We start from the raw sequence: 57,671 nt of genomic DNA on the forward strand, positions 1-57,671 counted from the left end.
AATTGGCAGAGGCTATGTTTTACGTTCGATTCCGGTTATAGTCACCGAGAAAGGACTCGTTGGCGGTACGGTCGGATACATCGTCCTTCCACCGAACGGAGCCAAATGGGCGCTCTAGCATACGCCGGATACGCGCGGGTTCTGGACCCACGTGAAAGGACGCAGCTTGTCGATCTAGCGCGCGTTCTGAATGCGTCGAGCGATTGCGTTGACGCAGATAATCAAGCCACGTGGGGCAATGGTAGCGTTCTGTCCACAGTTCAGGATCAGCGATATCGCGAGCGATCGACCAGCCATACGCGCCATTCCGCTTTCGGAACAGCTGCACATCTTGCATGACGTTATGAAAGGCCCGCGCATTCTCTTGTGCCACGCGGTATTCGATTTCAATCACAACGGGTCCGCTGCGATGGGTGAGCGTTAGCCGAACCTCAGGATGCGCAAGCGCTTCAGCATCCTCGCTTCGCGGGTTTATGCGAGGCATACGGAGCCAAAGCCCCAATAGTGGAGAAATTAACATCAGCACTGCTGATATCAAAAGCGCTGTGTCGACACCTGCGGCATCGGTCAAATGACCCCAGCCCCAGCTACCGACAGCAATGCCTCCTGAGCTTGCTGCTTGGTAGGCTGCAAGCGAGCGTCCTGCGACCCAGCGCGGGGCCGACAGCTGCACGCCAATGTTGAAGAGGGCCCAGGAGATCATCCACACGGCACCGGCAAGGACAAGAGCGGCCGATGTGAGAACCAGCTCGTGGCTCAACGCCACGGCGAGAAGCGCCCCACTCATGGACAGTGCGCAGGCGCGAATTGCGGCTTCACCGCTCAAGCGCTTTCGTACTTCAGGTACATATAGCGCTCCAATTACCGCGCCAAGTCCGAACGCGCTGAGAGCTATCCCATAGATCCGTGCACCACCTCCAAGGAGATCACGGGCGACCAGCGGCATTAGCGCGATGATGGCGCCTCCGATCACGCCGGTGATCATGGAACGAATCAGCACGATTTTGATCGGGGGCGAGTTAGCGATGTAGCGGAGCCCCGAAACGATGGCGCGGTTTAGTTTTTCTGGCGGAAGATATGACGGTTCGGAAATTCGCTTCCACAAGAACAGCGCAAGAAGTAAGGGTAGATATAGCAATGCATTTAGGGCAAACGAAGCGACTGCGCCGGCTGCCGCTACCACTATCCCGCCGATCGCCGGTCCCACGCTGCGCGCGATGTTATAGCTAATGCTGTTCAGCGCGACCGCAGCTGGGAGTGCTTCCGCCGGCACTTGCTCGCTAACTGAGGATTGCCAGGCAGGATCCATCAGAGCCACGCCGCTGCCGATTACAAAACACAGGATTAGCAACGAGTCTGGCGTGACCATCCCTAGCCAGGTAAGTGCCGTCAGCGCGGTCGCACCAGCTAGCGACATGCTGAGCGCGAAAAGCATCACGATCCGCCGGTCATACATATCCGCAATTGCGCCTGCGGGCATCGAAATCAGCATGACCGGTAGCAAAAATGCTGTCTGCACAAGCGCAACTTTGTCCGCCGACGTTGTCATCTGCGTCATCGCCCACGCTGCGCCGACGCTCCGGATCAGCGCGCCCAGGTTCGTAAGGAGGCTCGCAAGCCAGATACGCCGAAAGGTGAGGTGGCGGAAGGGCGCTGTGATACCTTCAGTGCTAATTGGTCGAGGCTTGAGAGGAGTCATCTAGCTTGCTGCCCTACCCCGGATGGTGCGACGAATGAGGACAAAGAGGGGCTGATGGCAAACGGGAAGTCCGCCGTCATTCGACTTGCGCTGCTTAGATGCAAGAGAGACCTCAAAATAGTCAGGTTCGCGCCAAGGGTTCCGCCTCGCACGATCCCGACCTGACGAGTAAACTTTGCTCTTGCCCTGCAAGTGCGCGCTTTCTCGACACGGCTCATTCCGTAGTCACTCCCTGCAAGATGCCACCAGCAAAGGCCAGATGCCACTCAACTGACCCAGAGGCCTTATCCTTTCGCCGCTTGTATTGATTCAAAAAGTTGATTTCCTCGTGACAGGTGCCGCCGAGCGAGCCGCGGCGGCCTTGCCCAACTGAAAGCCGATCTTCTCAGATCTGTCCAATGGCCAGAAGCGACGTGAACGCATATAGGTGAGGCCATACTCTGAAGCGCTCTGAATATTTAAATCGCGCGTAGCCGCTTAGAGCACAAAATCGAAGGAAACTTGCAGCGTTTTACTCGCACTGCGCGACGAAAAAGGGCGCTAGCGATGCGTACTGGCCAAGCCGACATCTCTCGTTGGTGAGCGTTTGCAAGTTCATCGGACTGAGTCATCCAGCTCGCTCGCGCCACGAAGCGCCCACAATGAGCGGTTGGTGTTGGTAGCCTGGAGGTGACGCCACTCAGTTCAAAGTTATGCGCGCCAATGCGCGAAGACCTGCGCTCGTTTCATAATGGGTACCGCGACGCCTTGCACGGCTTGGTGATGGAGCAGGTAGGCGGGGTCCATTGGTGAGACACTCAATCCTCAGACGGTGCCTCAATTGGAATAGCAAATCCGGCTTTTACCCGGTCCATGACCACCATGGTCTTGAAGCCCTTGATATCGGGGTTCTCACGGAAAAATCGCCGCGTGAACTGCTCATAATCGTCCATGGTGCGTGCGGTTATGTATAGGACAAAGTCAGCATCGCCTGTGACGTAAAACCCATTGACGACTTCAGCGGATGATTTGATCGCCTTTTTGAACCTGTCGATTATGTCCGAGCGTTCCCGCTCCAATGTCACCAGCACGAGCATCTGAATAGGTCTTCCGACCGCCTTGGCCGAAACGATCGAAACGTCCGCCTCGATAATGCCGTCCGACCGAAGCCTCTTTAGCCTGCGTTGACAGGCGGTAGCGGAAAGCCCGGCCAGTTCGCCAATCGTCTCGGATGTGAGACGGTTATTTTTTTGCACGATCTCCAGGATGTGAGCGTCGATTCGGTCGTACCTCATAACAGGCTCCAGGCTAAAGAGGAAATTCTGCAAGAGATCGTGTGTTTCCGCAGAAAAAAATCTCAGATCCGTCAAATGTCGTCGAAAAACACTCTTTGTGACATCAGTATCGTCGATCTAACGGCAATTACAAGAAATATGCTGCAGGGCTTGCAAAATGCCCTTCGAAAGGGCCTTCGTCCCGTAATGCAAACTTCTCTAAGAAGAGCGTCAGCTGAGCGCACAGCAGTTGGTGTCGCTCCGCAGCAGTTGGGGCTTCGACGAGGACTTGAGCTTGGGGATGCATCGATGCATCTCGGCGTCTCGGGAGGAGGTGTCGTTGGATCGGGTTGGTTTTACGCTCGGGTGAGCTGCGCGGAACGGCTTTGGTACCCTGAATTCGCTCCGCACAAAGCTGCGTCCCGTCCTTAAATGCCACGGCACTTCGCGGTGTGTACTGCGTGCGCCCTGCTAAGAAACGACGTCTTTCATGCGGCCCCATCTGGTCGGCGTCAATTCGGGAGCGGTCGCAACAACTGCGTCATAGGAAGGCTTTCGGAAGCAACGTGCCAAGTGGTCACAGGGCTTACCTAGACAATAAATTGCGGGAACCGAGTTGCCCGGCACTGAGGGGCGCATCACCTTTCGAAGGCGACTGCAAATTCGCTTCGGCTCTGTCACAACCGACGTGCTCCCGCCCCGATATCGGCGGGAGTATGGACTAGGATCCACTGAACAGGATCAGGGCAGCGATGCGCTCAGCCGAGTGTTGCTGCGGTCTGTCATAATGACATCAGCGATCATTTCAGCTGTAACAGCGGATAATGTCCAGCCGAGATGGCCATGGCCAGTATTGTAGAAAACATTCGGGCGTTTGCCTCGGCCAACCCTCGGCATCATGCTAGGTGTCATAGGACGCAAGCCCGCCCATGGCACCACCTGCGCGGTGGACACATCCGGAAACGATCGCTCTACCCATCCTATCAGGGGCTTAATTCGATCCCAGCGGATATCGCGGTTTTCGCCATTAAACTCGGCGGTCCCCGCGACCCGGAAGCGATCTTCTCCTAACCGGCTGGTCACGATCTTGGTGGCCTCGTCCAGCAGGCTGACACGAGGCGCGGCCTTTTGGCTCGTCTCGTCTCCCAGCTCTACCGTGATCGAGTACCCCTTCACGGGATAAATGTTGATGTTGTCCCCCAGCATTGAAGCAATGCGGCGGCTGCCGACCCCTGCGCAAACCACTACGCGTTCGGCATTGAGTTCTTCCTTCGACGAACCTGGTTTCCAGTGTACGACCACACCGTCTCGGTCGGACCGCATGCCGCAGATCTCCGCATCAAAGACGAAGCGTACGCCCCCTCGCTCGCAAGCCGCAGCGAGGCCGCGCGTAAACTTGTGAATGTCGCCGGTTGAGTCAGACGGGGTAAAGAAGCCGCCATAATACTGATCGCGCAGAGCTGGCTCTATTGCAAGCATTTCAGAGGGCGTCACGGGACGGCGATCCAATCCGCCCTTGAGCAGCAACTGATTCACGCGAGAGGCCGCATCGAACTCGAGCTTGCTCGAATAAACGTGCAAAATTCCTCGCCGCTCCAAGTCGAAATCGATGCTCTCCCGATCGGCTAGCTCAAAAAGATGCTCGCGAGCGGCTATCGCTAGCTTCGTCGTTTCGATCGTATTTTGGCGATAGTTTCGAATCTGGCTTACGAACTCTGCCAGCCAAGTATATTTGTGAAAACTGGGCCTTGGGTTCAGCAACAATGGTGCGTCTTTGCGCAGCATCCACCTCAAGCCTCTTACGATCGTTGCGACGTTATTCCAGACCTCGGCATTGCTTGCCGATAATTGGCCCCCGTTCGCAAACGAAGTGTCCATCGCCGGATAGCGCTGGCGATCCAAGACTGTAACCGAATAGCCGCGGCGGGCCAGGGCATAGGCAGTTGTAACTCCGGTGATACCGGATCCAATAATGACGACCGTGCTCATCGTGTGCTCCAGGACAGGGTTGAACGAACGGTGAAATGGCTTTCGCCCTCCCTCCGTCCCCAAATCTGTCCGTGCACCTGAGAGCTTTATCCGCAATCCACGTGGATCGCGGTCCCCTTCGGTGGGTGCTGACTGGCACCTCTCTCCAGATCGTCCTCGGTGTGCGGTCCTGGGCCTGAGAGTTTCCTTGGGGGGTTGCTCCGTCGGCGGTGATAGGCCTTTGCAGGCTTATCGCGCTCTCCCGCACACCATCATCAGACATGATAACACTCTCAGACGTACTCACGACCTGTCAAGCCGCGATGAGTCGTCGGACCAAAAAATCGGCGGCGTAAGCGACGGCTTGATGTTTTGCCCTAGCTCCCCCACCCAGATTAGCAGGTGGTTTCTTGCCGAGTACTATGCTGATCTCGCTTTTGATCATTGCATTGCTCGATGCCCAGTGGTTTCCGGCGAGCTATCCCCGGCTAGCGCAGAAATTCTGCGAGATCATCTAAAGAACGCACAATGTTGGCGCGGCGACGCTCTAATAAGTATGCGGTGGGTGTATGAACCTAGAAAGCTGTCGCTGGCATGCATCTCTTTCGAAGTCGAGCCAAAATGGAGGCTTGCACGCCTGACGCGGTTGCCCTGCTCGATGAGCGGCTCTTCAAACCGCTTGCGTCGACGTCTCTGGCCCATGACGGCAAGATTCGCCCGTGTTCGTCGCGCGGGCAGGTTAAGTTCGCTGCTGGTCCGGCGATCCGCTGCCGCCACTATCAATCCGCGCGAGTCCAGGTCGCTGCTTCACCAGGCAGGCCAGCGGACAAGGGGACTCAGAGCGCGAGCAGCGCCGTTGTGGCTCTGTCCCAGTTGATCGCCTCCCGCGCGCCCGCTCTCGCCGTGCAAGCTCGGATTTTGGTTCAAAGAGCATGGTGGTTTCCGAGAAGTCCGAAAAGACGACCGCGCCAAGTTGAAGATAGACCTCTCACGCTCTCGATCTGCTTTGAACTCGGCGGAGGACCTCGATGAGGCACGCCGTCTTTGTCTTCTGCGTCAATCAAGAAAAGGACCCGGTCGCTGGGCACGTTCTCGACGCTCTCAAAACCGCATGCGCTCCTGTTACAACGAGTTTCGAACTCGATGGGCACTCGGTGCTCGAAGTTGCTGGCTTGCATGACGCCAGGATTTCGATCGTGGCCACGAACGAGGTCGTAAGTAACGACTATGCGCGCTACGCGCCAATGTTTAATGATCGCTTCGGTGATGCCAACGTTATTGGCATCGTGAACTGGCACGAGGGCGCTAATGCGCCAAACGCGATCTTCTCGGTTCAAACGACGGGCGATCTGGGCACCGGGACCTTCAGCGCGGTCGATCCCCGGATTACCCGGGGGCTTCTTCTAGCGATCGAAGCCGAGCGGCTCACTTCCGGTCTTGACTCTTATCGCACTTACCTGGAAGCGACTCATTGGTCCGGCGTCAAGGCTGGTGATGCTGGTACCCGTCTCGCTGACCTGCGACCTTCGGCTGTCGATGTCGAGATCGGAAGCTCACCCGAAGATTGGGGAAATCCTATTGCAGCTCGAGTGCTGGCGCGATCGCTACTGGGAATTTTCGATCGTATTGAGGAACCGGTGCACTCCGTGCTCTGCATCGGAGGTGTTCACTTCGAGCCAAGCTTCACGAACGCGGTATTGCAGTCGCGCGATCGCCTCCCGATCGCGGCTAGTCACGTGCTACCAAACCATTGGCTCGTGTCGGATGGCTATGACCAGGAAAGTCGTTTGATCGACCTGCGAGCTTGCGTGCACTCGATTGTCGGCGGGATCCAAAGCATCGTGTACCACGATAAGCTGAAAGCGCCTTACAAAGGTGTTGCTCGCCTGCTCGCGGAAGAGCTCGGTGTTCCCATGCTTTCGCATAAAAAATTACGCGCGGCTTTCCCGAAGGATATTGTCGAATGAGCGCGCGAAGGTGGCCATCTGCTGTCGGATCGGCATCTAAATTGTCGGTCGTCCTGCGATTGACGTGTTTCTCTGGAGAAGAGCGATGAACGGTATGGGGATTGGTTCGATAAGGACCATTCAGTATGATCCGTTTCCCCGGATCGAATACGAGGACCGCGTCGAGCGCGCGCGGCGTCTGATGAAAGAGCATGCCATTGACGCGCTTTTGGCGACGTCCGAACACAATTTGCGATATTTCACTGGCGAGCCTAGCACGACCCCGTACCAGACGACCCGGCCACGATTTCTTCTCATTCGTTCGTCGGGTGACCCCGTTGCCGTCGTTCCGGAGGGAATGGACCAGTTTTATAGAGACACGACGTGGGTAAAAAACTGCCGAAGCTGGCCGAGTCCAAATCCGAAAAATGAGGGTGTGTCCGCACTTGCCGAAGCGTTGCGCGAGTTACTGCCAGAGGACGCCAGAATCGGCGTAGAGCTTGGTGCGGAGAGTAGGCTTGGCTTCCCCGCAGGTGATTTCTTGCGTGTTGCGGATGCGATCAAGCCTCGAAGGTTCGTCGACGCATCGGATCCGATTTTCACGCCACTGCGAATGATCAAGTCTCCGCTAGAGATTGGCAGAATTCGAACTGTATGTAGGCTTGTTTCGGAAGCATTCGAAAATTTAGCATCTAAACTGCGTCTGGGTATGACGGAACGCGAGGCCTGTCGCCAGTTCGAATTCGAATGTTTCAGTCGCGGTGTCGAGAAGACAAGCAAAATAGTGGGTGTTTCTGGGCGCGGGGGATATACGCGTCCTTACGGTGTTCCGACCGACAAAATTCTGTCGGACGGAGACGTGCTGTTTATTGATGCCGGCTGCCTGTTCGACTTTTATTGGAGCGATTTCGATCGACACTTTGCTTTCGGTGCACCTGATCCGCACACCCAGGATGCTTATCAGGTCGTTTGGGATGCCACTGAAGCGGGAATTGCCGCCGCTAGACCTGGCATTCCGATCTGTGATGTCTGGGGCGCAATGTCGGCCGTACTAAATGGCTCAAACAATCGCGGTAAAGCTACCAACATCGGCCGAATGGGACACTCCATGGGCTTATGGATGCCAGAGCTACCGTCTGTCCAACCGGATGACAAGACAATACTAAAGCCAGGCATGATCATTAACATTGAACCGAGCACCTCATATCCCTCATATTTCGACGGATCACCTAAGCTGATGCTGCATGAAGAGGTGGTCGTCGTGACCGAAACTGGCTCGCAGTTGCTCACTTCTCGTGCTTCGCGAAAAATGCCAGTGGTGGCCATATAACAAATAAGAAGACGGAACGTAGCAGAAAGGAAGGGCATGCCGAGCTCTCGCCGTAAGCCTGAAGCGGCCATGATGTCTCATTGGCGTTTTAAGCGTGCGTCTCAATGGCCGCACGAAAGTGTGCGATATCAGCGAGCCGGCCTAAGAGACTGTGGCAAATTGGAGTTCACGAGTAGAGTGCAGAAGCCGACACGGTCTGCGCCAAATAGTTGCGGCGCTCCTGCCATGACGTCTCTACATTTTGCTTATGGCTTACTCCATTGCGAAAAGGTCAGAATGCGAGCGACAGCAGCAAAAAGTGCGTGGGGCCGCTTCACGCGTGCGCACCGAGAGCCCGCCGCACGCTCAGGCGGTGCTGTATCCTTTAATGGATTCGGATTTTAAGGTCTGGCATGCATAGTGTTGATCAGTTTCGTGATTTGCAGGATGAGGTAACCGCTTGGCGCCGATATCTCCACGAAAATCCCGAGCTCGACTTTCAGGTACACAATACGGCGCGGTTTGTCGCCGAGAAGCTCGCCTCGTTCGGTATCAATCACATCGAAACGGGAATAGCTGAAACCGGCATCGTTGCATTGATTCAAGGGAAGGGTGGAGATGGTCCCACCATCGGGCTGAGGGCCGACATGGATGCGCTGCCCATCCTCGAGGCCTCAAACAAGCCGTGGTCCTCGAAAGTGCCCGGTAAAATGCACGCTTGCGGGCATGATGGTCATACGGCCATGTTGCTGGGCGCTGCGAAATATCTCGCCAAGACACGCAATTTCAAAGGCTGCGTCGCCTTGATTTTTCAGCCGGCAGAAGAAGTGGAGCTTCCCTCCGGCGGCCTGAAAATGGTCCGGGAAGGAATCATGGACCGTTTCAGCATCTCGAAAGTCTTTGGGATGCACAACGCGCCGGGCACCGAGATCGGCAAGTTCAGCATTTGCGATGGACCGATCATGGCCTCACAAGACGATTTCGACATTGTCGTGAAGGGGCGGGGCGGCCATGCGGCCAAGCCGCATGAGACCATCGATCCAGTCGTAATTGCTGCACAGATCATCGTCGGCGCGCAAACTCTGGTGTCGCGCACCACGAATCCGATCAACTCGCTTGTCATTTCAGTGACTAAGTTGAACGCCGCCAACGCCTACAACGTCATTGCCGATGAAGTCGAAATGGCCGGCACTGTTAGAACTCATGTTCCGGAGCTGCGAGACTTTGCCGAACGCCAGATCATGGCGGCAGCCCAGGGTATCGCGCGCGGATTCGGAGCGGATATCGAGTTTAAATACCGTCGATCAGTCCCGGTGACCTTCAACCACACCGAAGAGACTAATCTGGCGATCAGGGCGGCACGCAGCCTGGTCGGAGCCGCTTCTGTGCACGAGAATATCAAACCAGGTATGGGGGCCGAGGACTTTGCCTACATGCTGGAGGCCCGGCCGGGCGCAATGATATTCATCGGAAACGGGCCGACTGCCGGTGTGCACAACCCGGCATATGATTTCAACGATGAAGCGTTACCTTATGGCATAGGCTATTGGGTGAATTTGGTCGAGACATTGCTGTCTATCTGAATCACCCGGTCTGTCTCGATTGATCTCGTCAACCAAAGGCTCGGCGAGCGGCAAAACTACAGCAGATAAAATGCGGCTAGCTTAGATTAGTGAACCAACTGCGCTTTAATTACAGAGTGCAATCACGTGGCTCGCTCGATTTTACCCGTAGCTGACTTTACGGCCCTGCTTCGATGTATTTGGGCCATGCCGGAGAGGCGGTTTGCGTCCCCCGACGTGAATTGATTTCTTGGGGTTGCCTGATGTTGGAGAGCTTAGAGCTCGTGTGTGATAGTTGGCTTATTAAGGTCCGACCTTGCCGATCGGAATACTGCAATTACTCTTTCGATGTCGCCCGCACTGTGGGCGGCACTTACCTGCATGCGGATCCGCGCAGCGCCTTCCGGGACAACAGGATACGAGAACGGAACGACGAGAATGCCATGCGTACGCAAGAACTCAGCAATCTGGACCGCCACTGCCGCGTCCCCGGTCATCACGGGCACAATTGGGTGCTCGTTGCCCAAAACTTGAAATCCCAGACCGATCAACCCTTGTCGTAGCTGACCAGTGCGAGCAGAGAGATTTTGCCTGAGATCGTCTGCGCTTTCTGCCAAGTCGATTGCGGCCAATGAACCCTCGCAGATTGCAGGCATCAGTGAGTTTGAAAAGAGGTATGGGCGCGCACGCTGTCGCAACCAAGAAATGATCTCGCTACGGCCCGAGACGTACCCTCCAGATGCTCCGCCAAGCGCTTTGCCGAGCGTGCCGGTAAGAATGTCAATCTGATCTTCGAGCCCGTACAGCGCTGGCGTTCCACGCCCTTCTGGGCCGATAAACCCCACAGCATGAGAGTCGTCGACCATGACCAGGGCGCCGTAGCGTTTTGCTAGCTCGCAGATGCCTGGAAGATTCGCGGCAGCGCCATCCATGGAAAATACGCCATCGGTCACAACGAGCACTGTTCGGCAGTGACTTGCCTCGCGTAGAGCGTGCTCTAGTTCATTCATATCATTGTTGGCATAGCGAAGTCGCTTCGCTTTGCAGAGCCGAATTCCATCTATGATGCTTGCATGATTCAGGCTATCGCTGATTACCGCATCGTCAGTGTCGAGTATGGCCTCAAACAGACCGGTGTTCGCATCGAAGCACGAACCGAATAGGATCGTGTCTTCAGTGCGAAGATAGCTGGAAATCCTGCATTCAAGCGCTCGATGAACCGAGTGCGTTCCACAAATGAACCGCACGGACGACATTCCAAAGCCATGCCGTTCGAGACCCGCATGCGCGGCGCACACCAGTGCTGGGTGACTGGCTAGACCAAGATAGTTGTTCGCGCACATGTTCAGGAGCTGGCGCTCGCCAAGTGCGCGCAGGTGTATATGCGTCGACTGAGGCGAGGCGATCTCTCGCTCGACTTTCAGGAGGTTTCGCGATGATAGCTCATCGAGATTGTCGCGTAGTCGCTGACCAAAGAGCGAGCGCATGGTTCATTTCCGATCAAGGATAAATGATAGCAGTCGACCATGCGGGATCCGCGTGCTTTTGCCAATAGAGATCCATAAGCCGGCGGGTGATAGATCCGACCTGCCCCTTGGAAATCTTAGTGTCGTCGATGCGGGTCACGGGCATGATACCGCCGGCTGTGGAGGTAATGAACACCTCATCAGCCTCTTTGATAGCGTCACGGCTGATTTCGCAAGCGGTGGCGCGGAGCCCAATTTCCGTGCAAAGATCGAGGACCGTTCGACGCGTGATACCGGGCAGTACGCCAAAAGCGGGTGTCCTCAACGATCCATCGTTTACCAGGAACACATTGAAGCCTGGTCCTTCCGCAATATGCCCGTTCGCATCTAAGATCAGCGCCGTTTCGGCGCCCTTGTCGTAGGCGTCGAAAAGACCCTGCACGAGATCAAGCCAATGGTAGTTCTTGATCGTGGGATCGACTGAACTTGGCGGGATGCGGACGGTCTCGCTGATCGCGACGTGCAAGCCTCTTTCCAATTGCTGCTTGTTGGCAACGGAGCCATAAGGCACAGCAAACGCGATGAAACGGTTCTCTGCTTGGCGAGGATCACGGCTGAATGTCGGAGATGAACCCCGCGTGCAGATCATCTCAACGTAAGCCGATTTATGGCCGGACAAGGCTACACAATGCACGAGGATAGATGCAATTTTTTCGCGACCGAAAGGCAGCTTCATGCGAAGACGTTCAACCCCTGCCAGAAATCGGTCAAGGTGCAGATCCAATCGGAAAAACCGTCCGTTCCAGACGTGTACTGTGTCGTAGGTTGCGTCCGAATGCAGCAGACCCCAATCGAGCACCGAGATCTTGGCCTCGGACATCGGCAAGTATTGCCCATCCATAAAAGCGACTCCATGGGGGTAGCGCCGATGGTCGATGTGATGCTGATCGATTGCTGAAATCACGGGTGAGAGCTCTGTCATCGGACTCATTGGCAATAGCAGGGGGTGGGACGACGAACGAATTCTTGCTTCGGGGAAACGAAGATCTCGGCCATGGTGCTCCATCAGGCTGAGGATCGGAACGATGGACCTAGTCACGTTGAATGCTAGCAGCCTTGCGAGCCGTATTCCCTCGATGTGGTGCCTCGTCTGGCCTAAATTATGCGTCTGGACGGAATACGTGGAGCTTTCGTACAATAAGAACGTGGCTAGGGCGCCGAGCTCTTCCGGTTTCGGCTCTTGGGTCCTGAGCATAGAAGTAAAGTCGCGGCTCCAAATCTTTTGATACCAGGCAATTTCGCACGTCAGTGTCGGGTGCATTTGAGCTGACCGCAGGCACTCTGACGTCGGATCTTTCGATGATACAGTGACGCTGCACTGCTTCGAGCGTCGTCTTCGATATGCTCCGTATTCGATCAGGAAGTGACCTCGTGGACCGCATGAGTTAGGCCGCGCGAAACACGTCGCATAGAGCCAGCTATCCTCTCCGACTCAGAATGATTGCGAGGACATGCTTGTATTTTCCTTGCGCAGAGCTGGTCCGCGCTCCGGATTCGGCACCGCGTTGCCTTGCGCGCTCGTGCGCTCATCGGCCACCTTGAGCTGAACGACAGCCGAGTTGTGAAACCAACATGCAATAGAGCTGGAACGAAGATGAGAGGCTTTGGCGGCTTCTTCGATCGCCGTCAGATGGGAAGAAGTAATACTTCAACGGACAACTAGGAGGCGCAGGATTTCTGCTTATCAGTCGCCATATTCTTTAATTTCTGCATGACGGACGGATACTATTTATTCAATCGTATCGTCGGCGTGGCGTTGCGGTGAAATTGTTCAAATGTGTCGATTGCCTGCGCAGTCATAGGCGCTGTCCTCGCGGTCGAGCGAGGGTCGCACATGATGCAGTCCGGCCCGGTCGGCGGTTGAGGCCCGCGCGGCGAGCGTTCTGATGAAAGTCACGATGGGCGTAGTGCTGAAGGTGATCTCGATGCATCTTCTCCAATCGAGGCTCGGCTTCCTCAAGATTTCGAAGTGCTCCGCAATCACCACTGTGGCAGTCTGAATTAGAATTTAGATACGGGAAGAGCAATGGATCTTGAATTCACAGAAGTAGAACGGCGCTTTCGCGAAGAAGTGCGGCACGTCTTGCGTGAAAACATGTTGCCGGAGATACCGCGAAAATTGTCCGAAGGCCGTCAGCTCTCGAAAGAGGAGAAAGCTGCGGGAGCGCGTATCCTCAATCGCGGGGGCGTCCCGACTTGGCCTAAGGAGCATGGCGGAGCGGGGTGGACTCCGCTGCAACAGTACATTTTTGCGGAAGAGGTGAGGGCGCTTCCCGCGCGGTTCAAGTTCGGATACGGCGAGTCTCTGGTGGGCCCGGTCATCTATACCTTCGGGAACGAGGCGCAGAAGAAACACTACCTGCCGCGTATCGCTAATGCAGAGGACTGGTGGTGCCAAGGTTTCTCTGAGCCGGGCGCGGGGTCCGATCTCGCTTCACTCAGGACCAGAGCGGTACGTGATGGCGGGCACTATGTCGTCAATGGCCAGAAGATCTGGACCACCTGGGCGCAATACGCTGATTGGATCTTTTGCTTGGTCAGGACGAATCCGGATGTGAAAAGACAGCAGGGGATCTCTTTTCTTTTGATCGACATGAAGACGCCAGGCGTCAGTGTGCGTCCGATACAGTTAATCGACGGCGGTCACGAAGTAAACGAGGTCTTCTTCGATAACGTCCGTGTTCCGGCCGAGAATCTCGTCGGCGAGGAGAACAAGGGGTGGGACTATGCCAAATTTCTACTCGGCAATGAACGCTTCGCAGACGCCGGAGTAGCCATTTCCGAGGAGCGTATCCGGCACGCCAAGAGACTTGCCGCGCAGTGTTGCCTCGGCGATGAGCGACTAGTCGACCAAGCCGCGTTCCGCGAGAGGGTCGCCGCAGTCGAGGTCCAACTGAAGGCCTTCGAACTGACGCAGCTTCGCGTCGTCACTAATGCATCAAAGCAGCAGAAGAGCTCGCACGACCCTGCAAGCTCCATCCTTAAGCTCAGAGGCTCGGAAATTGAGCAGATGACAGCCGAACTGCTAATGGATGTAGCCGGCCCTTACGCGCTTCCCTATTTCTCGGAAGAGGAATTCGAGAGCGGCAGTGAGCCATCAATCGGCATTGATTGGGTCACGAGGGCCGCGCCTACATATTTCGGAAGCCGAGCCGCCTCGATCTATTCGGGCTCCAACGAGATCCAGAAGAACATTATTGCAAAGGCGATCCTCGGCCTCTGAGGTTCAATGGCCGCTGGCGCGACCCAGGTTCAGGAGAATATTACGTTGGACTTTGATCTTTCCGAGGAGCAGCGGCTTCTCAAAGAAAGCGTCGAGCGGCTGCTGTTCGACAGCTACAGCTTCGACGACCGCCGCAGGTATCAGGCGGAGGAGCGGGGATATAGTGAAGCGATGTGGTCACGCTATGCCGAACTCGGTCTTCTCGCGTTGCCCTTTGCTCCAGAATATGGCGGCTTCGGCGGCAGTGCGATCGATACCATGATCATCTTGGAGGCCTTCGGCGAGGCGCTGATCCTCGAACCCTATTTCGCGACCATCGTCCTTGCCGGCGGTATCCTCAGGCACGGGGCGAGCGAGGCGCAGAAGACAAAGATTATCCCCGCGATCGCGGAGGGCCGGATGAAATTGGCTTTCGCCTATGCTGAGCCGCAGTCGCGCTTTGACCTTTTCGACATTAAGACGCAGGCTAAGAACAATGGCGATGGATGGATCCTGAATGGCGCGAAGGGCCTTGTTCTCCACGGCGACTCGGTCGACGAGTATATCATATCGGCACGAACAGCCGGAGAGACGCGGGACAAGGATGGGATCGGCTTGTTCCTGGTCGATGCCCATGCGTCAGGTCTTACATGCCGCGGCTATCCGACCCAAGACGGCCTGCGTGCGGCCGAGATCACGCTCGAGAACGTGCACGTCGAAGCCGCCAATGTCATTGGTGACCCGGCAGGAGCGTTCCCAGTTATTTCGCGAGTGGCTGACGAGGCGATTGCAGCAATTTGCGCAGAAGCCGTCGGCTGCTTTGCCAAAATGAACGCCATTACTCTCGAATATCTCAAGACGCGCGAGCAATTTGGCAGGAAAATTGGCGACTTTCAGGTCTTGCAGCATCGGGCAGTCGACATGCTCGTCGAACTAGAGCAATCCCGGTCGATGGCCATGTATGCCGCAATGATGATAGGCGAAGCCAAGACGACCGAGCGCGAGCGCGCAGTTTCGGCGGCAAAGGCCCAGATTAGTCGCGCGGCGAAGGCGATCGGGCACCAGTCGATCCAACTCCACGGTGGCATCGGAATGACGATGGAGTACAGCGTCGGTCACTACTTCAAACATGTCACCATGCTAGGTGCCTCGTTTGGCGATACAGACTTTCATCTAAGGCGACTTGCGGCTCTCGGAGGACTCCTCAGTGAAGCGATGAATTGAAGGGCAAAATTGAGGCGCTGGCGTGAGTAAACTTGTCAAGCCGGCACTCGTGTTCCAGTTGAGGCTTCACTGGGCAACCGTGCGGGTGTGAGCAGCTTGGGTATGAATCCGGTGATCAATTTGACCGCAGGATCCCTGTGACCTCCCCTATCTGGGGAGTTGCTGTTTGACGCAATTCCCCGCAGGAGTGGGCGATGGATCGCCGTTGGAGTCCCCAGCGCGATCTTGGTTTTTAGGACCTGATCGATGCATAAGTTAGAGCGCCTCCTACGTCCGAAATCTATCGCTGTCTTCGGAGGTCGACAGGCCGCATCTGTTGTTACGCAATCCATTAAGATAGGGTTTGCGGGCGAGATCTGGCCGGTGCACCCAACCAAAGATGAGATTGCCGGCCGAAGGGCCTACCATTCTGTGGCCGATCTGCCCGGTGCGCCTGACGCCGCTTTCGTCGGCGTGAACCGGCATCTCACTATAGGCGTGATCTCATGCCTCGCCTTGCGCGGCGCGGGGGGCGCCGTTTGCTATGCTTCCGGCTTTCTCGAAGTCGGAGCCTACGACCACGACGGCGAACGGCTGCAGAGTGAGCTGGTTAAGGCTGCCAAAGGCATGCCGATGCTTGGTCCGAACTGCTATGGTCTGATCAACTATGCCGATGGGGCACTCTTGTGGCCTGACCAGCATGGCGGCGTTAGACTGGCCGAAGGAAGCCGTGGCGTCGCTATTATCACGCAGTCTTCAAGCATCGCCATCAGCATGACGATGCAGAAGCGTGGCTTACCAATCGCTTTTCTGATGACCGCCGGCAATCAGGCGCAGATCGGTCTCTCCGAGATCGCCCTTGGTTTGATTGAGGACGATCGCGTCAGCACACTCGGGCTCCACATTGAAGCGTTCGATTCCGTAGCCGGTTTCGAAAGGCTTGCCGCGCGTGCGCGAGAGTTGAAGAAGCCGATCATCGCTATGAAAGTCGGCCGTTCCGAGCAAGCGCGTCACGCAACCTTATCGCATACCGCTTCGCTTGCTGGCTCGGACGCCGCTTCCGACGCATTCCTGAAGCGGCTTGGTGTCGCCCGCGTCGAATCGATTCCCGCCTTCGTCGAGGCGCTGAAGCTTTTGCACGTAACCGGACCGTTGCCTGGCCCACGCCTCTCCTCGGTCAGTTGCTCGGGTGGCGAAGCTTCGGTCTTGGCGGACAGTGCGGAAGGGCGTCTCGTACATTTTCCTCGCCTCACCGACGAGCACCGCGCCAGTGTTAAATCGACGCTTGGGCCGCTGGTTGCGGTGGCCAACCCGCTCGACTACCACACCTTCATCTGGAACAACGAGCCGGCGCTGACCGACACCTTCACGGCAATGGTTGCGGGTGGCCTTGATCTCAACATGATGGTGCTTGACTTCCCGCGTCCCGACCGCTGCTCGAACACCACTTATTGGCCGAGTATACGCGCATTCGAAGCGGCGCTGAAGGCCAACAAGGCGCGGGGCGCGATTGTCTCGTCGCTACCCGAGAACATGCCTGAAGAGTACATTCCCGGAATCATAGAGCGTGGCATAGCGCCTTTACAAGGGATTTCAGAAGCGATGCAAGCTGCAGAGGCGGGAGCTTTTATTGGCACGGCGTGGTCGGGGCCGCGGGCCGAGCCAATCGACACCGCGGCTGCAGGTAGGCTTGCCGGCGATCGTCTAGTAATTGAGGAGGCCGAAGCCAAGGAAATGCTGCTCAAAGCTGGGCTGCCCGTGCCAAAGGGCGAGCGCGCCGGCAATGCGGAAGAGGCAGTGACCGTATCCAGGGCGCTCGGAGTTCCTGTAGCACTGAAGGCGCTAGGCGTCGCGCACAAATCGGAAGTTGGTGCGGTGCGGCTGAATCTGTGCGACGCCGAGTCGGTTAGTGCCGCAGCGCATGATCTGCTCGCGCTCGGGTCAGGGCTCTACGTCGAACGTATGGTACGCGACGGCGTCGCCGAACTAATCGTCGGCTTCGTCCGCGACCCCATGTTTGGCACAGTAATGAGGCTCGGCACCGGCGGCGTACTGGTTGAGTTGTTGCGCGACACGGTAACCCTGATGCTGCCGACAACGCACAAGGATATAATAGCAGCGCTGCGCGGACTGAAACTCTACCCGTTGCTGGAAGGCTACCGCGGGCGGCCCAAGGCGGATGTCGCGGCAGCTATCGAGGCCATTTCAGGCCTCGCAACCTTTGTTCAGAAAAATTCCCGCGAGATCGAAGAGGTAGACATTAACCCGCTGATTGTCTGTACAGAAGGCAAAGGCGCCTGGATTGCAGACGCGCTGCTGGTGCTTCGAAGAAGTAAAACTCTGATGCTTGGGAAAACTGGAGAAAATCAGAAATGGTTGGCGTCATCACCACCCGCCGCGAAGGCGCAATCGTAGAGGTCACGCTGGATCGGCCGAAGGCCAATGCCATAGATAACAAAACCTCCCAGCTGATGGGTGATACATTCAAGGCGTTTCGAGACGATCCCGAGTTGCGCGTCGCAATTGTCAAGACGGCCGGTGATAAATTCTTCAGCGCAGGCTGGGATCTTAAATCGGCAGCAGCTGCGGACGAACTCGGCAACAACGACTACGGCGTCGGCGGATTCGGTGGATTGCAGGAACTACGCGGCCTCAACAAACCGGTGATTGCCTGCGTCAATGGCATGGCAGTAGGTGGTGGCTTCGAACTGGCACTCTCCTGTGACCTGATTTACGCCGCCGATCATTCTTCATTCGCGCTGCCGGAAATTCGCGCAGGCGTGCTGGCCGACGCGGCAAGTATCAAGTTACCAAAACGCATTCCTTACCATATCGCCATGGAATTACTGCTTACGGGTCGCTGGATGGATGCCGCAGAGGCGCATCGCTGGGGTATCGTCAATGAGGTGCTGCCCAAGGAAACGCTCGAGGAACGCGTCTGGGAGATTGCACGACTACTCGCCAGCGGGCCGCCGCTCGTATTTGCCGCGATCAAGGAGACGGTACGCGTAGCGGAGGTCCTCACGTTCCAAGACGCCATAAATAGGATTTCGCGTCGCCAACTCGCGAGTGTAGAAGCCCTCCATTGTTCGGAGGATAGGCTGGAGGGACCACGGGCTTTCGCCGAAAAGCGCAATCCGGTTTGGAAGGGGAGATAGCGCAGTTTGCCTAGAGTGATTCGATCAGTGGGCGGCGTATGCCGCTGTCAGTAAGCACGTGTTTCGTAAGATCCAACCCAATTGTATCAGCTCCTGGCTTGGGAACCTCCGTTTCGAATGATGCACGCCGCCCACCTTGCCACAGCGAAGCTGTGAGGGGTGGCCCAACCCCATCAGTGATGGCAGGCGAACTCGGTGCCATCGTCAGACACGATCATTCCTGGCTTGCGGCGTCGGTCGACGATTGCCGTGACTTCGCGGGCACGAGCCGCCCCGAGATCGACGTGTCCGGAATGCGCCCAGGCATTCCTGCTGAACTGCCCCCCGTTTCGACCGGACACCGGCGTTAGCCGGAGGAGCTAGGCCTAGTTGTGGAGCCTCAAGAGGTTGTCCTCGGTCAGCCCGAGGCGGCTGATCGGTGTTTGTGAGTCTAAACCACCATGGGCCCGATGCCAGTTGTATTGATGCAGCCAGATCGGCAACTCTTGAGCGCGGCGATCGGAGGTTGGATAGGCTTTGGCATAAGCCCATTCGCGTAGTGCGGTTTGGATGAAGCGCTCTGCCTTGCCATTTGTTCTCGGCGTGTAGGGTTTGGTGCGGATGTGCTTGATGCCCAGGTCGCCGCACGCCTCGCCGAAGGCGTGAGATCGGTAGCAACCGCCATTGTCGGTCATGACGCGCGTGACGGTGACCCCAAGGCCTCTATAATAGGCCACAGCCGCCTTGAGAAAAGACACCGCGCTGTCCACCGTCTCGTCCGGTTTGATCTCCGAGAAAGCGACGCGGGAATGGTCGTCAATGCAGACGTGGACGAACTCCCAGCCGACGCCTCGGCTCCTGTTTGGACCACTTGAATCGCCGGTGATGCGATGACCAACCCGCTCGAAACGCCCGAACTTTTTGATGTCGATGTGAATGATCTCGCCTGGAGACTCACGCTCATAACGGCGCTCCGGCTCGGCCGGTTCAAGATCGCGGATCCGGTTCAAGCCCAAACGACGAAGCACTCGGCTGACCGTGGCTGGCGACACCTTGACCTCGATTGCGATTTGGGCCGGTGTGGCGCTGCCGGCGCAAGGCCTCGATGGCGGTGCACGTGGCCGGCAGGGTTTGGCTCGGCGATGAATGAGGTCGAGACGAGCGGTCGAGCAAGCCAGCCACACCGTTCTCGCGGAAGCGCTTGACCCATTTGGCGACCGTCTTCGGCGTCGTGTTGAAAAGGTCAGCCGCGCCGGCCTGGCTCAACCCACCCTCGACTACGCTTCGCACCATCGCCTCTCGACCTTTGGGCGTCAAAGGCGCATTCTTGTGGACGTTCATCTGGTCTTTCCTTGGAACACTGAAGCTTCGCAACCTCAGCTTCCTCGGTTCAGACCAGATGGACAACCTCCTGAAAGACCACACCTAGTCCTAGGCATACGCCTATGTCTGACACAAGGTGGAAGTCATGACCGGCGTTGCCCGGCGGCGGCGATTTACGACGGAGCAGAAGCTCTTGGTCGTCAACGAGACGCTGCAACCGGGCATGTCGATCAGCTATGTTGCTCGTCGCCATGGGCTCTCCCCGAGCCTGGTCTTCCGATGGAGACGGCTGATGAGTGAAGGGGGCGAGGAAGCGGTGCGGGCCGACGAGAATGTGGTCGCCGCGTCCGAGGTCCGGCGGCTGGAGGAACGGGTTCGAGACCTCGAACGCCTGCTGGGCCGCAAGACCATGGAGATCGAGATCCTCAAGGAGGCTCTTGATCTTGCACGGGTAAAAAAACCGACCTTGCTGTCGCGATCGCAGGCACCGGAGGATACCCCGTGAAACGGATCGCAGAGACCCTCGGGGTGGCCCGTTCCAACCTGATTGAGCGAGCGGGTGGCAAGCGCCCGAAGCGCGGTCCCCAGACCCGCGCTGGGGATGCGGAGCTCACGTCTGATATCCGTCGCCTGGTGGATAGCCGCCCAAGCTATGGATACCGGCGGATCGCCGCGCTCCTCAAGCGCGAGCGGCGATCCGCCGGCCACGACCCTGTCAACGCCAAGCGCGTCTACCGACTGATGAAGAAGAGCGGCTTGTTGCTGGCCCGGCATACAGGGCGCCGCACCCGCGGGCCCATGACGGAACGATCATGACAAGCCGCTCCAACGAGCGTTGGTGTTCGGACGCGCTGGAATTCACCTGCTGGAATGGCGAGATCGTGCGGGTTGCCTTTGCCCTGGACACCCACGACCGCGAGGTCATCAGCTGGGTGGCCACAACGGCTGGGATCTCCGGCGAGATGATCCGGGACATGATGGTCCACTGTGTCGAACAGCGGTTCGCCGACATCCGCGCTCCGCGCGAGGTGCAATGGCTGACCGACAATGGATCCATCTTCGCCGCCTATCGCACCCTTGAGATTGCCGCCGCCCTGAACCTGGAGCCCTGCTTCACGCCGGTCGAAAGCCCCGAGAGCAACGGCATGGCCGAGGCGTTCGTCAAGAGCTTCGAGCGTGACTATGTTCGTGTGAACCCGATCCCTGACGCGAGCACCGCCCTGCAGCGGATCGACCAATGGATGGAGGATTACAACTCAGAACACCCGCACTCCCGGGTGGGCTACCGCTTAACGCGGGAGTACATTGCATCACTCAATCGAGCCGAGTGTCCGGTCTGACGGGGGCAACTCCACACTCCCATTAGCGGGGAGGTCTTCCGCGTCAATGGCATTAGCCTTCGTGCAATCGAGCGTGAGGCGAGGATCGCCCCTTCACTGCGCGTGGTTACAAGTTCAGCCATTCGTTCTCTTCTCCATTGTCAGCGCGTTGAGACCAAGCTATCGCTTGATTGCAGAGGACGTGAGCCCACCGTCAAGACGCCCGGCTGTTTCCGACAAAAAGCGGTTCTTAGCCGCGCTTCATCAAGCCGAGCATTTGTCGCGCTTCGGCCGGTGTGGCGATGCTGGCGCCCATCCTCTCAATAATCCCAACCGCGTTGTCGACGAGTTCGGCGTTGGATGCCAGCACGCCGCGCCGCAGATAGATATTGTCCTCCAGCCCGACGCGAATATGTCCTCCTAGTCTCACAATTGCCGCAACCGTCGGCATTTCGTCCGGACCACAGCCAAATCCAGCCCAAATCGCACCGGGAGGCAGGATTTCTTTCATGGCCTGGATCACGATCGGCTCAGCAGGAGCGCCAGTACCGGTGCTAAGGCAGAATTGGAACAGCGGCGGGCCCTTGAGGGTACCTTCTTCGATGAGCTTCTTGGCATTTTCGATGTGGCCGAGGTCGAAGCATTCGAGCTCGGGCTTGACGCCGGCATCCTGCATGAGCTTCGTCATTTCTCGCAAGTCGGACATTCGCGCCACATAGATCGATTCGCCGAACGCCAACAAACCACAATCAAGTGTGGCGATCTCCGGCTTGAGCGTAGTCGCTTGGAGGACACGATCCCTCGGGCACTTGAGCGCAGTGGCCTTGCCAAGCGTTGGCGGGTCGAGGGAATCGAGCACAATCGTACCATCCATTCCGCATGTCAGATTGATGATGACGTCGGTGGACGAGTCGCGCAGCTTCTTTACGACTTGTTCATAAAGCTCCAAGCGATTCGAAGGCGTCCCGTCCTCCTCACGAACGTGGATGTGAACGACGGCAGCCCCTGCTTTCGCCGCATCAATGGCCGCTGTAGCGATTTGCGAAGGCGTCTTGGGGATGTTCGGATGCTTTGCAACGACTGCCGCATTCCCGCCGGTGATTGCGCACGTGAGAACGACTTTTCGGGACATCAAGGACTCCTCTATTGATATGTCGGGACTATCGCGAGACGGAATTGAGCAGTAAGTATTTGGACCTCTCAAGGAGCCGGTGCTCCGGTCTGGAGATTCGCGGTGCGACCCACATTCCGCGCCGGACTTTCGCATTGGCTTTGCCGCGCGATCCGCAGCTTTTCGAGAAACTCCGGGCGAAGTGGCTCTCTTTGGGGCTTACGACCCCGACATTGAGCTGCAAGTGCTCCGCTGTCGTCGACATCATAACAGGGACGTCCGCGGCAGCAGCAACTTCAACCTGATAGCCGATGGCAAAACCGCAGCTCGAACAATCGCCACGGCGCCTTGCGCGACTAGCCTACGCGGAGCGGCAATGTAGGGTCGGACGAGCGCTGGATCGCCGCTCATCGTGCGGTCCACCGTAGATTTTGGCACCTTGATCACGACGGCAAACCCGTAAGTGTCCCGACCGACTCATCAGCAAGCCGAGAGGCGGCGCGCGCGGACCCAACCGGGCTCACGATCAAAGTCCAGGATTCCAACACAGCTTTTGTTTTCAATGCCATTGAGACGTCCAGATCGCAAACGTGTGACGGATCGACTATAGACGCCCGAAGGCGCCGGATTTCCACGAACTTGGCATGGAAACAGTCGGAAATGTGTGTCCCATAGGTAAATTGCGGAGGTTCGCGCCCCCGACATGACTCGGCCGTTCCTCGTGAGCGCATCGTGGACTCGCCACAGATCTACAGGGAAATCGCGTTCCTTCCGTTCGGCCTGTGTGTGATCCAAGCAACAAGATCCTCTGCTGCATTGCCGATCAAACTCGGCTGGCCGTGCCATTGTCCCACCGAGCTATTCGCCTCCATTGCCCTGCGCTAGACTCGGACACTGCAAATCGATCTCACGGTACGAATTTTCCCAGCTCAAACATGTGACGCTCTAGACTCGCGAGCTCTACCTTGCGGTGGGCGCGGTGTCAGGCCATCCTGCGCACTCATTTAATCCCATTCGTATTGGATGCACAACGAGCGCTAAGCGCTTTAGTCCTGGCTCTCCTCCTCAGCTGGGCAAATATTCGCGACTCCAGCTTTCGCTTATGGCTCCCCTGGCCAGCAACCCGTCTATCTCCGCTTCAGCATATTGCAGTGACCGCAGAACTTGCCGTGTCGAGGCGCCGTATTTTTCTGCGGGCGGCAGTGGATGTATCTTTCCAACGGCCAAGCGTATTGCATACGGATCAACCTGCGTTACCGCGTGGCCGCTGGGATGGTCACCAAATATTGAGAAGGAGTAACTGCCCTGTCCGCTAGTCGAAGCACGATCCGCCGGCTTGGAATTTGCAGATCGAATTGCCTCTATGTCCTCGCAAATTGCAGCGCCGATGTCGGCTGCCTTGAATCGTGACAACCATTCTTCAGCGGAAGTCTTGCCGATCGCGTCTGTGAGATAGGAGGCGCGACCATCTTTCGGTACATCAGGTAGTCGTTCTAGCCCTTCGATCGACGCAAAGCGCGGCACGTCGCCCTCTAAGGCGTTGAGCAGAAGGCTGCGGCCGGAGGCCGTCGCATAGAGGCGGGTCAATGCATCATAGCCCCTTACGTCAGGACCGGCAGGTTCGTCGAAGGGTCCACGCCGTTCATAGTCGTAACAGAATGGCAGCTGCGCGAGGCCGGAGACTGCGGAGAGCGAAGTCCGGGCTCGCCCTGCGTGGCCGGTCCTAAGTTTTTGGTACAGTGCGGCAGCAATGCCAAGACCTGCCCCAAACCCGGACATCACGTCAATCGTGCCGTCGTGCGCGTGGTCCTCAGGCTTGTCTGCGGAACCACCGAACCTCAGCATAATGCCCGTTGTCGCCTGGACGAGGTTGTCATAACCCCGGTAGTCGCTGCGGGGGCCGCGACGGACGCCGCCGAAGCAATCGAGCTGACAGAAGACTGCGGCCGGATTGAGCGCTTGCAGGCCCTCCATATCGAGCCCCATGCGCTTGACCTGTTGGTCAGTCGCATTCCAGACGATGACATGAACAGACTTTATCAGCCTGTCGAAAACCTCCCGGCCACCTGATGACCGGAGATCTACCAGAACCGAACGTTTGCCCCGCATATGAGTCATGCCAACGATGACCGTGTTCGAGCAATCGTAAAGAGGGCGCGCAGGGTCGACCTTGATAACCTCCGCTCCGAAACGGCCGAGGTAGTACGTGGAGTGCGGACCAGCGATCACGTTGGCTAAATCGAGGATCCGTACGCCGTCGAGCCATGCTGCGTGGGTCTCCGCAAGCGGGGCCATCGGCGTGCGAGATGGGGTCGCCGAGACCGCGGCGAGTGCCTGATCGAAGTCGCACCACTTCCTGGATTTCGGGGTTAGCATCACTTCCCCGCTTTCCTCCAACCACGCTATCGGCCCGGGCTGGATCATCCGCCCATATACGGGATCGTCGACCTCGATCATGAGGCCGGCGCATTCAGCGTGATCGTCGCTGATCCACTCCTGCAGCCAGCGCTGAGGCGCACCGGGTAATTGCGCTTTCCCGAAGATGCGCTCCCATTCCTTTGCGGTTCGGGTCAGGAAGATGGTTTTCATACGGCCGGCGATCTTGTCGGCCCAGATCTTCGGTAATGGAGACACGCTGACCGAGTGATCGGATCTCCATTCCCGGATCGGAAGATAGGAATCGACCTCCTCTGCCAGACCCTCGGCAACGAGCTCGTTGTATAGTCCGAGAACTTGCAAGCAGCGCTTCGCATGATGCTTGTGGCCTAGGCAAACGACATAGAACATGCGCCCGTCCTTGCATTTGTAGTTGCGGCAAAATGGATCGAGCAACTCCTGTGAAGACTCGTAAGAAAGATCCATCGGCATGCCTGCATCGCGCCGGCGGTCGATCTCGCGCTCGCGTCGTTTCTTATAGCGGAGCGGAAGGTCTTTGATGTGGATGGAATTGTAGGCGAGGCCCTCCAGGAGGGCGCAGGCAAGAGGTACCTCGATGTGGTCGCCAGTCCCGCTGCGCTCCCGCGCTTGAAGTGCTAGAACCGTGGCAGATGCCGCGAGCATCGTACCGTAGGCTGAAGCCAGAGGCAGCGGCGAGAAAGACGGATTGACACCCATCAGCACGCGGTTGACACCCATATTGGTGAACACTCCTGAGGATGCCGCGATTACCCCTTCAAAAGCGCGCCACTCGCGACGAAGTTGGTCGTTCGAAGCAAATCCCGGAACTGACACGGTGATCAGGTCGGGCCGGACGCTCCGCAGGGCCGCGAAGTCAATGCCAAGACGCTTTAGTACCCCCGGGCGGAAGTTCTCGACCACGATATCAGCCTCTCGGATGAGGGTCTGCGCCTGGGATACGCCTTGCTTACTCTTCAGGTCGATCTGGACGATCAGTTTGTTTCGATTAAGGGTCGCATTAGCCGGGCTATGCCAGAGGGGACCTGTTGGCGGGTCGATATGCACGACAGTGGCGCCAAAGTCCGCAAGGATCATCGCAACTGCTGGGCCGGCAATGTACTGGCCGAAATCGACGACCTTGACACCGAAGAGAGGAAGGGTTGAACTTCGCATTGCTATCACTTTATTACTTGTCCGCGAGCGGCTTTTGGTATGCTAGATACTTCGTAGTGATGCTCGGAACGTCCACACGCGTAGTCCGCGCAAATGGACAATCGGCCTCGAGCGCACGGCCCCACTTTACGGGTATCGGCGAGGCTGGCTGGCAGATCGTGTTTTCTCCCGGCCAGCTTCGACAAACAGGAATCGCTCTGTTGGGTCCGCTATGATCCTGCGGATCCGACCTACTTGGCATGCCCTGGTCTTGCGGTGTCCTGGGCTCAGCGGAACATGCGGACTAGACTCCACACCATATCCTTCTCCTTTGCCCCTGCAGGTCATTAACATCTCGGAAATCATCTTGAGCTTTCCCCTCACTAGAATCTGGTGCTTGCGAGCTCTGGAGAGCTGACTTTAACGCCAGCGCCTCTGCTCAGTGCCATCAATAGATACCCCGCGGACAGACGATCGCCAGCGCCTGTGGCGGAAGCCAGCGTGGCCGGCATCTCAGACCAACGCCTGCCCGTCCAGCATGCGCGCGAAATTTACGATCATCGATTGGGCGCACCGTCAATACAGGTATGCACATGCTGAGGCGCAGTTTCCGCGTTCGATTGATGACAACGGGCGCGGCCCTAAGAGGATGCGTTGTCCTTCCTTGTTGGCTCCATCATAGGCTATCCGACGAGTAGTAATTTCATAGTACAGGGCGAAAGAGGCTCAAGACACTACCAGCCCTGATGGGTAAAGCTGGATGGCTGCTGGATAATGTGACGCAGGCGGTTACTAGTTGGAGAGCTTGTGGAGTGACGGCGGTGTCGATGAGAGCTGCGGCTAGCGCTTGCTCCAGACCTTGGCCGCCATCAAGCGGCCCGCTCAATGCCAACTGCGCGTACAGGTGCGAGGCAAAACCGCCACAGAGAGAACGAGAGGTTCTCGTGGACGGCGAGTCGTGCGCATACCAGCCCGCATCCATCTTCGTCCGCCTGATAAGTATACTTAGGCGATGTTTAGTCCCCGCACTTGCTGAAGTCGAATCTCTCGGGAAATTTCACAGATCAACCTCGGTTTCTACGCACCGTGACGCATCAGTTCAAATTCGCACAAGCCGCTCCGCGTGATCTCAAGTCTCAACCACGACGGTTGTATCTTAACGGTTGGACCAAAAGCACTTGAAGCGCGAGTACCTGGGCCAGTGATTTAGCTCCAATCGTACGCTAGTGATCCTTGGGTTTGCCAGCGTCGCAGCCAGCGTCGAACCCCAGTGGGCCTTGGCCTGCAGTTGCGACTTCATTCAAAAGAATGAATGGCTCCGGCCGTTGCGGCGCCCCGTTGCTTGCAACGGTTGCAGTGAAATGGTTCCGCGGCAAGACCGAGCCGGATGGATCGCGCCGCCGCTTTTTGAGTCACTTCACCCAGGATCGAGATGTTTTGATATGAATCCCTTCATATTCTTTCAAGCGCATGAAGAATTTCAGCCGGTTATCCGCCCGGATTAAAGGAAATAGGCGTCAAACTCGATTATGATTCCCTGACTGCGCAAGCTTCATGGCTCTGTCCAGTGCTGCCAACGAAGGTCCGCCTCAGCACTAAAGCAGCTGGGCTAGCGACTCCTCGCCAGCTTGCCGCGGTTTCAAACTGGAGTAAATTGAATGTCGGAATCTAAAGTGTCGCGCGCGCGCAAGATCACCAGGGTCACTTGTATTGGCGGCGGCGTGATCGGAGCTGGTTGGGCGGCGCACTTCATGCGGGCAGGGCTTGATGTCGTGGTGTACGACCAAGCCGCGGACCGAGAGAACTATCTCAAAGAAAGTCTTGCGACGGCTATGCCTGCGCTCACGGAGTTGGGCATGTCCCCCGGCGCCTCGACTTCTCGGGTTTCCTTTACTGCTAATTTCGAAGAGGCATTGAAAGGTACCGATTTTGTGCAGGAAAGCGCTCCCGAAAACATCGACGCGAAAATACACTTGCTTTCAGAAATTGATGCGCTTGTGCCGTCTGATGTTGTCATCGCGTCAAGTTCTTCCGGCTTTCTTGCCTCACAGTTGAGAAAGCGCGCGCGGCATCCGGAGCGCATTCTTGTCGGCCACCCGTTCAATCCGCCTTTTCTGATTCCACTTGTTGAGATTGCCGGAGGCGATGCAGCTAGACAGGCAGCGGATAGCGCGACTGCATTTTACGAATCGACCGGCAGCGAAGTGGTCGAGCTAGACCGGGAGATTGAGGGTTACATCGGCAATCGTGTCCAATATGCCGTTCTCAAAGAAATTCTCTTCATGATGTCGCAAGGGGTGGCCGATCTTGAAGGGATAGATAAGGCCATTGCGGCAGGTCCAGCTATCCGCTGGGCAGCAATGGGCGTCTCTTCTTCTTTGTATCTCGGGAAGAGCGATCCGTCTCAATGGAAGAAGCTCGTGGAGAGCATCGGTCGTGACTTAGACAGCTATACTGCGCCTTCGGACTTCAAGCCAGGCGAGGCGCTGCTGCAGGCATATGCCGAAGAGGTCTCCAACGGGATCGGTGCGAAAGGGCAGGCGGGGCTCATGGCCTTGCGCAATGCTGGCGTGGTGAGCATCCGCTCCGCCTTGGAGCGTGTGCGGGCTAGCCTTGCAGGAGCGAAGCATGGCATGGATTAAGGCGTGGGACGGGATTGTCAAGAAAGACTGGTTGGACCAGCTCGAGCACGTCAATTTTCTGACCTACCAACGCATAGCCGATCTCGCCAGTGGTGAAATCTGGCGCCGGGCAAAGGACAACAGCGGCCTGGCACTGGGTGTTCAGTTCGTCCTGACAGAAACGCATGTTTGTTATATTCGCGAACTGCGGTTGGGCGCGCCCGTCGAAATCTTTACATGCCTCATCGCTTACGACAGCAAGCGGTTCCATCTGTTTCATCGCCTCGAAAGCACCGGCAATCTTGTTTGCACGGTCGAGACAATGAACTTATGCTTCGATCCCGTAACCCGCAGGGTGGCTCCACTCCCAGCCGTAGTTAGCAGCCATTTCGCGTCTTGGGGGAGTTCGCCGCATACCGTCCAGGCGCAATTGTCAATCGGGCGTAGACCATCCTACAATTGAAGCCATCATGCATGTTACAGCGGGTAGATGCTAAACTATGGAGCTGGGGCAGAAGGCAAGCTAGACCTCGATCCGCTGGTGCATCCCGACCCGCAATCGTCGTGATACGCTGGGGGTGACCTGCCACTGAGTATTCCTTCCAAAGGAGTTAGAGTCCGGCCCGAAGAAGGACGGACAGATGAAGCGAGCACGGTCCACGGAAGAGGAGATTATCAGGGTGCTGAAGGAGCATGAGGCCGGGGCGAAGACGACCGATCTGGCTCGCAAGCACGGGATCTCCGAGGCGACAATCCACAACTGGAATGGCCAAATTCGGCAGCATGACGTCTCCAAAACGAAGCGGTTGAGCGCCCCGGAGGAGGAGAACGGGGAAGCTGAAGAAGCTTTTGGCCGAGCAGGTGCTCGATGCAGTCGCACTTCGCGTGCTCCTTTCAAAAATAGCAGGGCCCGCCGGCAAGCGCGCAGCGGTCGCGCATCTGCAGTCCGTCATGAGCCTGTCGGAACGGCGGGCCTGCTCGATTGTGGTGGCCGTCAGAAAATGATTCGCTATTGCTCCGGCCGCCCGCCAGAGGCAGTTCTGCGTGGCCGATTGCGCGATCTCGCCAACGAGAGGCGTTTCGGCTATCGCCGCCTGTTCGTCCTGCTGCGGCGCGAGGGCGGGATCTACTGGGCTTTATCGCGAGGAAGGGCTCACCGTCCGCAAGCGGCGGGCTCGCCGCAAGGCCGTGGGCCGGTCGTGATCGAAGCCAAGCCAAATGCCCGCTGGACTTCGTCCACGACCAGTTCGCCAATGGCGACGCTTCCGCATCCTCAACATCGTCGAGGACGTCACCAAGTGGAGTTGCCCCCGTCAGATCGGACACTCGGCTGGTTTGAGTGATGCAATGTACTCCCGCGGTGAGCAGTAGCCCAGCCGGGAGTGCGGGTGTTCTGAGTTGTAATCCTCCATCCATTGGTCGATCCGCTGCAGGGCGGTGCTCGCGTCAGGGATCGGGTTCACACGAACATAGTCACGCTCGAAGCTCTTGACGAACGCCTCGGCCATGCCGTTGCTCTCGGGGCTTTCGAGCGGCGTGAAGCAGGCTGCGCATTCCAGGGATGGTGATCAGGTGTTCCATGCGATGGTGATCACGGATTCCAGTGATCGTGATCAGGACGGAGGCGAACACGGCTGACGGATTTATGTGTGCTGGAAATGTCCTCCTCGTCAAGGCTGGCGGGTTGGTTCGAAGATCGTTCCGGCGGTCCATGGGAGGGCCCCGTGCGCGGCGCGGAGTGCCCCCACGAGCGACGTAGCGACGCGCGCGGGAGGGGCCTGTGGGCCGGCGGGGCGATCGTGCGCGAGGTGCTCACGGTTTTTTCTTTTCGCCAGCCTGACGCCGTAGACTGTCGCCTTTGCGCTCGAGGCGGTGCGCATTGTGAATGATGCGATCCAATATCGCGTCACCGAGAGTGGGATCGGCAATGACGTCATGCCATTGCGACACGGGGACCTGACTTGTGATCAATAAGGATCCCTTGTCGTAGCGATCGTCGACGATCTCAAGCAGATCACGACGCTGGTCGGCGGTGAGCGGTTCAGGTCCCCAGTCGTCGAGGATGAGGAGATTGACACGCTCAAGCGCGGCGATCAGGCGCGCCAGACGGCCTTCGCCGCGCGCCTGAGCGAGATCGGCGAACAGGCGGGATGCCCGCTTGTAGAGGACGGAGAAGCCGTCGCGGCAGGCTTTGTTGCCGAGCGCACAGGCAAGCCAGGACTTGCCGGTGCCGGTTGGGCCGACAATGACCAGGTGGTTGGCCTCACGGATCCATTGGCTGGTGGCGAGGTTCTGGAAGAGCGAACGGTCGAGGCCGCGAGCGGTGCGATAGTCGACGTTCTCGATGGCGGCAGCTTGACGGAGTTTGGCACTGCTCAAGCGGCGCGTGAGGCGGCGGTTGTCGCGGGCGGTGACCTCGCGATCCACGAGGAGGCCGAGCCACTCGGCGTGCGGCATCTCGGCCGCCTCGGGATTGTTCTGCAGTTCGACGAGGGTATCGGCCATGGCGGCGAGACCGAGGGCGCGCAAGCGATCGACAGTGGGGTGAATGAGCACGATGATCTCCTGATCAGTTGTAGTAGCTGCGGCCACGGATGTTGGCGTGGAAGAGGATGGGCGCCCCTCGGTGGGAGGAGCGGTTCTGTCGGTGCCGTTCTTGAGGATGGCGGCGACCGATTTGTAGGAACGGGCGTTGAGCAGAAGGGCACGGGCGCAGGCGGCGTCGACGCGTTCCTGGCCGTAGCGCTTGACCACCGATGGTGTTGAGAAGCCCTATCGTCAGTTCAAGGCCACTTTTTTTGGCTTCTCCTTCCAGGCCGCCACCATCCGCTCGTACGCCTGCTCGACGCGTGCGACATAGCCAGCTTCCCGCTCACGCAGTTCCTTGATCCAGTAGTCCCGACCCGGGCCAGCCTTGCCATAGGCACGAGGCGCTCCAGCCTTGAGTGCCACCTTCCGGAGTTTCATCGCTGTGAACGCCGGTCGTGCGTAAGCATAATCTTTCCCGGTCCTCAGGACGTGCCAGATCATCACTGCGAGCTTACGTGCCGTGGCGACGGCCGCGACTCCAGCCCCATGCTTCTTTTGCATGCGATTGAAGAAGGCCCGCAGCGGCCCGGGCGCCGTCTTGGCCGACCAGGCCGCTTCAACCAGCATCTTGCGGGCGTCACGATTGCCCTGTTTCGAGATACGACCATGCCTTGGCGGATGCTCTCCCGATTGCCGAACTCGAGGGGTCAAACCGAAGTAGCTGCTGAGCTTATCCGGTGATTGGAAGCGTGCGATGTCGCCGATGGAGGCCAGTACACTCGATGCGGCGACCGAACTCACGCCGGGGATCGTCATCAGCTTGAGAGCCCGTGGATCGTCCAAAGCCTGTTGGGCCACGACTTTGTCGATTTCCGATAGTTGCTTCGTCACGCGTTCGAGTTCCGTGATAAGACGCTGGAGCATCGCACGCTTCTCCGATGGAAGAGGCAGACTGTCCAGCCAATGCTGTCCGTGCTTGCCGAAGAGATAGCCTTTGTAGGGCGGGATGAGGTTGGCATGCAGGATAGCCTTCATTCGTCCTTTAATCCGGATGATCTGCGCCAAGACGCCAGCGCGCTCGGCCATCTGGCGCCGGCGGCTGTAGGTGTCCTCGTCAGCCACCCAGACCTCCGGCAAGAAGCCAGCAGCATGCAACTTTGCCAGGGTCCCAGCATCGACCTTGTCCGTTTTGACTCGCGCATAGGCGATCGCCCGAACGAGCCTCGGATTGGCGACCGCGACGCGCTTAACGTGCGGGCGCAGAATACGTTCGACCGCCGCGCTGTTGCCCGTTACCTCGATGACCACCTCATCCTCGAGGCTGAGTGTCTTGGCAAAGGCGACAAGCCGATCGTGGACGAGATCAACGCGGAGCTGTCGGATTATTGTTCCGTCCTCCAGGATCGCCACTTCGGCGAAGGATCGGTGGATGTCCATGCCGACGATTTGCATGCTTGCTTCTCCTTTGTCTCAGGAGCCAGTGGCTTGCACGACATCTACGGATCCGCGCTCGCAGCGCAGCCGGGCAAGTCGTAGGGGCGGCCAAGTAACAAAGCGAGCTCACAGCTCATGGTCATGGCGGCCTGCCACCGTTTCGTGCTCCAGCGCCCCTATCCCGGCTTGGACAGACTAATCCGGACGACCGGTCCTCTCCACCGGGTTTGAGCGCTGAAAACATCATGCCCTTTAAGAATGCCGATGGCCGAACGGAAGCCCTGTTCCGGATGCGGCCGCGACCGCAGGATGACGTCGATCAGCGTGTCGGCGTCGGGGCCGACCTTGGCGGCTTCGGAACGAATGCGCTCATGGGTCCAGTCGCGATAGCGGCGATGCGAGCTCGGCATATGCTCGGGAACCGTGGTCGGGCGATGCGGCAAGGTGCTGCGCAGATGCGAGGCCACCCGCTTGCCGCGGAGGAAGATCTCGACGGTCTTTTGGGTGACGCGAGCCTCAACCTCCTGATGCACGAGGTTGTGAGGGACGCTGTAGTAATGCTTGGCGATCTCGACGTGATAATCGAGCTTGACCCGGCAGCGCTTCCACTCGGCATACTCGTACGGTTCATCTGGCAAGGGCGTGAGCGCCGGACGATCGAGCTCCTCGAACAGTTCGCGCCGACTTCGCCCCCAGCTCCGCAACGGTCGATTGTTGAGATCGACGAGCAGCGCGTGGATCGCCTCGTTGAGGGCGGCGAGCGAGAAGAAACGGCGGTTGCGCAGGCGCGCCAGAATCCATCGCCCGACGATTTGGACCCCGACTTCGACCTTGGCTTTGTCGCGCGGCCGATACGGCCGTGCCGGCATGATGGCGGTACGGTAATGGCGGGCGAGATCGGCATAGGTCCGGTTGACCATCGGCTCGTGAAAGCAGGCCCGGGTGATGCCGGCCTTCAGATTGTCGCTCACCGTCTGCCGGGCCACACCGCCGAAAAAGCAAAAAGCCCTATGGGAGCCGATCCAGTCCGGCAGGCTCTGGCTGAGGCTGGCCTCAGCGTAGGTGTAGTTCGAGGCGCCGAGCACAGCGACGAAGATCTGCGCGCTGCGCACCTCACCGCTGAGCCCGTCAACTACCTCCATGGTGTGGCCGGAATAGTCGACGCAGCTTCTCGCCGGCGACATGAACCTGGCGCAGGGTCGGCTTGAGGCGGCCGGCCCATTCCTTGTAGCGTTCGCAGAACCACGAATAGCTGAAGCTGTCGGAGTTTGCGTCGCAATACTCCTCCCACAACAGCATCAGCGTGACGTTCGGACGCCGCAACTCGCGATGCACGAGCGTCCAATCCGACTGCGGTCGCTCGTCGCTGGGCCGATCGGAGGGTGGCGGATACAAGCGGTTCTCGAGCTGGACGTCGTCATCCAGCTCGGGCGGCAACGGCCAGGTCAGGCCGGCGCGGCGGGTTCGATTGAGGTACTTGCTGACCGTGCCCTGGGCCAGACCGAGGCTGCGGGCAACGGCGCGCTGCGACATGCCGACGCTGTAGTGCAGGCGTAGAACTTCGCGAACGTGGCGCATGGACAGTCTCTCTGTAGGCATCTCGATCCTCTGCGGTTGGGCAAAAGACCGAGCTACCCCGGTTACAGACTGTCAGCGGTGGACGCCTCCTGGTTGTCCCCCATCATGATCGCTGGAAATAGCGATCACGATCGGCTGGAAACGGTGATCACGATCGGCTGGAACACGCAGCAGGGCTCGAGGTTCAGGGCGGCGGCAATCTCAAGGGTAGGATAGGCGGCGAAGATGGATCCATGTCGGTCAGCCATTGCACCTTGCGCGGAGCCCGGATGTCGGCGAACCGCTGTTCGACACAGTGGACCATCATGTCCTGGATGATCTCGCCGGAGATCCCAGCCGTTGTGGCCACCCAGCTCATGACCTCGCGGTCGTGGCTGTCCAGGGCAAAGGCAACCCGCACGATCTCCCCATTCCAGCGGGTGAACTCCAGGCCTCCGAACACCAACGCTCGTTGGAGCGGCTTGTCATGATCGTTCCGTCATGGGCCCGCGGGTGCGGCGCCCTGTATGCCGGGCCAGCAACAAGCCGCTCTTCTTCATCAGTCGGTAGCCGCGCTTGGCGTTGACAGGATCGTTACCGGCGGATCGCCGCTCGCGCTTGAGGAGCGCGGCGATCCGCCGGTATCCATAGCTTGGGCGGCTATCCACCAGGCGACGGATATCAGACGTGAGCTCCGCATCCCCGGCGCGCGTCTGGGGACCACGCTTCGGGCGCTTGCCACCCGCTCGCTCAATCAGGTTGGAACGGGCCACCCCGAGGGTCTTTGTGATCCGTTTCACGGGTATCCTCCCGTGCCTGCGATCGCGACAGCAAGGTCGGTTTTTTTTACCGGTGCAAGATCAAGAGCCTCCTTGAGGATCTCGATCTCATGGTCTTGCGGCCCAGCAGGCGTTCGAGGTCTCGAACCCGTTCCTCCAGCCGCCGGACCTCGGACGCGGCGACCACATTCTCGTCGGTCCGCACCGCTTCCTCGCCCCCTTCACTCATCAGCCGTCTCCATCGGAAGACCAGGCTCGGAGAGAGCCCATGGCGACGATCAACATAGCTGATCGACATGCCCGGTTGCAGCGTCTCGTTGACGACCAAAAGCTTCTGCTCCGCCGTAAACCGCCGCCGCCGGGCAACGCCGGTGATGACTTCCACCTTCGAAAACGTGTCGGACATAGGATGCCTATAGGAGCCCGTCTGAGTAATGCCTTAGCGTACGCGGAGGAGAGAGGTCGTATTTTTTGCATCGCGCCCGTTTGAGATTAGCGGGCGCCAGCCAGTTTAAGAAGATTGTGGGCAGTGCAAACCAACGCCCACTCACACCGCACTTTGTCGAGCCCTCGCAGCAAGAATTGACGAAAACCTCTCGCCTGTTTGATTTGTCCAAACACTGGCTCGACCACTTGCTTTCTCAGCCGATATCGACTCCGATAGCCACCGCGTTTAAGCTTGGCTGCCATTGCCATCATCCGCGACTGCTTCTTGAGCCGCCTCCATGTTGTTTTCGGCACATCCCGGCGCCGACCTCGTCGGCAGGCCAAATAGGCGCTGATACCTCGCTCAGCCAGAGCCTTAGCTTCGCTCGCAAACCCATTGTCCGCCGAAATCTCGATTGGCTTCCGTCCGAATGCTGCCCTCGTAGCGTCAATCAGTGGGATCAGTCCATCAACTTCGCCGCTGTTCGTTATCAGCGGTGCGAGACAATGATTTGTCTTTCCGCATCAACCTCGAGTTGACCATTGTACCCCGCAATAAATCCATCTCTCGTGGGCAATATACGACTGTCTGGATCGGTGAAGTTGCGCTGCGCTCTCTCGGGTGGTTTTCAGTCAAGCGAGCGATTGGGTCGCCCATAAGTCCGCATTCCAGAAGATGGTCCAGGCCCGTTAGGGTCGACCATCCCTGCGTCGCGCCTCGCCTCCTCTTCGAGTACCGTCTTCGCCATTCGAATGCGATCAAGACGCTCTTGTTTTGTTTTGATCCACGCAGGCATCTCATCGCCTCGACATGATCCATGTTCGGCGTCGTCTACGCCATCATGGCGCTCTGCCGTTTCGAACCAGCTGGCGATCTGGGATGCCAGCTCGCTCTCACTTTGCCGCATGCGGGCATAGCTCATCGCCTTTGTGACGGGAGGCATTCGCCTTCAACTTCGTGCCATCGACAGCGACGTGGCCGAGGCTCACCAAGCCCGCTGCGCGGCACAGTCGGAGAACTTGCAGAAACAGATCCGCAAGTGGAGAGATGACGCTTCCGAAAATCACTAATGGTACGGAAGTCCGGTCTGTTCATAGCGGTTAACGCCATGAAATCCAGACGCTCCTCACAGCACCGGGAGATCCGTCGCGACGAATAAACGCTCTGTGTATAGGCATATAGGAGCAGAGCGACCATCACACCCGGGTGGTACGGCGCGTATCCACGATCGTCGTCGTAACTCGAAAGGGGGTTAGGTCAAGTTGGTGCCGAACCAGATCGCGGACGAAATGAGCGATATGATCGGCCGGCACAAACTCGCCTAGCGAGGGTGGGAGCAGCCAGTCTTGGTCAACATCCCTAGGGCGAAATGTCTTCATTCAAAAATTGAATCGCGATCAGATCGATACGGCAACGAAATACTCAGACAGGCTCCTAGGACTAGGCCTAGCTGTGGTCTCTCAAGAGGTTGTCCATCTGGTCTGAACCGAGGAAGCTGAGGTTGCGAAGCTTCAGTGTTCCAAGGAAAGACCAGATGAACGTCCACAAGAATGCGCCTTTGACGCCCAAAGGTCGAGAGGCGATGGTGCGAAGCGTAGTCGAGGGTGGGTTGAGCCAGGCCGGCGCGGCTGACCTTTTCAACACGACGCCGAAGACGGTCGCCAAATGGGTCAAGCGCTTCCGCGAGAACGGTGTGGCTGGCTTGCTCGACCGCTCGTCTCGACCTCATTCATCGCCGAGCCAAACCCTGCCGGCCACGTGCACCGCCATCGAGGCCTTGCGCCGGCAGCGCCACACCGGCCAGCAAATCGCAATCGAGGTCAAGGTGTCGCCAGCCACGGTCAGCCGAGTGCTTCGTCGTTTGGGCTTGAACCGGATCCGCGATCTTGAACCGGCCGAGCCGGAGCGCCGTTATGAGCGTGAGTCTCCAGGCGAGATCATTCACATCGACATCAAAAAGCTCGGGCGTTTCGAGCGGGTTGGTCATCGCATCACCGGCGATTCAAGTGGTCCAAACAGGAGCCGAGGCGTCGGCTGGGAGTTCGTCCACGTCTGCATTGACGACCATTCCCGCGTCGCTTTCTCGGAGATCAAACCGGACGAGACGGTGGACAGCGCGGTGTCTTTTCTCAAGGCGGCTGTGGCTTATTATGGAGGCCTTGGGGTCACCGTCACGCGCGTCATGACCGACAATGGCGGTTGCTACCGATCTCACGCCTTCGGCGAGGCGTGCCGCGACCTGGGCATCAAGCACATCCGCACCAAACCCTACACGCCGAGAACGAATGGCAAGGCAGAGCGCTTCATCCAAACCGCACTACGGGAATGGGCTTATGCCAAAGCCTATCCAACCTCCAATCGCCGCGCCCAAGAGCTGCCGATCTGGCTGCATCGATACAACTGGCACCGGCCTCATGGTGGTATAAAGTCACAAACCCCGATCAGCCGCCTCGGTCTGACTGAGGTCAACCTCTTGAGGCTCCACACCTAGCTCCTCCGGCTAACGCCGGTGTCCGGTTCGAAACGGGGGGGCAGTTGCGAGTGGCCTTCGAGACGCTTCCGGATGATCTGCAGCTAGTGCGGCATCTGTCAAGCTGCCGAAGCCATTCGCTTTGACATCGCGTCCACGCGCGATGCTTCCAGGCGGTCGGCAGGTCATGACGGCGGTCGGTAGTGCGCACACTGCGCGGCGCCGCCATGATGGCGCGGATACCCATGATGGAGCTGCAGATTAACTCGACTGCGCTCGCAAGCTCGAGTCCTGATCGCTACACTGAACAGTAAGGGCGCAAAAGCTGGCCGGGAAGCGACCCAAGCTACGCACAAGGCTAAGCAAGTCAACACGCCCACCTTCAGTTCGGACGCACCATCTGCTCGATCGGCCAAGGCTGAGTTCATCCATCGAGACGATCCGCGCGGCACTGGTAGGCAACAATCGACACGAACATGTCCTCGCGTGACCCAATCGCTGGAACTTTACGACGTCTACTAAGCGAAGATTGCTTTCGTCGCGGACACGGAGATCCTAGTGGGGCAGCCGCACTGTTGCGGTTGGCAGCAACGACCGTCGGACGTAGCGACGCATTCTATCGCCGACTATCGTCACATGGGGGTAAGTCAAAAGCGGTGACAGCGACCGCTGGGACGATCACAGTTCTATTTTTAAACACTCTTCGGCACGGCATGAGCTACAGGGATCCAGGTGCCAACCGGCTATGAGCAACAATACCGCAGCCGCATTTTTGCGAACCTTCGACGCGGTGCCAAGTCGCTAGGTTTTGAATTCCAGACCATTCCGGGAACCTTGCCGCGGAGATTTTGTTGCCGGGTGCAAGGCAGAGGCAGGAAGTGAAGTGCTTAGCACTCGGCCAGGCCCTCAGATCGGTGCCACACTCGCCGACAAGCTTACAAAGTTCAATGCCAGCTGTGGTAGAAATCCATGGATCCCGGTCAGATCGACGCCGGCACTCCGTAGAGTGCAGTTCGGAGGTTGAGACGCGAAACTGGCTGTTTCTTAGGAAGTCGATCGCGATCTTCGCCGGAACCCGGACATGAGCTTCCGCTTCATCGAAGGATCGGAAGCTGCCACGTAAGAGGCCAGAGGAATGAAGCTCGCGCAGCCACGCAGCGTCGCTGACGTCGGTCTTGCGTCCAGGAACGTTCTTGGCGTAGCGCGCATTGACCAAAAATCACATCAAACCCGCGCTGCTCCAGAATCTCGTAGACGGGGATCCCAATTGATCCGGTAGAGTCCATCGCGACACTCGTCACGCCGCAGGCTTTGAACCAATCTGCCAGATCATGCAGGTTTTGGGTGAATGTGCCAAAAGAGCGCACAGCTGCGTCGTTAGAATCGGTGGGGTTAACCGCAGCCCTATGCAGCCTTGATCCGATGTCGATGGCCGCGGCCCCGACGTCGATCAGCTTCAGTTCCGGTCGGGCTTCGGTCGTCCTCTTGGGCATGGCAATCCTCCAATCAATGAGTGAGTAGGAGCGTCTGGGCTATGCCAATCGTCATCTTCCTAATCGGGATCGCTGTCGAAGCAGCGTCACCACTCTCAAGTCCGCATGCACCCATGGACCATCTTTTTAACGGGGGGGGTGAGCCTCCAATAATCAACCGGCCGCTACCCTCCCAGCCGGGAGGGTATACAAGGCTGTTTCTAAGCCGCACAGGCGCGCCGCTGTGCTAGACGGTTTTTTAAAATGTCGCGCTCCATGCGGACCCGTTCGTTCTCCTGGCCCAGCCGTGCGATCTCCGAAGCCTGGTCCGCCGCCATCGGCGTCGCCTGCGTGGGGGGGCGCCACGCCGCCGATGCCGGCTCCTGCCGGAGCTTATCCACCCAGCGTCGCAGCACCGATTCGCGAAGACTGATCTTCCCCCAAATGAGCGGATAGGGTTCGCAGTCTTTAGCTCGATCTCGATCGGGGCGGTATATCCGATGGCGGAGTGAAGCCGGGTTCGATTGAACAAGTATAGCGCGACAATCTGGATGGGAAGCCGTATTGCCTCATGTACTGATGCTCCCGGGTGCGATCGGTTGCCTCATTTATTTTGCTCCTGGCCTGAGTTGAGGAGGAGGCCGGGTGCGGAGATGGCCGGGGTTTCGGAGCGCCCGGCCTCCTCCGCTGGTACCTCGCACGTCATTGGGGTGTTGTGACCTCGTACCCTGGCGGCGTTTTCTCGCTAGGAGCGAACAGCAGCGCATTCGCTTGCTCGCTGCGCCAGGATTTCAGCCGACGTTGAAGGGTTCGAAGAAGCTTCTTCGGATAGGCTCCAGGATATTCCATCTGCAAGCGCGAGAGCAGTTCGCTGCCAGTCCGCCAAGGCTCAGCGTCAAACCATTTTCGCAAATCTGGCGTTGCCCGGATCAGCGGGTCGGGACGACGTCGGCCTCTTTTCGTCTTCACGAGTGGCCGATCCGTCGGTCGCATGGCTCCGTCCTTCCAGGCCGTGCGCAAGCTTGCCAGGAAGCGATCGATCGGTTGCGATGCCACAGCAGGATGGCCGATTGGTTGGGTATCAGCGAGGGCCGCGAGGCGCTCCTGCACGTCGCGGATGTCGCGCAACAACGCGACTGGATCGAGAGCGGCATAGATTTCTTGGAGATGATGGCGGACAGCGTCAGGCGTGCGGGCGTCCGCTGCCAGGCGCTGGTGTGGTGTAGCCGGCGCGCTGTATGTCTTGCGTACACGGGCACCTTCGCGCTGCTTGGCTATCAATTTGAACGAGGGTTGGAAGAAGTTCACGAACAGCCGCGCCGATCGATAGAGTTCAGCCAGCAGCTTGGCCGCTTCCAGGCCCTCGAACCGACGATAGCCGACTATCCTGCGCACGACGGCGCCGTTCTTCTGCTCGACGAACGCCTGGTCATTTTTTCGGTAGGGCCGGCAGCGCGTGAAGACGATGTTGGCCGCCTCGCAGTAGGCTTTCAGCGTCTCGTTTATGAACACCGTATCATTGTCAGTATCGAAGCCGAGCAGCGCAAAAGGCAATTGTTTGCGCAATTCCGTCAGGACCGTGCTCAACAGCGTCTGTTCGCGCACGATCAGAGGAGCGCACTCCGTCCAGCCGGTAGCAATGTCGGTGAGCACGAGGGTCTGGATGAAGCTGCCGCGCGCAGATGGACCGCTATGCGCGACAAGGTCGGCCTCGACGAATCCAGGCGCCGGATCATTCCAATCTGCCGACGTCCTTATTGGAACACTGCGACGCAACGAGTGCGTCGCGTGCCGCCGACGCTTGCGACCTAATCCTTCTCGGACCCGCACCAATGCGCGGTCGATCGTCGCAGCGCTCATTGCCAAAAGTTTGTCGCGGATCTCGGGGGCAAGGTCGAGGTGGCCATGCCGTTCCATCGCCTCAATCAACGCAGGCATTAACGCCTTCAGCCGCTTCCCGCAGATCCGGTCTGACGCCTCCCAAAGGAGCACGAGCGCGTTGTGTTCTACCTCATTATACATTCGACGTCGCGCCCTTCGGCTTGGGCGCGCGTCTTCCTGACCTCGAAGTAGTCGCATCGCATGCTTGCGATGGAATCCGGTGATGTCGACGAACTCGTCCAATATCCGCGTCTTCTTCGCGCGATCCGAACGCCGATAGCGCGCGCCTGCTGCCGCCGTCAGTTCCTTCCGCGTTGCCATGCTTAGCCACCCCATCTTCGCCCCCGCTCGCTCCCGATCCAAGGGAGCAATTTACGTGAGGCAACGGCTCAGCATCCGGTAACAATTAGGGCGAGGCAATGCGCTCTTCCATCCTGATTGCCGCGCCGCAAACAAGCCTTCGATGAAGGCGAAGAGCTGTTGCCGGTTTGATGGACACCGAGATTAGGTGTTTCATGAAGCCCGAGGAACGCGGTTTGTCATGACAGCTTGTCCAGTTGACTACGGCAATGTGGGAAGTCCAACTACCATCAACGTCGATGAGAGAGTAGCCCGGCAGGTCGACGTCCTTCCTGGTCTCAAATAGGCCGCCGCACGAAGTTCGCGGGTGGTACGCAGATTGCTAGATGAGGACTGCGGCACGGGTTCGCGGCGACCTGTTGCAAGGCGCGCGCCCGATGATATCCGCTCGGTGCTCGTCATCAATTTGCTAACTCTGCTTGCGGTTTGAGCCAACGCAAAGAAGAGCATGTCGGATTTAGAGGGTTCGGCAAAAGAGAGTAATCACAGGAGCAAGAGAATGATTCCCGAAGTTTTTAACACCTGTGCGGTAACAAGAGCTGGTCCGAATACGGAGCATAACTCTCATCTGCCGGTGCCTCGGGAGCAACTCGTGCGCTCGGCGGCGCGGGCGGCCCGCAGGGGTTGGCCCATCAACGTGTGTGATCCCGAACCCGAGCGGGGCTCGTCGGCTGACGGAGTGCCCGACGATTTGACGACCTTTTGGTTCACCGGCATCCCTGGCGCGCTGTCCAGTCCGGCCGTCTCGGCCGGACAGATGCAATTCCAAACGTTATCGCTGCGCTCCGGTGAGTGCGAACGTGTGCGTTCGGTTGAAAGACAAGGTATTTCTCATTGGGCAGGCGAGCGACTGATGCAGAACTCGCGCAAGGGACTCCACGCATGCGATTGGGTGATGAGCCGGATGAAGGGCCAGAAGCGCCCGCTGAAGAGTCATACCGAGGAGTCCAAAGTACATGGCTGAGAGTTCAAAGTTCACATCGAAGAGGCGGCCACGAGCGGTCGGACTGCTGGGAGGAGGGGTCATCGGCGGCGGGTGGGCTGCGCGGTTTATCCTCAACGGGGTAGATGTGCGGCTGTATGGCCCGTCGATTGGTGCGGTCAAGCGAGTCGAGGAGATGCTGGTTAATGCGCGGCGGGCATATGGGCGCCTGACGGAAGTCCCGCTCCCGACTGAGGGAACCTTGACGGTAGTGGAATCGGTAGTGGACGCGGTTCACGGGGTTGAGCTCGTGCAGGAGTCGGCACCGGAAAATCTAGAACTCAAACAACAATTGCTTGCGGCGGCCAGCCGGGCGGCAGCTCCTGAGACCCTGATTTGCTCCTCGACCTCGACGCTTCGACCGTCGTTGCTGCAGGCGGAGATGGATCATCCCGAGCGCCTGCTGGTCGCGCATCCATTCCACCCAGTGCACCTGCTGCCATTGGTAGAACTGTGCGCTGGACAGTGCACCGCACCCGAGATGCTGCTGCGGGCCACGGAGATGTACCGGTCCGTGGGGATGCACCCCCTTATAGTACGCAAAGAGGTTGACGGGTTCATCGCAAACCGTCTGCAGGAGGCAGTCTGGCGCGAGGCCCTATGGCTGGTGCACGACGATGTAGCGACGGTGCAAGAGGTCGATGAGGCGGTCCGCTACTCTTTCGGACTGCGTCGGCCAATCTTGGGCCCCATCGAGACGTACCGTTTGGCGATCCCTAAGATGGGGGGACGCCGCGCCATGGAAGCAATGGGACCCTCGCTGAAATCGCGTGTGTCCAAGCTCACCGAGGTGCCCGAGCTCACCGACGCGCTCCTGGACAAATTGGCCGAGCAGTTGGATGCCGAGGCTGGGAACATGACCGTCTCTGATCTCGAACACAAGCGCGACGACTGCCTCGTGGCCGTGATGCAGGCCCTGCGTGCTCAGGGCTGTGGTGCTGGCGAGACGCTCATGCGCTGGGAACACGAGCTGCGCGACTACGTTCCACAACCCATTCACGGGCCCGGTCCGTTGCGAATGCCGTCGCAGCAAATACCGTCTGACTGGCTTGATTACAACGGCCGCGTCAATGAGAGCCGGTTCCTGCAGCTCATCGGCAACGCCACGGATGAATTGCTCCGTTACATCGGGGTCGACGACGAGTACCTCTCAAACACCGGCAGCTATCACACGCTTGACACGCACTTGTCTCGCATCTTGAAACTGCACGCCGGCGACCGCATCCAAGTGGTCACACAGGTACTTGGCGCTGATGACAAGAGCCTTCATGTCTTCCACGTGATCACTCGTGAGGCCGATCAGAGACCGGCGGCCACAGGCGAGCAGATGCTGATTCACGTCGGTGTTAACAGCGGGGGCAGCAAACCCACACCCGTAAAGGGAAGCATGCGAGAGCGCGTTCTGGATTTGGCTGGGCTACACGCGCAGTTACCCCGTCCGGAGCGCGCCGGTTCAGGCATCAGCCTGGGCTGAGTGTGAACTCACCGGCGGCATGCGATTGTACCAATCCCGCTCGGGCTCAGGCAGCCTTCGCAACACTTCAGAGGACCCAATGACCCGCAAACACTTGCTCGGCAGGAAAACCTTCGTCGCACCAGCCCGAGATGTTGAGGATGTGGTGGGCGCTGGCCTGTGCGCAGGCTGTGGTCTGTGCGCGAGTATCGCTGGCGGTGCGATATCAATGGGCATCAACGTGGAAGGCAATATGCGGCCGCTTGTCCGAGGTGACCTTGCGGCCCATAAAAAGCAGGAGATTATGGCTGTCTGTCCGGGAGTATCAGTCTATGGACCTGGCACACCAAAAGGCATCACCACTCATCCCATTTGGGGACCCGTTCGCGAGATATACAGGTCCTGGTCGAGCGAGCCGATCGTCCGTCACAAAGGTGCCGCGGGCGGCACACTGACGGCTCTGGGCCGATATCTACTTACTAGCGGCGACGTACAAGCGGTTCTGCATGTACGGGCCGACAGTCGAAAGCCGTGGCTGACGACATCTACGATCTCCAGGACGCCGGATGAAGTCCTGCGCGGTGCTCAGTCTCGTTATGGCCCATCGTCGCCTCTCGTCAATGTGCACCGGCTGCTTGAGGAAGGTAAGCGGTTCGCCGTGATTGGCAAACCCTGCGACATCTCGGCCGTTCGTGCTCTCGCGCGGATCGACCCTCGGATCGAGCGGCTGATCCCCTACAAGTTGAGCAACTTCTGTGGGGGTGTCCACTCCGTCCACATCGCGAAGGCCGTAATTCGCCACCACGGCCTCGACGAGTCGGAAGTCGCCGTATTTCGATATCGTGGGGAAGGATGGCCTGGGCCGCTGCGTGTGCAGACCCGCGATGGAACCGCTTACGACTTGCCGTATCCAGACGCTTGGCACATGGGTAAATTCGGCTACGAACTCCCGTTTCGCTGCAAAATCTGCCCGGATGGAGTGGGTGAAGTCGCGGACATTTCCGTTCCCGATGGTTGGATCCTTCAGAACGGGAAGCCTGTTTACGCTGAAGCGCCGGGAATAAACGTCTCTATTGTTCGCACGCTGGTCGGCGAAGAGTTGCTCAATGGAGCGGTTAGCGCTGGCTATCTCGAGATTTCACCGGTCTCAGTAGAGGAGATCGAGCAAATGCATACCAACCATCACAGAAAAGCTGCAGCTCCCGCTGCTTTGTTCGCACTGCGGCTCATGCGCCAAAGGACGATCAAGGCCGTCGACTATCGCACCAGAGAGGGGCTAAGGCGTGCCGGCTTGCGCGCGATCATCGAGCAATTCTCAGGGACGGTGAAGCGCGTGCTTGCCGGAGAGAACCGAGAGCACTTGATCTAGATGTCTGGCCCAGAAGTGTTGCAGAAAAGCTCATGTCTTGCTGCGCCGTCCAAAAACGTAAACTGTTTAGATGCGCAAAGGCAATTCATTGCTTTGAGACTCAATCACTGCAGCTCGCGAACATACATCGAGCTACCAGTCACCGATGAGCGAGATAGTACGAGACACTTTCCAGTTTGGTCTTTTCCAACGATAACGATCCTCGAGGGCTACCCGTAAGCTTGGAGATGTCAAGTTCACAGCAGCAACGAGTACGAGGTCAATTGAATCGCGTATTTTTGCCGACCAAGGGAGGCTGCGCGCCAGTCAGACCCGTGGTCGGCGGAAAACCGCAACTCACGAAGCGGGCGTACTCGACTGATTGATTTTCTGCTATAGTTCATGCGCTTGTTCGCTGCGAGTTCTGTCTCGCCCTTGAACTCACCGTATTCGACTACGACGATGTGGTTGCCGGGTTCGTCGCTCTTACGGTTGAAAGCAACCTCGAGCCTGTGTGCATGAGGAATTGCGGCAAGGAGCGATAGGCCTTCGATTATCCGTTCGATGTGGTCTTTTTCTCGGCGGAGAATAAGCGATGTGACGAATCACAGACGACCCGAGCTGATTTCCGGAGCAGGTCAACTAACTAGCTTGGCATGAAGCTCAGAGCGGCGGCTTCAACTGCATGCCGGTGTGATCGGTACGTATCGCGCCTTTGGTTTGCCCCGTGCTCTCTTGAGTTGCCGATCTTCACCGATCCGCTCGGCGATGACGCGCGCCTCCGCGTCTAAACCTAGCCCGGGTACCCGGAGCTAATGGCCTACTTGGCGGAGTGAGAATATCAGCAGCGCGATCGGGCCGCCGCGGTCCTCTATTCCAGCCGAGGGATTGGACAATCCTGTAGCGGGAGGAGCGTCGCAATTAACGGTTCTTCGGACTTAGCGCATTATTTCGTCGCCCCACCATGTCCTATTGATGAAATTCAGCTCTACGGGCTGATAATATTTTGGAAACAAAAAGCCTTCTGTCGACCTAGGTCGCGGAGTCAGAATAGGCCGCAACCCAGAATTCGGCGAGCTGAACGAGCCTGCCTTGCAATCGCCAGGAGGAGTGATCGATGTCCGATCTACAAGAACTGAGGAAAGACGAAATGGTCACCGGCGATGTGCTGCGCCTAGGCGAGGCGGTTCGGCGCGGAGCGTCGCGGCGGGACGTGGTGAACCTCCTCGTTTCGGCCGGTATGTCAGTCGCCGCCGCTGGCACGTTCGCGATGTTCGCCCAGACGGCGCATGCGGAAGCCCCGCGGCGTGGAGGTAGGATTAAGGTCGGCACCAATGGGAGCTCGGCCACGGAGACGCTGGACCCGGCTAAGGCGTTGACTCAAACTGACTTTTCGCGCGCTTTCATGTTCTACAACGGGCTCACTACGCTGGATGAGACTCTGACCCCGCAACTCGACCTCGCCGAGGAAATAGCGCCCAGCGAACGAGCCACGGTGTGGAATATCAAGCTGCGTCGCGATGTGCGCTTCCATGATGGGTCTCCATTGACCTCCGCCGACGTGGTCTATTCCTTGCGACGCCACAAGGATCCAGCAGTCGGCTCCGCGATGCGTACCCTCGTTGCGCCTATGGAGGAGATTGTGGCTACCGGGCCGAATGAGGTACGCATCCGACTGAGCGGTCCCAACGCCGACTTGCCGACCATCTTCGGCAACTGGCAATGCGTGATCGTCAAGGACGGCGCCACTGATTTCCGAACGGCGAATGGCACCGGCCCGTACAAGTGCCAGGAATTTCAGCCGGGCGTGCGCTCGCTCGCGGTGCGAAACGCGGAGTACTTCAAGCCCGGCAAGCCCTATCTCGACGAGATCGAGCTTTTCGGCCTTCCGGACGACCAGGCGCGTGTCAACGCGCTACTCGCGGGAGACATGCAGTTCGTCGGCACAATTAGTCCGCGCCTGGTGCCGCGCGTAATCTCAGCCTCTAACCTTGCACTCTTCGAGACTAAGGGCGGAGCATACCATGATCTCGTCCTCCGCCTCGCCGAAGAGCCCGGATCAAATCCTGACTTCGTGCTGGCCTTAAAGCACATGTTCAACCGCGAGCAAATTCGCCGAACAGTCTACCGGGGGTACGCGGTGATCGCCAACGACCAGCCGATTGACCCAACCAACCGCTTCTACGATGCGAGGCTGCCCCAGCGCGCCTTCGACCTCGACAAGGCGCGCTTCCATCTGCAGCGCTCCGGCTTCGCCAACCAAGCCTTCCCAATAGTGGTATCCCCCGCGGCGCCAAACTCAGAGGAGCTGGGGCAGGTCTTGCAGCAGGTCGGCCAGCAGATTGGAATTAAGTTCCAATTGCAGCGCGTACCGGCCGATGGGTATTGGTCGATCCACTGGGCGAAGCACCCAATCTTCTTCAGTAGCATCCCGCCGAAAGCGAGCGTGGATCTTACATTCACTCAGTACTTCTATTCGCAAGGGCCATTTAACGAAAGCGCTTGGCGCAATGAGCGTTTCGACGCGCTTCTGCTCGAGGCTCGTGCGGAGACCGACAACGAAAGGCGTCGCGAGAAATATTCCGAGATGCAGCGTCTCGTGCACGAAGGTTCCGGTGTTTGCATTCCAGTGTTTGCGAGCTATCTCGACGCCCATGTCAGCAACCTGAAGGGACTGCGGCCAATTCCGACCGGCGGCATGATGGGATACAATTTCGCCGACAATATTTGGCTCGACCAATGACCTTGGTTACGGCATGTTCTGAGCGGGCGCCGAGCACTCAGAGCTTGGCACTGGGACGACGGCAAATATGAAGAATACGTTGGTTGGCCTCTTGGCAAGCAGGATCGTGATCGCGATCCTGACGCTCGGTTTCGTCTCCGTTGCCGTATTCGCTGGTACGGAGATCCTGCCGGGCGACGTAGCAGAGGCGGTGCTCGGGCAAAACGCGACACCGGAAGCCGTGGCAGGCCTACGCCACGCTCTGCACCTCGATCAGCCCGCCTATGTGCGCTATTTCCTTTGGCTTGGCGGGCTGCTCTCGGGCGACCCCGGCCGATCGCTGGCAAACAAGCTGCCGGTGGCTGGATTGATCGCAAGCCGTCTTCCGAACTCGCTGATGCTCGCCGGTGTGACGGCGATCGTGTGCGTGCCCATCGCGCTCGCCCTCGGCATTGCCTCGGCAATCTGGCGCGGCAGCGCTTTGGACCGCGTCGCAAATTTGCTCACAATGTCCATCGTAGCGGTGCCCGAATTCTTGATCGCAACACTGAGCGTCATCGTATTCGCCGTGCATCTGCGCTGGTTTCCGGCGTTGTCCTACGCGGACGGGATCGTCTCCTTCGGCCAGTTCTTTCGCCTGTTCGCGCTACCGGTGTTCACACTAAGTTGCGTGATGATTGCGCAGATGATGCGCCTGACGCGCGCGGCTGTCGTCGACACACTGCGCTCGCCCTATATCGAGATGGCGGTGCTCAAGGGGGCGCGGCCAATGCGGGTCGTGCTGATGCACGCTCTACCGAACACCATCGGTCCGATCGCGAATGCAGTCGCGCTTAGTCTTTCCTATCTTCTCGGCGGTACCATCATCGTCGAAATAATCTTTAATTATCCGGGTCTCGCGCGCCTTCTCGTCGATGCTGTCTCGACTCGGGACATGCCGCTCGTTCAGGCCTGCGTAATGATATTTTGCTCCGCCTATCTTTTCCTCGTGATGCTCGCCGATATCGCCGGCATCTTATCCAACCCGAGGCTTCGTTACCGATGAGCGCTGATCAAACAATCATAGCCGTCGAATCACGAAGCCAGCTTCGACGCCGCCCCCGATTGCCACTCGCCGGTATCGTTGGCGGGGGCTTCGTCGTCTTCTGGGTCATCATGACTATCATCGGACCCTATGTCGCGCCCCATGATGCCGGCGCGCTAGTCGATGACGACGTGTTCGGTCACATGCGCTGGGCGGTCCCGCTCGGCAGCGACTTTCTTGGGCGGGACGTGATGAGCCGCGTCCTGGTTGGCGCGCCCTACACGGTCGGTGTCTCCGCGACGGCGACTATTCTCGCCGTTCTCTTAGGCGGCACGCTCGGCATGCTGGCCGCTGTTTCGCGCGGGCCCGTCGATACGGCCCTCAGCCGCTTCTTCGATGCGCTGATTTCGATCCCGAGCAAGATGGCTGCCCTCGTGATTATCGCCGCACTCGGCTCGTCGATCCCGGTGCTAATTGGGACGGCCGCCATGATCTATACGCCCGGCGCCTTCCGCATCTGGCGCGCGCTCGCCATCAACGTGAACACGCTCGATTTCGTCGAGGTGGCGCGCGCCCGGGGAGAGGGAACGGGCTACCTTATCCGCCAAGAGATCCTGCCGAACATCGCCGGTCCGGTACTGACTGATTTTGGCCTGAGGTTCGTCTTCACGGTGCTAATTCTTTCTAGTCTTTCCTTTCTCGGTCTCGGCGTGCAGCCGCCGAATGCCGATTGGGGCTCGCTTGTCCGCGAGAACATCACCGGACTGGCCGATGGCGCGCTCGCGGTAGTCGTGCCGGCGGTTGCCATCGCGACCTTGACGATCGGTGTTAATCTGCTGATCGACAATTTGCCGAGCCGCTGGTCCTTGAGCGGCGAGAACTGAGATGGCGCCGCTCTTAAAAGTCGAGAACCTGCGGGTGATGGCGCGTGACGACTATGGGCGTAATCTCGCTATCGTCGAGGATGTCAGTTTCGCGGTTGAGCCGGGCGAGGTCGTCGCCTTCATTGGCGAATCCGGCTCCGGCAAGACGACCATCGCACTCTCGCTGATGGGCTATACCCGCCCGGGGTCGCGCATCGTCGGCGGGAACATCACTTTCAACGGGCGCGAAGTGCTTGCCATGAGCCAAAGCGAGCTAGCGTCCCTACGCGGCCGGGATATCGCCTATGTGCCACAGAGCGCGGCGGCCTCCTTCAACCCGGCGCGCCCGCTCCTCAAGCAGGTCATTGAGAGCTCGCAAATACACCGCGTGATGCCGGTGGCCGCTGCCGAGGCGAAGGCGCTCGCGTTGTTTCGCGAGCTCGTCCTGTCCAATCCGGAGCAGGTCGGCGAGCGCTATCCGCACCAGGTCTCGGGTGGGCAGCTACAGCGATTGCTGGCAGCGATGGCGCTTGTCACCGAGCCGAAGCTCGTCATATTCGACGAACCGACCACGGCCCTTGATGTCACGACGCAGATCGAGGTGCTGCGCGTCTTCAAGAAGACGATCAAGGAGCGCGGTACGACCGCAGTCTACGTCTCCCACGACCTCGCAGTAGTTGCGCAAATAGCCGATCGCATTATTGTGCTGCGCGAGGGCACTATCCGCGAGGTCGATGCGACTGGGCTCATCCTTTCGTCTCCGAATGACGATTACACCAAGAGCCTCCTCGCCGCTGCCGAACCTCAGGTTCGGGCCGCGGCCTCCACTGCCGCGCTGCCGACGGCTCCGCCCGTCATTAAGGTGAGGAGCGTCATTGCCGGCTATGGCATAGCCGACCGCGACGGCATCCCCGCGGCGCCGGTGCTGCGGGACGTTAGCCTCTCGATTAAAGCAGGGAGCACGCTTGGCGTCATCGGCGAGTCCGGCTGCGGCAAGAGTACGCTCGCCCGTGTCATTGCCGGCCTTTTGCCCGCTGCGCGAGGCGAGGTGGAGCTGCATGGCATACCGCTTCCGCGCAGCGCGGCCGAGCGCACGCGCGAACAGCTGCGGCGCATCCAGATCGTCTTCCAGATGGCGGATACTGCGCTCAACCCGGCGCACCCGATCGGCCGCATCCTCGGCCGGCCGCTGGAGTTCTATTATGGCCTTTTTGGCGACAAGCAACGGCGGCGAGTCGCTCAACTCCTCGATATGGTACGCCTACCTGCAGGGATAGCCGAGCGCTACCCGAGTGAGATATCGGGCGGTCAGAAGCAGCGCGTCAACCTCGCAAGGGCGCTCGCAGCCGAGCCCTCGTTGATCCTGTGCGACGAGGTGACGTCTGCGCTCGACACGGTGGTCGGCGCCGCGATCCTCGGTCTTCTTGCTGAGCTGCAGCGCGAACTCGGGGTTGCCTACCTGTTCATCAGCCATGACCTGTCGACGGTGAAAGCCGTGTGCGATGAGGTGATGATCCTCTACGCCGGGCAAATGATGGAGTATGGTAGCCGCGGAGCGCTGCACCAGCGTCCTCTCCATCCGTATTCCGATCTCCTCATTTCGTCCGTGCCCGAGCTGCGGCAAGGTTGGCTGGAGCGCATTGGTGACAAATATCTCAAGGAAGCCGCGGCCGGAGTTGCGCGTTCCGGGCGGGGAGAGGCCTGCAGCTTCTTCGAGCGCTGCTCGGTGCGCATTCCCGGTCGCTGCGACGTTGAGGCCCCCCCCCTGCGCCATCTATCGAAAGGCGCCGACATTCGCTGTCAGCGTACAGAAGAGGAACTCGTCAATCTGAGTGCGCGGTAAGCGACCCGTCGCTGCACAATATTGAATTCAGGAGCGTTCCTGGCTCGATAGGAGGCCAGCATGGATGGGCAAGCCTTATTCTCTGGATCTACGTCAACGTGTCGTAGCCGCGATCGAGGGCGGATGTCCTGCAATCGAGTCGCCAAGCAGTTTGGGGGGCGATCAGCACCGCCGTCGGCTGGATGCATCGTGTCGATGAGACCGGCAGCGTTGACCCTGGGCAGGGGCGGTCACCCAGCCGAAGGCGGTTTCGGGAGACCACGCCGTTTGGCTATCGCAGCGGATCAAGCACGGCGATTTCTTCATTCGTGGTCTCTTTGCCGAGCTCGCCCGTCGCGACCACTCGGTGTGGGACTTCGTGCATGCCGAGAAGCTCAGCCTCAGCGGTGGTGGCTGGCGAACGCGATCGACCCGAGGTCGCGAGGCGGCGAGCGCAGTGGACAAAGTACCAAGATCACGCCAAAGCTGAGCGTTCGACGAGACCTCGACCAGGACCTATATGGCGGACTTGCGATGATGGGCGCCGCGCGGGAGCAGTCTTCACGCCAAGGTTCCGAACGGCGGCTGGAAGACCATGACTTTCCTAGCTGCCCTGCCGGATCGATGCGACATGTTTCATCGAGGGGCGATCGATGGCGTGAGCTTTCGCACCTCTGTTGAGAAAGTCCTTCTGCCCGCCCTTCGACTCGGCGACGTCGTCGTCTTGGACAACCTCGGCAGCCATAGGAGTAAAACAGTTCCCTAGCTGTGGTCTCTCAAGAGGTTGTCCATCTGGTCTGAACCGAGGAAGCTGAGGTTGCGAAGCTTCAGTGTTCCAAGGAGAGACCAGATGAACGTCCACAAGAATGCGCCTTTGACGCCCAAAGGTCGAGAGGCGATGGTGCGAAGCGTGGTCGAGGGTGGGTTGAGCCAGGCCGGCGCGGCTGACCTTTTCAACACGACGCCGAAGACGGTCGCCAAATGGGTCAAGCGCTTCCGCGAGAACGGTGTGGCTGGCTTGCTCGACCGCTCGTCTCGACCTCATTCATCGCCGAGCCAAACCCTGCCGGCCACGTGCACCGCCATCGAGGCCTTGCGCCGGCAGCGCCACACCGGCCAGCAAATCGCAATCGAGGTCAAGGTGTCGCCAGCCACGGTCAGCCGAGTGCTTCGTCGTTTGGGCTTGAACCGGATCCGCGATCTTGAACCGGCCGAGCCGGAGCGCCGTTATGAGCGTGAGTCTCCAGGCGAGATCATTCACATCGACATCAAAAAGCTCGGGCGTTTCGAGCGGGTTGGTCATCGCATCACCGGCGATTCAAGTGGTCCAAACAGGAGCCGAGGCGTCGGCTGGGAGTTCGTCCACGTCTGCATTGACGACCATTCCCGCGTCGCTTTCTCGGAGATCAAACCGGACGAGACGGTGGACAGCGCGGTGTCTTTTCTCAAGGCGGCTGTGGCTTATTATGGAGGCCTTGGGGTCACCGTCACGCGCGTCATAACCGACAATGGCGGTTGCTACCGATCTCACGCCTTCGGCGAGGCGTGCCGCGACCTGGGCATCAAGCACATCCGCACCAAACCCTACACGCCGAGAACGAATGGCAAGGCAGAGCGCTTCATCCAAACCACACTACGGGAATGGGCTTATGCCAAAGCCTATCCAACCTCCAATCGCCGCGCCCAAGAGCTGCCGATCTGGCTGCATCGATACAACTGGCACCGGCCTCATGGTGGTATAAAGTCACAAACCCCGATCAGCCGCCTCGGTCTGACTGAGGACAACCTCTTGAGGCTCCACACCTAGCTCACCCGCTCCGTCTCCGCCAAACTCTTCTACTCGCCCGACCTGAACCCGACCGAACAGGTCGCTGCCAAGCTCAAGCATCTGCTCCGCAAAGCTGCTGCGCGAACCGTCGACGCGATCTGCGCCGCAATCGGCCATGCACTCTATGCCTTCACTCCTGAGGAATGCACTAACTATCAAAAATCCAGGCTATCGAACTTAATGCCATCACGTTCAGGCACTGAAACAATGAGCTTCTTGGTGACCGCAGGCGCCTCATGCGGGCGAGCTCGTCAGTATTATTGTTTGGTCTGCTAGACTCCGCTGTTGCTCGCGTTTTGGCGCAGCCGCACGATTTGGTACCGCCGCGCCACCAGTCTGCGCTTGCGTTCGGTCTCCGCGTCAGGTGTCCAGATCTGCGGGAGGTATCCTCCCTCTGCAGACTGGCGAGCGTGCCGGCATCGATCTCGTCGGTCTTGACGTGAGCCTGGGGTTTGCCTTCACCCGCAACAAATTGCCGATGATCACCCGCGCCACGAATGGCGCCGGCATTCGTGACACTGACCATGCTGTGCCGGTACCTTCTAACACAACCTCATCGCGGGCCAGCAGGGTCATGCCAAATCGCTCCGGCGCAGTTCGCGTCATATCAACGCGGCCGGGCCCCGACCTGGATCGATGTGGATATGAGCGACGATTGAAATCCTCACGTCCCCCGGCTTTTCGCCGAATTTCTGCTGTGCAGGGCGCGCCTTCGCAGCGATTCCACCCGAAACCGAGATAGCCTCGCGGTTGCTTGAAAAGGGAGGAGTCGATGATTTCCTATGACTTGAGGGGAAAGGCAGCACTTGTGACAGGCGCGGCAAGTGGAGTTGGATTTGCTACTGCGAGAATGCTTCTCGAGAGCGGTGCAGTCGTCGCCCTCAACTTTCTTCCCGATGATGCCCGGGGCCCACAAGCCATTGCTGAACTGCGGGAGGTAGGCAAAGTGATCGCCGCTCCGGGGGACGTCGGCGATCCGGCATCCGCCGAACGGATGGTCTCGAACGCTTTGACTGCGCTAGAGAGGATAGATTTGCTCGTTAATAATGCGGGCGCTCCTGGAGTACGGGAATCTATACCGCCTGCACGTCTAGACCTCATGACGGAAGAGCTTTGGAAGCTTCTCCTTGAGGTCAACCTGCTAAGCGTATTTCGATGCTCAAAGACCGCAGCTTCAGCATTGAAAGCGTCAAAGGGGGCAATCGTGAACGTTGCAACAGTCGCTGCTTTTGATCTGAAGGGCAGCAGCATGGGCTATGCTGCTGCAAAGGCGGGAGTAGTAAGTCTCACCAAAAATCTCGCCCGGGCACTTTCCCCTGAGGTACGTGTCAATGCGGTCGCGCCCGGGTACATTAACAGCCCCTGGATGCCTTGGCCGGCAGAGACACTGCGTGCGGGAGTTGAAAAGCCTCTGCTGAGACGCATGGCCGAACCACAAGATATCGCCGACCTCATTGTCTATCTCGGTTTCGGTGCCAACATGGTAACAGGCGTAACCGTTCCCGTCGACGGAGGTCTAACAATTGCTTCGTAAGTCAGGCTTCGAAATCGACCGTCAATTCCGAACATGGTCGTCGTACCAAGCTGAAGCCTTTTTCAGGGGACGAGAATCATTGTCGGATCGTTCTCCGACATAGTTGGTTCACGCGCCGCCGCGTAGTTACTTGATCCCTAGCCATATGATGGGTTTTTTTGTCTAGAAGTCTAAAGCAAGCTGTTTTAGATGGAAACGTGGCCTGAGCTTTTGAAACAGTTGGCGCACTCTTTGGCAGAGAAGTCGATGCACCGCGCCGCAAGATCACGCTGTGTAAGCCTGGGATGTTCCGGAAGAATCTAGGTGTAATGCACAAGTCAGAGCTCGCGCCGACCATGTAATATCCCAAGCTGCTCGCCGGCTCCATTCGGTCGAAACGGCGACGATCTACTTTGAGGACGGGTTGGTGCCTGTGTCCCAGGTCACACGCATTGTAGAGCCCGAGTCGTGCTGGCCGGTGCGGAAGTCGGTCGCAACAAGTAGCGGCCAAGCTGGCTGGAGCGGGGGACGTAGGTAAATGGCGGCGGCGCTTTGTAGAGCAGCGGGTGGTCGGCTGCACGATGAGCCGCGCTCGGGGGCACCGCGCACCAGTGACGTTGCTCGCATCGAAGCCAATCGTAAGGACGATGGCAAGCTGCCCCGAAACACCACTCATAGAGTTCTCGCGGTATTGCAAAAGCCAGCGGCTTGTCAGCATCGACGGTGCAACGTATCTCGCCGGCCTTGGGCTCACGCCGCCCCCGGCTGCAGACACCAAAGCTCTCGACCGATCCGAACTTTGTGGCCAAAGTGCGCGGCGTTATTACGTGTCGTTGCCGGCACTCGCCACCGATGTGTGTTGAGGAAAAGTCTCAAATACAACCGCTGGACTGCAGTCAACCGATGTTGCCGATGCGTCTCGGCCAGGTCGCCCGAAGGAGCCACGATTATAAAAGACACGGCACCACATCGCTGTTCGCCGCCCTCGACGGCGATCCGGCCGGTTATCGGTAAGTCGCCGCCCACCGCGGAGTTCAGCAAGTTCCTTGAGACTTCGAGGCTGCCCTGCCGCGCGAACGCGAGGCCCATCTCGTCATGACAATTAAGCCACGAAGACCCAATGATCGTGAGATGCGTGGCCAAAAGACCGCGCTGGCACGTGCACCTGACCCCGACCAGTTCGTCATGGCTCAACCAGGTCGAGCACTTCTTCGCGCTCCTCACCGGTAAGAAGATCAGGCACGATCACGCTGCGAGGGCTTTCCCGGCATCGTCGAGCAGATCGCATATCATGGGTACTTGGACAATCGGGATTTTTCATTTCAATCCCTCCGCAAACTACACCGCGCTGTACGTGCCGTAAGCCTCGTCGTTAAGTTGACGTTCTATGTGGCAGGCGATCTTCGTTAAGGAGTAGAGGCGGATTGTCAGGTAATTCAGATAAGACGAGCATTTCGCAGAACGTGCCTGGCCGTCTCTGAGCCTCATAAATGCCGGTTGGACTACGGGACCGAAGCACGATTAATGCCAATCCGGCAAAGCCTCGTTCGCGAAAGCTGCTGAGTTCTTTGACAAGCTGGCTACGGGATACGAAAGTAAGCGCCCCTGGGTCTCAACTACCAGCCTTAGTGATTGATCCAAATCTGAAACTTGTTTTTGATTAGCACCTCTGCCAGGAGTTCGCCATGCAACACCAACCGCAATCTCTTCTCGTTAACCGCGCTGGCCAAGCGGCGACTTGCGACCAAGAGAAATCTTCACGATCGAATCATATTAAACGTGAGCGGGAGCGCCGAGGTGGTACCCGCACGTGCAGTCTTCAATGACTCTGGCCGTCGACTTCGCGACAAGGTCGAGCAGTGGCATTCGGCACAGTCTGCGGAGCGCGTGCCGCTGACTCTATCTGCGTTGAAAGAGGAGGAGAGCATGGCCAAGGTGGCAATCGTGACCGGATCGGCTACGGGGCTTGGTGCAGCGTGTGCGGTCGATCTAGCAAGCCAGGGCTGGAACGTTGCGATCAACTACAGTAGGAGCAAGAAGGAGGCCGCAGAGACCTTCGCCAAGGTCAAGGCGCGGGGCGTCGATGCCATCATGGTGCAGGCCGACATGGGACAGGATGCCGATTGTCGGAAGTTAGTCGCCGAGACTTTGAAGAAGTGGGGGCGCATCGACGGCCTGATCAACAATGCCGCTACGACCAAGTTCCAAAGGGAGGGTGACCTCGAGGGGGTCACGGTCGAGGACTTCGACCGTATTCTGCGGGTCAATGTCACCGGTCCCTACATGATGAGTCGTGCGGTGTGGCCGACGATGAAGAGGCAGTGGGAGGAGAGTCGCGAACGCGCTTCGATCGTCAACGTTTCTTCGAATGCCGGCGCGACGGGCTTGGGCAGTTCGCTTCCTTACGTCGCCTCCAAGGGAGCACTAAACACGCTCACGTTGTCGTTGGCGCGTTGGTTTGGTCCGGCGGTCAGGGTGA

The 57,671-nt window shown here is 58.6% G+C and carries 36 protein-coding genes, 6 pseudogenes and 2 riboswitches (1 of these 44 only partly in view); of the genes and pseudogenes, 23 read left to right on the plus strand and 19 right to left on the minus strand.

All coding sequences use genetic code 11. The features are described from left to right. Positions 1 to 19 precede the first annotated feature (19 nt). The 3 genes from ACVIIW_RS16070 to ACVIIW_RS16080 form a co-directional block, all read right to left on the minus strand. Positions 20 to 1,699 (minus strand): MFS transporter, encoded by a 1,680-nt coding sequence (locus tag ACVIIW_RS16070; RefSeq protein WP_456701625.1) that lies wholly within the window; start codon positions 1,697 to 1,699, stop codon positions 20 to 22. A gap of 797 nt (positions 1,700 to 2,496) precedes the next feature. Continuing rightward, the gene (locus tag ACVIIW_RS16075) at positions 2,497 to 2,973 is read right to left on the minus strand and encodes an Lrp/AsnC family transcriptional regulator (protein WP_283046457.1); all 477 of its coding nucleotides are present in this window, start codon (positions 2,971 to 2,973) and stop codon (positions 2,497 to 2,499) included. 720 nt (positions 2,974 to 3,693) lie between these two features. Continuing rightward, the gene (locus ACVIIW_RS16080; RefSeq protein WP_456701626.1) at positions 3,694 to 4,941 is read right to left on the minus strand and encodes a D-amino acid dehydrogenase; all 1,248 of its coding nucleotides are present in this window, start codon (positions 4,939 to 4,941) and stop codon (positions 3,694 to 3,696) included. A 63-nt stretch (positions 4,942 to 5,004) separates the two neighbouring features. After that, a riboswitch (glycine riboswitch) is annotated at positions 5,005 to 5,092 on the minus strand. A 3-nt stretch (positions 5,093 to 5,095) separates the two neighbouring features. Continuing rightward, positions 5,096 to 5,195, minus strand: a riboswitch (glycine riboswitch). Positions 5,196 to 5,948: 753 nt separating this feature from the next. Here ACVIIW_RS16080 and ACVIIW_RS16085 point away from each other — a divergent pair. The 3 genes from ACVIIW_RS16085 to ACVIIW_RS16095 all read left to right on the plus strand — a co-directional run bounded on the left by ACVIIW_RS16085 (position 5,949) and on the right by ACVIIW_RS16095 (position 9,758). Continuing rightward, the gene (locus ACVIIW_RS16085) at positions 5,949 to 6,887 is read left to right on the plus strand and encodes a D-aminoacyl-tRNA deacylase (RefSeq protein WP_456701627.1); all 939 of its coding nucleotides are present in this window, start codon (positions 5,949 to 5,951) and stop codon (positions 6,885 to 6,887) included. An 85-nt stretch (positions 6,888 to 6,972) separates the two neighbouring features. Further along, the gene (locus tag ACVIIW_RS16090) at positions 6,973 to 8,196 is read left to right on the plus strand and encodes a M24 family metallopeptidase (protein ID WP_456701628.1); all 1,224 of its coding nucleotides are present in this window, start codon (positions 6,973 to 6,975) and stop codon (positions 8,194 to 8,196) included. Positions 8,197 to 8,588: 392 nt separating this feature from the next. Further along, positions 8,589 to 9,758 (plus strand): M20 aminoacylase family protein, encoded by a 1,170-nt coding sequence (locus ACVIIW_RS16095; RefSeq protein ID WP_456701629.1) that lies wholly within the window; start codon positions 8,589 to 8,591, stop codon positions 9,756 to 9,758. Positions 9,759 to 10,012: 254 nt separating this feature from the next. Here the strand turns inward: ACVIIW_RS16095 and ACVIIW_RS16100 are convergent, their stop codons facing one another. Next, positions 10,013 to 11,224 (minus strand): glycine C-acetyltransferase, encoded by a 1,212-nt coding sequence (locus ACVIIW_RS16100; RefSeq protein ID WP_456701630.1) that lies wholly within the window; start codon positions 11,222 to 11,224, stop codon positions 10,013 to 10,015. Positions 11,225 to 11,237: 13 nt separating this feature from the next. Continuing rightward, entirely contained in the window at positions 11,238 to 12,194 is a 957-nt protein-coding gene (locus ACVIIW_RS16105) for an aminotransferase class IV (RefSeq protein ID WP_456701631.1), read from the minus strand. A gap of 1,095 nt (positions 12,195 to 13,289) precedes the next feature. Here ACVIIW_RS16105 and ACVIIW_RS16110 point away from each other — a divergent pair. The 4 genes from ACVIIW_RS16110 (at position 13,290) to ACVIIW_RS16125 (ending at position 18,826) form a co-directional block, all read left to right on the plus strand. After that, on the plus strand, positions 13,290 to 14,486 hold the full coding sequence (locus ACVIIW_RS16110; protein ID WP_456701632.1) for an acyl-CoA dehydrogenase family protein: 1,197 nt from the start codon (positions 13,290 to 13,292) through the stop codon (positions 14,484 to 14,486). Between the two features lie 45 nt (positions 14,487 to 14,531). Then, a complete protein-coding gene (locus ACVIIW_RS16115) occupies positions 14,532 to 15,689 on the plus strand; it encodes an acyl-CoA dehydrogenase family protein (RefSeq protein ID WP_456701633.1) in 1,158 nt (385 codons plus the stop codon). A 246-nt stretch (positions 15,690 to 15,935) separates the two neighbouring features. Then, positions 15,936 to 18,083 carry an acetate--CoA ligase family protein gene (locus ACVIIW_RS16120; RefSeq protein WP_456701634.1) on the plus strand — a complete coding sequence of 716 codons (2,148 nt, stop codon included), beginning with the start codon at positions 15,936 to 15,938 and terminating at the stop codon, positions 18,081 to 18,083. Next, the gene (locus tag ACVIIW_RS16125) at positions 18,041 to 18,826 is read left to right on the plus strand and encodes a carnitinyl-CoA dehydratase (protein ID WP_456701635.1); all 786 of its coding nucleotides are present in this window, start codon (positions 18,041 to 18,043) and stop codon (positions 18,824 to 18,826) included. Before ACVIIW_RS16120 ends, ACVIIW_RS16125 begins: the two co-directional genes overlap by 43 nt. 365 nt (positions 18,827 to 19,191) lie before the next feature. On the opposite strand, the pseudogene ACVIIW_RS16130 reads toward ACVIIW_RS16125, so the two are convergent. Then, positions 19,192 to 20,146 (minus strand): annotated as a pseudogene (locus ACVIIW_RS16130) (IS481 family transposase). Between the two features lie 127 nt (positions 20,147 to 20,273). On the opposite strand from ACVIIW_RS16130, the pseudogene ACVIIW_RS16135 reads away from it, so the two are divergent. Then, positions 20,274 to 21,468 (plus strand): annotated as a pseudogene (locus ACVIIW_RS16135) (IS3 family transposase). A 229-nt stretch (positions 21,469 to 21,697) separates the two neighbouring features. Here ACVIIW_RS16135 and ACVIIW_RS16140 read toward each other — a convergent pair. Both ACVIIW_RS16140 and ACVIIW_RS16145 read right to left on the minus strand, forming a co-directional pair. Then, positions 21,698 to 22,579, minus strand: coding sequence for a 3-keto-5-aminohexanoate cleavage protein (locus ACVIIW_RS16140; RefSeq protein ID WP_456701636.1), 882 nt, complete (start codon positions 22,577 to 22,579; stop codon positions 21,698 to 21,700). 1,044 nt (positions 22,580 to 23,623) lie between these two features. Continuing rightward, positions 23,624 to 26,128, minus strand: a complete 2,505-nt coding sequence (locus ACVIIW_RS16145) for a CoA transferase (RefSeq protein WP_456701637.1) — start codon at positions 26,126 to 26,128, stop codon at positions 23,624 to 23,626. Positions 26,129 to 27,765: 1,637 nt separating this feature from the next. Here ACVIIW_RS16145 and ACVIIW_RS16150 point away from each other — a divergent pair. The 3 genes and pseudogenes from ACVIIW_RS16150 to ACVIIW_RS16160 all read left to right on the plus strand — a co-directional run. Next, positions 27,766 to 28,749, plus strand: coding sequence for a 3-hydroxyacyl-CoA dehydrogenase NAD-binding domain-containing protein (locus ACVIIW_RS16150; protein ID WP_456701638.1), 984 nt, complete (start codon positions 27,766 to 27,768; stop codon positions 28,747 to 28,749). Continuing rightward, the gene (locus tag ACVIIW_RS16155) at positions 28,736 to 29,191 is read left to right on the plus strand and encodes a thioesterase family protein (RefSeq protein WP_456701639.1); all 456 of its coding nucleotides are present in this window, start codon (positions 28,736 to 28,738) and stop codon (positions 29,189 to 29,191) included. The genes ACVIIW_RS16150 and ACVIIW_RS16155 overlap by 14 nt, the downstream gene beginning before the upstream one ends. 178 nt (positions 29,192 to 29,369) lie before the next feature. Beyond that, positions 29,370 to 30,027: pseudogene (locus ACVIIW_RS16160) on the plus strand (transposase); the annotation flags it as partial. A 14-nt stretch (positions 30,028 to 30,041) separates the two neighbouring features. On the opposite strand, the pseudogene ACVIIW_RS16165 reads toward ACVIIW_RS16160, so the two are convergent. The 9 genes and pseudogenes from ACVIIW_RS16165 to ACVIIW_RS16205 form a co-directional block, all read right to left on the minus strand. Then, positions 30,042 to 30,272: pseudogene (locus tag ACVIIW_RS16165) on the minus strand (integrase core domain-containing protein); the annotation flags it as partial. A 268-nt stretch (positions 30,273 to 30,540) separates the two neighbouring features. Beyond that, entirely contained in the window at positions 30,541 to 31,284 is a 744-nt protein-coding gene (istB, locus tag ACVIIW_RS16170) for an IS21-like element helper ATPase IstB (RefSeq protein WP_456705170.1), read from the minus strand. 222 nt (positions 31,285 to 31,506) lie between these two features. Next, positions 31,507 to 32,694, minus strand: coding sequence for an IS110 family RNA-guided transposase (locus ACVIIW_RS16175; RefSeq protein ID WP_456705171.1), 1,188 nt, complete (start codon positions 32,692 to 32,694; stop codon positions 31,507 to 31,509). Positions 32,695 to 32,867: 173 nt separating this feature from the next. Next, entirely contained in the window at positions 32,868 to 33,875 is a 1,008-nt protein-coding gene (gene istA / locus ACVIIW_RS16180; RefSeq protein ID WP_456701640.1) for an IS21 family transposase, read from the minus strand. Further along, positions 33,820 to 34,269 (minus strand): sigma factor-like helix-turn-helix DNA-binding protein, encoded by a 450-nt coding sequence (locus tag ACVIIW_RS16185; RefSeq protein ID WP_456701641.1) that lies wholly within the window; start codon positions 34,267 to 34,269, stop codon positions 33,820 to 33,822. Before ACVIIW_RS16185 ends, istA begins: the two co-directional genes overlap by 56 nt. Before the next feature lie 184 nt (positions 34,270 to 34,453). Beyond that, the gene (locus tag ACVIIW_RS16190; protein ID WP_456701642.1) at positions 34,454 to 34,711 is read right to left on the minus strand and encodes a hypothetical protein; all 258 of its coding nucleotides are present in this window, start codon (positions 34,709 to 34,711) and stop codon (positions 34,454 to 34,456) included. Positions 34,712 to 34,733: 22 nt separating this feature from the next. Beyond that, a complete protein-coding gene (locus ACVIIW_RS16195; RefSeq protein ID WP_456701643.1) occupies positions 34,734 to 35,048 on the minus strand; it encodes an IS3 family transposase in 315 nt (104 codons plus the stop codon). A gap of 46 nt (positions 35,049 to 35,094) precedes the next feature. Further along, entirely contained in the window at positions 35,095 to 35,433 is a 339-nt protein-coding gene (locus ACVIIW_RS16200) for a transposase (protein WP_456701644.1), read from the minus strand. Between the two features lie 86 nt (positions 35,434 to 35,519). Next, positions 35,520 to 36,833 (minus strand): annotated as a pseudogene (locus ACVIIW_RS16205) (transposase). A 155-nt stretch (positions 36,834 to 36,988) separates the two neighbouring features. On the opposite strand from ACVIIW_RS16205, the gene ACVIIW_RS16210 reads away from it, so the two are divergent. After that, positions 36,989 to 37,945 (plus strand): IS481 family transposase, encoded by a 957-nt coding sequence (locus ACVIIW_RS16210; protein WP_456701645.1) that lies wholly within the window; start codon positions 36,989 to 36,991, stop codon positions 37,943 to 37,945. Between the two features lie 1,073 nt (positions 37,946 to 39,018). Here ACVIIW_RS16210 and ACVIIW_RS16215 read toward each other — a convergent pair. Both ACVIIW_RS16215 and ACVIIW_RS16220 read right to left on the minus strand, forming a co-directional pair. Continuing rightward, positions 39,019 to 39,417, minus strand: coding sequence for a hypothetical protein (locus tag ACVIIW_RS16215; protein WP_456705363.1), 399 nt, complete (start codon positions 39,415 to 39,417; stop codon positions 39,019 to 39,021). A gap of 681 nt (positions 39,418 to 40,098) precedes the next feature. Then, entirely contained in the window at positions 40,099 to 41,613 is a 1,515-nt protein-coding gene (locus ACVIIW_RS16220; RefSeq protein ID WP_456701585.1) for an ISNCY family transposase, read from the minus strand. A gap of 523 nt (positions 41,614 to 42,136) precedes the next feature. Between ACVIIW_RS16220 and ACVIIW_RS16225 the strand changes: the two genes are divergently transcribed. The 11 genes and pseudogenes from ACVIIW_RS16225 to ACVIIW_RS16275 form a co-directional block, all read left to right on the plus strand. Beyond that, positions 42,137 to 42,601, plus strand: coding sequence for a hypothetical protein (locus ACVIIW_RS16225; protein ID WP_456701646.1), 465 nt, complete (start codon positions 42,137 to 42,139; stop codon positions 42,599 to 42,601). Continuing rightward, on the plus strand, positions 42,594 to 44,093 hold the full coding sequence (locus tag ACVIIW_RS16230; RefSeq protein WP_456701647.1) for a 3-hydroxyacyl-CoA dehydrogenase NAD-binding domain-containing protein: 1,500 nt from the start codon (positions 42,594 to 42,596) through the stop codon (positions 44,091 to 44,093). The genes ACVIIW_RS16225 and ACVIIW_RS16230 overlap by 8 nt, the downstream gene beginning before the upstream one ends. A gap of 79 nt (positions 44,094 to 44,172) precedes the next feature. Beyond that, positions 44,173 to 45,441 carry a Coenzyme F420 hydrogenase/dehydrogenase, beta subunit C-terminal domain gene (locus tag ACVIIW_RS16235; RefSeq protein WP_456701648.1) on the plus strand — a complete coding sequence of 423 codons (1,269 nt, stop codon included), beginning with the start codon at positions 44,173 to 44,175 and terminating at the stop codon, positions 45,439 to 45,441. A 1,096-nt stretch (positions 45,442 to 46,537) separates the two neighbouring features. Further along, complete coding sequence (locus ACVIIW_RS16240) at positions 46,538 to 48,163, plus strand: ABC transporter substrate-binding protein (protein WP_456701649.1); 1,626 nt, start codon at positions 46,538 to 46,540, stop codon at positions 48,161 to 48,163. Between the two features lie 67 nt (positions 48,164 to 48,230). Next, a complete protein-coding gene (locus ACVIIW_RS16245) occupies positions 48,231 to 49,187 on the plus strand; it encodes an ABC transporter permease (RefSeq protein ID WP_456701650.1) in 957 nt (318 codons plus the stop codon). Between the two features lie 110 nt (positions 49,188 to 49,297). Beyond that, positions 49,298 to 50,050: an ABC transporter permease gene (locus ACVIIW_RS16250; protein WP_456701651.1), complete on the plus strand. Its 753-nt coding sequence runs from the start codon at positions 49,298 to 49,300 to the stop codon at positions 50,048 to 50,050. A 1-nt stretch (position 50,051) separates the two neighbouring features. Continuing rightward, complete coding sequence (locus tag ACVIIW_RS16255) at positions 50,052 to 51,872, plus strand: ABC transporter ATP-binding protein (protein ID WP_456701652.1); 1,821 nt, start codon at positions 50,052 to 50,054, stop codon at positions 51,870 to 51,872. Between the two features lie 829 nt (positions 51,873 to 52,701). Then, a complete protein-coding gene (locus ACVIIW_RS16260) occupies positions 52,702 to 53,658 on the plus strand; it encodes an IS481 family transposase (protein WP_456701653.1) in 957 nt (318 codons plus the stop codon). A gap of 6 nt (positions 53,659 to 53,664) precedes the next feature. Further along, positions 53,665 to 53,835, plus strand: a pseudogene (locus ACVIIW_RS16265) (IS630 family transposase); the annotation flags it as partial. A gap of 616 nt (positions 53,836 to 54,451) precedes the next feature. Further along, on the plus strand, positions 54,452 to 55,213 hold the full coding sequence (locus ACVIIW_RS16270) for an SDR family NAD(P)-dependent oxidoreductase (RefSeq protein ID WP_456701654.1): 762 nt from the start codon (positions 54,452 to 54,454) through the stop codon (positions 55,211 to 55,213). A 1,905-nt stretch (positions 55,214 to 57,118) separates the two neighbouring features. Next, positions 57,119 to 57,671, plus strand: the 5' portion of a protein-coding gene (locus ACVIIW_RS16275) for an SDR family NAD(P)-dependent oxidoreductase (RefSeq protein ID WP_456701655.1). It continues 239 nt past the right edge of the window; 553 of the gene's 792 nt are visible here — the first part of the coding sequence; its start codon is at positions 57,119 to 57,121; the stop codon falls past the right edge of the window.

The organism is Bradyrhizobium sp. USDA 4449, assembly GCF_054056275.1.

Coding starts and splice junctions, on each gene's coding strand:
- ACVIIW_RS16240 (WP_456701649.1), top strand. CDS start 46,538: ATGTCCGATCTACAAGAACTGAGGAAAGACGAAATGGTCACCGGCGAT.
- ACVIIW_RS16175 (WP_456705171.1), bottom strand. CDS start 32,694: ATGGACATCCACCGATCCTTCGCCGAAGTGGCGATCCTGGAGGACGGA.
- ACVIIW_RS16125 (WP_456701635.1), top strand. CDS start 18,041: ATGGTTGGCGTCATCACCACCCGCCGCGAAGGCGCAATCGTAGAGGTC.
- istA (WP_456701640.1), bottom strand. CDS start 33,875: ATGTCGCCGGCGAGAAGCTGCGTCGACTATTCCGGCCACACCATGGAG.
- ACVIIW_RS16085 (WP_456701627.1), top strand. CDS start 5,949: ATGAGGCACGCCGTCTTTGTCTTCTGCGTCAATCAAGAAAAGGACCCG.
- ACVIIW_RS16185 (WP_456701641.1), bottom strand. CDS start 34,269: ATGCGCCACGTTCGCGAAGTTCTACGCCTGCACTACAGCGTCGGCATG.
- ACVIIW_RS16140 (WP_456701636.1), bottom strand. CDS start 22,579: ATGTCCCGAAAAGTCGTTCTCACGTGCGCAATCACCGGCGGGAATGCG.
- ACVIIW_RS16255 (WP_456701652.1), top strand. CDS start 50,052: ATGGCGCCGCTCTTAAAAGTCGAGAACCTGCGGGTGATGGCGCGTGAC.
- ACVIIW_RS16120 (WP_456701634.1), top strand. CDS start 15,936: ATGCATAAGTTAGAGCGCCTCCTACGTCCGAAATCTATCGCTGTCTTC.
- ACVIIW_RS16090 (WP_456701628.1), top strand. CDS start 6,973: ATGAACGGTATGGGGATTGGTTCGATAAGGACCATTCAGTATGATCCG.
- ACVIIW_RS16070 (WP_456701625.1), bottom strand. CDS start 1,699: ATGACTCCTCTCAAGCCTCGACCAATTAGCACTGAAGGTATCACAGCG.
- ACVIIW_RS16245 (WP_456701650.1), top strand. CDS start 48,231: ATGAAGAATACGTTGGTTGGCCTCTTGGCAAGCAGGATCGTGATCGCG.
- ACVIIW_RS16110 (WP_456701632.1), top strand. CDS start 13,290: ATGGATCTTGAATTCACAGAAGTAGAACGGCGCTTTCGCGAAGAAGTG.
- ACVIIW_RS16150 (WP_456701638.1), top strand. CDS start 27,766: ATGTCGGAATCTAAAGTGTCGCGCGCGCGCAAGATCACCAGGGTCACT.
- ACVIIW_RS16270 (WP_456701654.1), top strand. CDS start 54,452: ATGATTTCCTATGACTTGAGGGGAAAGGCAGCACTTGTGACAGGCGCG.
- ACVIIW_RS16230 (WP_456701647.1), top strand. CDS start 42,594: ATGGCTGAGAGTTCAAAGTTCACATCGAAGAGGCGGCCACGAGCGGTC.
- ACVIIW_RS16075 (WP_283046457.1), bottom strand. CDS start 2,973: ATGAGGTACGACCGAATCGACGCTCACATCCTGGAGATCGTGCAAAAA.
- ACVIIW_RS16100 (WP_456701630.1), bottom strand. CDS start 11,224: ATGCGCTCGCTCTTTGGTCAGCGACTACGCGACAATCTCGATGAGCTA.
- ACVIIW_RS16080 (WP_456701626.1), bottom strand. CDS start 4,941: ATGAGCACGGTCGTCATTATTGGATCCGGTATCACCGGAGTTACAACT.
- ACVIIW_RS16260 (WP_456701653.1), top strand. CDS start 52,702: ATGAACGTCCACAAGAATGCGCCTTTGACGCCCAAAGGTCGAGAGGCG.
- ACVIIW_RS16220 (WP_456701585.1), bottom strand. CDS start 41,613: ATGGGGTGGCTAAGCATGGCAACGCGGAAGGAACTGACGGCGGCAGCA.
- ACVIIW_RS16145 (WP_456701637.1), bottom strand. CDS start 26,128: ATGCGAAGTTCAACCCTTCCTCTCTTCGGTGTCAAGGTCGTCGATTTC.
- ACVIIW_RS16200 (WP_456701644.1), bottom strand. CDS start 35,433: ATGTCCGACACGTTTTCGAAGGTGGAAGTCATCACCGGCGTTGCCCGG.
- ACVIIW_RS16095 (WP_456701629.1), top strand. CDS start 8,589: ATGCATAGTGTTGATCAGTTTCGTGATTTGCAGGATGAGGTAACCGCT.
- ACVIIW_RS16210 (WP_456701645.1), top strand. CDS start 36,989: ATGAACGTCCACAAGAATGCGCCTTTGACGCCCAAAGGTCGAGAGGCG.
- ACVIIW_RS16215 (WP_456705363.1), bottom strand. CDS start 39,417: ATGCCCAAGAGGACGACCGAAGCCCGACCGGAACTGAAGCTGATCGAC.
- ACVIIW_RS16250 (WP_456701651.1), top strand. CDS start 49,298: ATGACTATCATCGGACCCTATGTCGCGCCCCATGATGCCGGCGCGCTA.
- ACVIIW_RS16155 (WP_456701639.1), top strand. CDS start 28,736: ATGGCATGGATTAAGGCGTGGGACGGGATTGTCAAGAAAGACTGGTTG.
- ACVIIW_RS16225 (WP_456701646.1), top strand. CDS start 42,137: ATGATTCCCGAAGTTTTTAACACCTGTGCGGTAACAAGAGCTGGTCCG.
- ACVIIW_RS16105 (WP_456701631.1), bottom strand. CDS start 12,194: ATGAGTCCGATGACAGAGCTCTCACCCGTGATTTCAGCAATCGATCAG.
- ACVIIW_RS16235 (WP_456701648.1), top strand. CDS start 44,173: ATGACCCGCAAACACTTGCTCGGCAGGAAAACCTTCGTCGCACCAGCC.